This is a genomic window from Methanothermobacter sp. K4 (assembly GCF_022014235.1).
In the GTDB taxonomy this organism is placed as follows: Archaea; Methanobacteriota; Methanobacteria; order Methanobacteriales; family Methanothermobacteraceae; genus Methanothermobacter.
This window is the reverse complement of record NZ_JAKLTD010000003.1, coordinates 1-53889: the sequence shown is the minus strand read 5'-3', so window position 1 is coordinate 53889 and position 53889 is coordinate 1. Positions and strand designations below refer to the sequence as shown.

The window sequence follows — 53889 nt, the reverse complement described above, 5'->3', positions numbered from 1 at the left end:
GAACTATCAGGTTATGATCGTGATATGAATGATCTATTTTCTGATCCTGGTGCCCCTCACAGCCTCTCCACGGAGGGCCTTCAGGATATTTCCAGGCACACCTGCATTTATTATCTCTGATTCTATACCCCTCTCTGCGAGGACCAGGAGTTCCCTCACCTTACCAACCATTCCACCTGTAACATCGGTGTTCACTGTCCCATCAAGGGATTCGAGGTCATCAAGGGATCCTATAACATCAAGAAGCCTTGCATCAGGGTATTTCTTTGGATTTCTGGTGTAAACCCCGTCCACATCTGTTCCCAGTATGACCCTCTCTGGCCTTAACCTGATGGAAAAGTGGTTTATGAGTTGGTCCCCGGATATCACAGAGAACCTCACGCTGGTGTTTGAATCAAGGACCACGTCACCGTAACTTACAGGGACCATCCCCTCCTCCAGGTAGGATTTTATCATTGAAAGATCAGCATCCCTGATGCGGCCATTCTCAGCCCTTATGAATGCTGATGGGGGCATGGAGACCGCCGGTATTCCCTCACCAAGGAGAGCGTCACATATGTATGTGTTGAGTTTCCTGACCCAGTTCTGTGTGAGTGCGGATCCAAATCTCCGCTTTCTGAATTCCTCCTCATCCTTTATTTCAGATCCTATCCTGTATTTTCCTGCGAATGGGTGGCCGAATGATCCGGCCCCATGTATTATCATGAGTGATGATGGTGAAGCGTCTGAGATCTCTGAGGCTATCCTCTGAAGGTTTTCCGCATCTATCTCAGGTTCCTCAGAGTCCTTTCTGGTAATTACACTTCCACCTACTTTGAGAATGATCATCAAGATGCCCCTTTAAGTGATAAGAGTTTTTATCGAATCAGACCCTCTTCTGAAAAACTGGCCTTCATTGCATTCCAGTTCCTGTTGAGGGCCTCAGCAACCTCTTCTGCGCAGCCAGGACAGTATGCTATTATGCTCCCGCCTCCGCCGGCACCTGTGATCTTGGAGCCTGCTGCGCCTGCCCTCCTGGCCTCATAGACCATCATTGAAAGTTCCCCTGTGGACACGCCCATGGCGTCAAGGAGCCCCTGGTTTATGTTCATGAGGTCCCCTATGGGTTCCGGGCTGTTACTCAGGAGGGCCCTGTAGGCCCTGAGGGTTATCATTTCAACCGCATCCATGATTCCATCCATGACATCCGGGAACCTGCTGCGGAGCTCTGCGACACCTGCAACCATCTCTGCAGTGTCACCTGAATGGTCCAGGTGCGCTATTACAAGATCATGCAGCCCTGCATCAAATTTTTCCACATTCCTCTGACTGTCAAGGTACACCATGCCGCCATATGTGCTCACTGTGGTGTCAAGGGGACTTGCGGCTCCCTGGACTTCGAGTTCAACCCTGTGGGCCCTTGCCGCGGTATCCTCAGGTTCTGATTCCCTTCCATGGTATCCATCAAGGGCCCCTATGAGTGCAACTGTGAGTGCCGCTGATGAGCCGAGGCCCGACCCCACAGGTATCTCCATTTCGATCTGGATACTGAGTGGTGAGCCGTCATGGTAGAGTTTGAGGGTTCTCCCAACGTAGTCAAGAATACCCCCCCTGGGGCTGGATTCAGACCTGAAATCAACTCCCAGTGATGGTATGGTAACCCGGTTTTCAGATGAATCCCCCAGGGTTACAGTCACCCTTCTATCTATTGCAGCCGCAATAGCAGGTTTACCATATACAACGGCATGTTCACCAAAAAGAATGGCCTTGGCAGGTGCTGATGCCCGTGACTTCAAGGTTTCACCCTCAGCCTCTCAGGACAAGGGAGGCGTAGCCCACAACTGAACTCTGGTCCCCTGTTATATCACCACTCGTGGCATACTTTAACAGCCTGCACTCACTGGCGCCGAGCATCCTGGATGCTGTGATGCTGGCTGCCACTGGCCCGTAACCACACATGGTTGCATTGAGTTCTGTGATAACGCCGTACATGCCGGTATCGTCCATTTCGGTTATCCTCTCAATTATCCTGCTGTCGATGGAGCCGGCAACATCGGCGGGGCTGTAGTGGGTGAAGTCAGTGCTTGCAATGACCACCGCATCCCTTTCTGTCCTCTCAATCGCTGCCGCCACTGCATGTCCAACGTCTGTGGCTGTCTCCTGGTCCTGCATCCACATGGTAATGGGGACTATCCTGAATTTATCTGTGAAGTACTGGATGAATGGTACATGGACCTCACAGCTGTGCTCTCCAAGGTGGGCGGTCCCGTCAATATCAATGATGCCTGATTCCCTCACAATGGCCTCTGCAAGTTCACTGTCAATATCCACGACACCGAGGGGTGTTTCCCATGCTCCCCTCTGCATCAGTGAGACCCCTGACCCCATGCCCGTGTGGTTGGGGCAGATTATCACGAATGTTTCCGGTATACCATCTGATACCAGCTCATGGTAGGCGTGGGCTGCCACAGGTCCTGAGTACATGTAACCTGCGTGGGGGGCGATCACCCCCTTCATGTTCCTGGCGGAACCCCTGACTGGCAGGCCACCTGGCCCCAGTTCATGGTTGAAGCACCATTCGATTCGCCTTCTGAGCGCTGCAGGGTCCCGCTCATAGAAAGCTCCCGCCACTGCAGGTCTTCTTATCATAGAACCACTCTAAATTTTCAGTTCGAATTCAGTGGGAGGCACATCCAGGTCCTCATCCTCCTTGAGCACACCCTTCTCCCTGAGCAGCTGCCTTGCCAGGAGCCAGTATACAAGGGCTATGGCCTTACGGCCCTTGTTGTTGACGGGTATTGCAATGTCAACATTTCCAAGGAGGTTCTCTGTGTCGCAGAGTGCCACGACAGGCAGGCCTATCTGTTTGGCCTCGACTATTGCCTGTGAATCTGATCTTGGATCGGTGGCAACCAGCACCTGTGGTTCAATGAACTTGGAATAGTTGGGGTTTGTCAGTGTCCCCGGGATGAATCTGCCTGGTATTGTCCTTGCACCTGTCACCTCACCGAATTTCCTGACAGGTTCCTGTCCATACTGCCTGGTTGATACGGCCAGTATATCGTCTGGCTCATACTTTGCAAGGAACTTTGAGGCCGCTATTATCCTGTCATTTGTTTTCCTTATATCAAGGACGTAGAGTCCATCTGATCTTACACGGTAGATGTATTTCTCCATATCAGCTGTTTTCTGCTGTGTTCCAATGTGCAGTCCTGCTGCAAGGTATTTGTCTAGTGGTATCAGTAGTTCTGACAATATATCACCTCAGTAAGTTTGATGTTAAAATGGCAGTTCAGCCATGGTGGAATATGGAATCTCTTCCTGTATGCGTATGAGTTCATTCAGTTTGGCTATCCTCTCGCCGCCTATGGCACCTGTCTTGATGAGTGGTGCGCCGAATGCCACTGCAAGGTGGGCTATTGTATCATCTGTTGTCTCACCTGACCTGTGGGAGACCACAGGTGTGTAACGGTTCTCAAGGGCAAGTTTGACTGTCAGGTAGGTGTCTGTGAGTGTGCCTATCTGGTTTGGTTTGATTATTATACCATTGGCGGCACCCATCTCTATGCCCTCCCTGAGTATCTCCCTGTTGGTTACAAAGATGTCGTCACCGCAGATTATGCAGCGGTCCCCTACAAGTGATGTGAGTTCAGAGAATCCTTCGAAGTCACCCTCATGGAAGGGGTCCTCAACATAGTACATGTCGTAGGTCTCGATGATCTCCCTGACAAACTCTATCTGTTCACCGGTGTCCTTCTGGACCTTCTCCTGTTTGTAGACGTATTTTTCTGTCTCGGGGTCCCAGAATTCACTTGCTGCCAGGTCCAGTGATGGCCTTACCTCAACGCCGAGTTCATCTGTGACCTCCTCACAGGCTTTTACCTGTATCTCCAGGGCATCATGGTTTGATAGGCTCGGCACCCATCCTCCCTCATCACCCTTACCCCCCGTGAAGGAGGGGTCCTTTTTCTGTATGAGTTCCCTTATCCTCTTATGGACTGCTGCATTTGCAAATACCGCCTCGGTTATGTCCTCCGCACCCACAGGCACCACGAGGAACTCCTGTATGTCGGGTGCGTTCTCTCCGGCATGGGCTCCCCCGTTTATCATGTTACCCAGGGGGTATGGTATGGCAGTTGCAAGGTTACCGCCAAGGAACCTGTAGAGGGGCATGTTGTACGATGAAGCAGCCGCCCTGGCGGTTGCCATTGAGACAGCCACCACAGTGTTTCCCCCAAGTGATGAGAGGTTCTCGGTTCCATCAATCTCCTTTAAAACGAGGTCTATGTCCTGCAGGTCAACGGCATCCATCCCTATGAGTTCTGATGAGATTATATCCTCAACCTCTGTTATGATCTCATCAACTCCACCTGATGGGAATGCGGTGACCTCCCTGGAACCTGTACTTGCACCGCTGGGGGCCGCCGCCCTTCCAAAGCCGTTCCAGGTTATAACATCAACCTCAACTGTTGGGTTTCCCCTGCTGTCAAGAATTTTTCTTACTCGAACATCTTCAATTATACTTTCCACAAAAACACCTCACAATAAACTCTACATGGAAAAATAGTGGTTTATTAGAGTTTATTTGTCTCTTCTAACATCCAGTGGCATTACCTTCTTTTCAAGTTCCTTCCTGGCTATATCAACAGGGTCCAGTGACTCCTGAATCTCAACCTGGGGCCTTGCACCCATGGATATCTGGAGTGCCCTGGCACCTATCAACCTAGCCCTTTCAAAACGTGTGAGTTTTTTTGACGCCATTTCATTGCCTCCAAGAAAAACTTAAAATAGAGGTTCTTGGATTGTTTTGATGGGACCGCCGAGATTTGAACTCGGGTCTCCAGCGTTCCGGTGCTGACCATCCCCGTTCCAGTTGAAAAGCACTGAAACTTCTTCAATGGCTGGGAGGATGGACCAAGCTACCCTACGGTCCCCTACCATGTCTCAACATGTGAAATTAACATTCGTCTGCAGCAGTACCTCTTAAGACCCAGGTCATCAAGTACATCCTTGGGGTCCTCTCCATCAGCCACTCTTTTCTGATACTCATTGAAATAGGCTGATACCGGTTTTCCGCAGCTTAAACATCTTACTGGAATCATACTGAATCATTCTACTCTTTAATTTTATAAAATAAAAATATATAAAGTTATCGTTTGATCTACCTGTAACTCTTCTGTCTCCTTGCACGGGCGCCGCGTCCACCGTACTTCTTGGGCTCTGAACGCCTGGGGTCCCCTACAAGCATTGTCCTGTCATACCTCACAAACTTCTCCTTGAGGTCCATGTCCCCTGTCCATTCCACGAGGCCCCTGGCTATGACCATCCTTGCAGCCTCTGCCTGACCCACGATTCCGCCTCCGACGACCCTGATGTTTATGTCCACATCATTAACGATATCGCCGGCCAGCTGCAGTGGTTCCATGATCTTGAGCCTTGCAAGTTCAGGGGTGTAGAGTTCAACAGGCACCTTATTGATCCTCACTCTACCCTTACCTTCACTGATGGTTCCCCTTGCAATGGCGGTTTTCCTTTTGCCGCTTGTGTGAATAACCTTCCTCATGATTACACTCCCTAACTTAGAATTTAGCGCCCAGAAGTTCTGATATCTCTCCAAGCTCCATTCCCTTCTTTATGTTACCTGCCCTGGCCTCAGGTATTTCAACCATTTCTTCGTCCTTGAATTCCCTTGGAACGCCAACATATGCCTTCAGTCCCTTGAAGGCCTCTCTGCCCCTTGATTTCCTGTAGGGGAGCATTCCCCTCACGGTTCTTCTGAATATGTCGTCGGGTCTTCTCGGGTACTTTGGACCCATTCTGCGGGGGTTTGATATGCTGGCCCTGTCAATTCTCTGCTTGTACTTGCTGTATGCCCACTGCTTTGAGCCTGTGATTATGATTTTCTCAGCATTGAGGACAACCACTTCCTCCCCTTCCAGGAGTTTCTGGCTGACCACACTTGCCAGTCTTCCAAGGATATGTCCTTCTCCATTGATGATCATGAGCAACACCTTTATTCTATTATCCTGATGTTCTTTATGGCCGGATTCTCTTCAACGATCTTTCCGAGTGTCAGGCACTCTCCACCAGCACCCTCTATCTTATCCCTAGCTGTCTGTGAAAATGATAGGGCGACAACCTGAACCTTGTGGTCAAGGCTCCCGCTTCCAAGGACCTTTCCAGGCACGATGACTGTTTCATTTTCATCTGTGTACCTGTTTATCTTGGAAATGTTAACCGCGGCCCTGTTCCTTGTGGGTCTTTCGAGCCTCCTTGCAACGTCCTTCCAGATCGCCGCGCCCTCCTGGGATGATTTTTTTCTGAGGTTGCGTATGAGTTTTATGAGATTGGGATTTGTCTTGGTAATCTTCCTAGCCATGGCTTAGCCTCCTTCACAAAATGTTATTACCCTTTCTGCCTTGTCTCTGAGGATGTCACATGCCTTAAGAATGACATCCTGGGGGTCAACTGATCCGTCGGTCTCTATCCTGAATATGAACTTGCCTTCCTCATATCCCACATTTATGGCCCCTTTATCACATGCCCTCACACAGCTCTTGCACATTGAACAGTTTTCAACGTCAAGCACCTCAGGTTTCCCTGATTCGCCTCCAAGAACTTCCCTTGGACATGCATCCACACATTCAAGGCACTCATCGCATTCCTCTGTGAATGTTATCACTGGGTAGTACTTGTATGCGCATGCGGTTGTGGGCTCCCATTTGGCATGATCCCTTCCCACGCCGAGCTGTGCAATAGCCTCCAGTTCAACCTCATCCTCATCCCCCAGCTTCACAAGGGGTATATCGGGATATACAGGTTTGACTGCAGGTGTCTCTGACAGAAGATCCCTGGAGTAGACGACACCGGGACCCTTCTTTTTGAGTGTGAAGGATACGCTGCATTCGGAGCAGTACTCCTCACAGTCACACTCCTCAGGCATTTTCAGGCCCTCAATGAATTCAGGGTCAGCTTTGAGGGGTACCAGTCCAAGCCTGTGGGCGAGTACCTCATCAAACATCCTGGCGTCGTTCCTGTACATGTTAACGTACTCAATTGCCAGTTTGGGGACCTCCATCATGCAGATCCTCCTTATGGCGTTTATGAATGGAACGGTTACGCCAGTGACCACAAAGACCATTTCGGTATCAGTTTTTTCCTTAAGAGCAATATCCATTTTAGACCCTTCTTCCCCTCTTACCTCCAGGTCTTCCTGTGCCATCATGAGGTATGGGAGTTACATCCTCAATTTTGCCTATCTTCATTCCTGCCCTTGCAAGGGCCCTTATGGCTGCCTGTGCACCGGGTCCTGGCGTTCTTGGGCCGTTTCCACCAGGGGCCCTCACCTTGATGTGCAGGCCTACGATACCCTTCTCCTTTGCATCATCAGCCGCCCTTGTTGCAGCCTCCATTGCAGCGAAGGGTGAGGACTCCTGACGGTCAGCCCTCACAACCTTACCACCGGACCACTGTGTGATGGTCTCTGCACCGGTTATGTCTGTAATGGTGATTATTGTGTTGTTGAATGATGAGTAAATATTTGCGATTCCCCATTTTTCCTTTTCAGCCATTTTATCTCTCCCTGAATTTATTCAGCGTCCTGGGCTGCTTCGATCTGTTTTTTCATTGGGGATGATGGGTAGAATCCTATTTTGTCCTCTTCTCCCCTTTTAACTATGTATCCTGGGGCGTCGATTTTCCTGCCGTCGAGGGCTATGTGGCCGTGGACCACCATCTGTCTGGCCTCGTTCACTGTCCTTGCAAGTCCCCTCTTGTGAACCAGTGTCTGGAGTCTCCTCCTGAGCACGTCCTCCACTGTGAGGTCAAGGACGTCCTCAAGGTTTGCACCCTCGTTGAGTATTCCTGCCCTCACAAGGTGTCCCAGGAGCTGTTCCCTCTCCTTCTTTGTGTGTTCACCGGATATACCCAGGAGGTACCTTGCATCCCTCCTGTATCTCCTCACCATTGTCTCTGCTTTCCAGACTTCCTTCTTGTTCTTGAGGCCGTATTTTGCCACGAGCCTGTTTTCTTCCTTTATTCTTTCAGCGTTCCATGGGTGAGGTGGAGTATCATACTTTTTTCTTGCCTTACGTGGGTGTCCCATTTTAACCTCTCCTTATCTACCTTTTCTTCCTTCTCACACCAACTGAGGAGCCCTTCCTGAATGTGGACTTTGTCCTCTGTCCCCTGACAGGTAGTCCAAGTTCGTGTCTTCTTCCCTTGTAGCTTCTTGTTTTCCTCATGCGGTTCAGGTCCTCTCTGAGGCACATGTCAAGGTCTGATTCTATGAGGTGTTTGTCCTCGCCTGTCTCGTAATCGTTACGCCTGTTGATCATCCATGATGGGATGTTGTACTTTGCAGGGTTCTTTATGGCCTCTTCAAGCCTCTCTATTTCCTCATCTGAAAGGTAACCTATCCTCTGGTTAAGATCGTATCCTGCTGACATGATTATTGCCCTTGAAAGAGCCTTTCCAACGCCCTTTATACTTGTAAGGGCATTTTCCATGGTCTTATTACCATCAATGTCCTTTCTGGCAATACGAACCATATGTTTGAATTCTTCTTCCATTCATTAACCTCCAGTAAGAGTGAATTCGCGGGACGGGGGTTGCGAATTCCAGATAACAGTCGTAGGTGCAACATTGTTGCTTTAACCGACGCCGGGACTGGGATTTGAACCCAGGAGGAGCAAAGCTCCACAAGATTTCCAGTCTTGCGCCTTACCTGGCTAGGCTATCCCGGCATATGATGTATCATTTTAAGTGTATGGACTGAAGCCTATTTAAGTATTGCTGTGTATGGAATGGCATCACATCCAAGGTACTGCTATGGAGACTGGCGCCACATCCAAAGTATTGCTGTGTGTGGAATGGCATCACATCCAAGGTACTGCTATGGAGACTGGCGCCACATCCTGGGGTAGGTTCCGGGCCTCATGAAGACCTTATCTGTCTCAATCACAAGGCCACTGTCTGCGGCCACAATATCAAGGGACGGCATCAGTGCCTCACCAACAGCCACAAGCTCCCCCTTGAGGGTCATCACCGCAACTGTGTCGCCCTTTTTTATGTTATCATCCAGGCCCGCTATGCCCCCACGTGCAAGGTCAGCGCCATGGCATACTGCATCAACTGCAGAGTCCAGGATGACGGCACGGGGGAGATGGGATACTGCAAACTCCATTGGGAGGATGCATTCCCTCAGAAATCCTTCATCCCCATCCTCAACCCAGAACTGGTAGGCGTCCTTGAGGTCATGGAGGGTTACCAGACCCTCCTCTGTGAAGGGACCCACACGTGTCCTTCTGAGTTCAGCCATATGGGCCCCTGTACCAAGGGCCTCACCCACATCATGGCAGTACTTCCTCACGTAGGTCCCTGCCTCACAGGCTATCCTGAAGAGAACATCCTGGCCATCGATCTCAAGTATATTAACATCGTAGATGGTCCTTACACGGAGCTCCCTCTTAACAGCTGACTTGAGGGGGGGTATCTGGAAAATCTTTCCCTGGAATTCCCCGAGCACCTCCCTTATCCTCTCCTCATCCACCTCCCTGTGAACCCTCATGAGGCATACGTATTCCTTGGGGGCCTCAAGGAGGAGCTGCATGACCCTTGTCGCCCTGTTTATGCCCAGGGGCAGAACACCTGTAACCTTGGGGTCCAGTGTGCCCCCATGCCCCACCTTCTCTGCGTGGAGCATGTCCCGAACCCATGCATCCACCTGGTGGGAGGTGGGGCCAGATGGTTTATCAAGGTTAACAACACCGTGGGATATGTGGGTCTCAATGTCCCTCTCGTGGGGCGGACACCCATATGCAGGGTCCGTGCGTGACTCCTTTAACTCTATGAATTCTGCCATGAGGGATACCTGCAAAAATAAGAGGTGGGTTTATTCAAGGGCTTCAAGTTCCTTCTTTATTTCCTCGATATCATCGGATTTGATCTCTATCTTCTTCTCTGTTGGTTCGAGGTGTCCTATGTTGCACCTCCTGTTCTTAACATTTACACCAACAACTTCAACGAAGTTTTTGTCGATGATATCAAGTATCACGCATTTTTCACCGGCTTCTCTACCTGCGGTTTTCACACATACTCTTCCAACTTCTATTGCTGCCATTAAATCACCTCGGTAACTTTCAGTATGATTTCAGCCACGCCTTCAGCGTCAAAATGGCTGGTGTTTATCACGATGTCATATACCTCAAGGTCATCCACGTCTATACCGTGAATCTCCCTGTACCTCTGGGCTTCACTGGCCTCACGTATCCGGATCTCATCCTTGACCGTCTCCAGGTCCTTGGATTCCCGTATACTTATTCGCTGTGCCCTCACATCAAAGGGGGCCATCAGCAGGACCTTCAGATCCGCCCTTGCAAAGTGTGCAGAGAGCCTTCCCTCAAGTATGAGGTCCTCATGTTCATCTGCAAGTCTGGCCTGTCTCCTGTCGATCTCTATGTCGATCTCTGGATTCTCCTCTGCGAGTTTACTGAACTCCAGTATGTCAAGTTTCCTCTCAGCAGCCATCTGCCTGAACACATCACCTGCAGATACACAGGGTATCCCGGTCCTCTCAGACAGAATCCTGGCAACAGTTGTTGTGCCAGTACCGGCCAGACCACCGATGGTTATGATCATTATGACCTTGCCTCTTTCTTAAAGACTTTGCGTGCGCAGCTTGAACAGTAGTAACCACCGTATGGTCTGTTGGGTCTCTTCTTGGACTTTGAGAGTTTTCTTATCTCATATGGTCTTCCTCTTGGAACACCATGGAGTGGCTTTCCGCAGCCAGCACATACATGCTTTGATGGTTTCTTTCTGCGGTAATGTATAACTGTCCTTCCTCCAGGAGTTCTCTTGAAGATTCTCTTATATGATCTGGATCTGTATCTTAACTCTGGCATTTCAATCTCTCCATAACGTTACATTCCACCTTTAAGTCCCATGAACTTTCTGAATATCTGGGACATTGCAAAGGAGCATAAGATGTACCAGCCAAGCCATCCTATGGCATAGGATGGGGCGTTTGGTGGCATGCCATAGAACATGTGCCACAGGGGGACAAGGAGGACATAGTATGCAACCTGGGGCAATATCACCAGTGTCTTGACTATGTGTGGTTCCTGTCCCATCCAGTAGAAGACAAGGATTATGGGCACGAACGTGACTATCATCGGCTTGAATGACATTGTCATCATTTCGCGCTGTTTATCCATGAACTCCATCTGTTTTTTCTGGATCTCCTCAAGCGCCTGCATGTCATTCTTCTTTCTTGCCTCCATCATCTCCTGCTGGAATTCCTGCATTTCAGCTTTAAGTTCTTCGAGCCTATCCTGGTCCACGAGCAACCTGTTTGCCAGTGTTATAATAAAGGCCACTATTGCCGATATCAGGAAAACCGTGAGGATGGGGTTCTGTGGATTCGGGTCCATCGCAATGAATGGGCCGAATACAGCGTTCAGTGCCCCGTATACGACTTCAAGCACCATTTTTGTTTCCTCTTTATCTTACTCCAGAATGTTCTTCATCTCACTGACTGCAGACTCAAGCTGGTTGTTGTGGTTCTTAACAATCTTAACTGTTGCGCCTGTGAGTGTGGCGTAGGCCATTGCAGCCGCCCTGTTCATCTGCTGATGGAGGTCGATCTCCTGCAGGGACTCCATATCCCTGTTTCTGGAAGTGTCACCAATCCTTCTTGTGAAGATCTCCTCTGGATCAGCCTCCACAAGCACAAACATGTCAGGTTCCAGTTCCTCAAGAACCCATACTGGAAGACCTGGCAGAAAACCAGCAGGCGTCTTTATGGTGCAGTGTGTGTCGACGATTATATTATTTTCCAGTGACCTTTCTCTTATACTTTTCGCAGCAGCCCTCTGTATCTCCTTCTGAACTCCAGGTTCAAGGGTTCTCATCTGGTCCCTGTTTTCAACAAGTCCCCTTTCACGGGCTATTTCAAGCATGACGTCCCCGTAATTCACATTGAGATAGTCAAGCTCCCTGAGGGTGTTCTCAAGGACCGTCGTGCTTCCTGAACCGGGTATACCTGCAACTACAACAACCTTCATTGTACCACTCCCATGGATTAAAAGATTATCCTAATCTCCCAGGAAGCTTCTGAGTATGGGGTGCATATCCATCAGCTGCTCCTGGGCAATCTCCTCATAGAGCCTGTAAACTATACCCACCGTTAGAAGGACACCTGTACCTCCACCAAGAGAACCCGTCAGGTCAGCCACGAATGCAAGGAGCCCCACAAATGCCCCTCCCAGAATTGTTATTGTGGGTATGTAGCGTTTCAGTATCTTCTCGAACTGCCCCCTGCTGCTCCTGAAACCAGGAATCTGCATACCCATCTGGTAAAGCTGTTTTGCAACATGCCCTGGACCTATGTTACTTATCTCAACCCAGAGCCAGGCAAAGAGGACACAGAGCCCTATGAATACAACCGCATAGAACAGTACCTTGAATGGGTCCAGTATGAGGGCGTCAATTGAGCGTGGAGCTGTGAGAAGATATGCGAGCCCATCAACCGCCTGCCCATTGCTTACAGTACCAAGTATCGGGTATCCAAGTTTCTGGAACACGTTTGCCATTAACTGAACATTCAGGAGGAGTGCGCTTGTCAGTATAACCGGCATGTTACTGGCGTATATGAAACGCAGGGGGTACTTCCCAACGGCACCCCTTGAGAGCCTCTTACCCCCTCCCATGGATATGGGTATCTCCACCCTCATACTCTCGGCATAGACCACAACCAGGAAAACCGCGATGAGGGCCAGTACAGGCAGTACGTAGTACTGGAAGTCAGGACTCTGCCCTGTGAACAGGAGGTAGAGGAAACCAGTTATTCTCCCTGCGGGTACCCCTGGCTGCGTGGGTGCAGAGAGGGGGTTGAAGGCACCCACAATTATCTCCTGGGATACGCCTGCTGCAATGAAAAGTCCAACACCGCTGCCAAAGCCCCATTTGGATACAACCTCGTCGAGGAATATTATGAGTATTCCTCCGATGGTGAGCTGCAGTATGAGTATCCAGACAAACTGGGGGGCTGAGGGTGCCAGTGACCCTGTCAGTACAAAGATCAGTGCCTCAAAGAAGGTGAATACGATGGCAAGGAGCTTCTGCAGTCCCTGGAAAAAGGCCTTATCCTCATGCTTTGAGAGGTCCAGTTTCAGTATCTTACCTCCAACCAGAAGCTGGAGTATGATTGATGCTGACACAATGGGCCCTATACCCAGTGTGAGTATTGAACCGAAGTTTCCTGCAAGAACAGCCCTCAGCTGGGCGAACTGGTCCACAGCCCTTGGGCTTAAACCGTATAGTGGTATCTGGGCCAGGAAGAAATATAGGACAAGGATTATACCTGTCCATTTGAGTTTCTCCCTGAATGGTACCCTGTAGCCCGGTGATTTTACCTGTGGCAGGACTGAGAATATGGGCTCCAATTTTTCCTTCAACTGCTCCACTCCTTGTAAATTCTGGTTTACTCTATCACTTCAGCCTTTCCTCCGGCCTCGGTGATCTTCTCAACGGCGCTCTCAGAGAACTCGATGGCCTTAATGTGGACGGGTCGTGTGATCCTTCCGCTTCCAAGGACCTTTTCGAAGCCAAGGTCCCTTACATCCAGAACCACCATTCCGTCCTCTTCAGATGCGATTCCCTTCTCAAGGAGGTCAGGAATCCTTTCGTCGATGTAGGCAAGGTTAACTGTTTCCAGCCTCTTTATGAGTTTCTGGGGCCTTTTGAAACCGTACTTTCCAAAGTGTTTTGGGTCGTACTTGACGATCCATGTCCAGTGGTGTTTGTGTCCACCGGCCTGTCCTCTACCTCCACGGTGACCTGCTCCCCTTCTCTTCTTGGAGCATCCCCCACCTACGGTGCGTGAGCCCCTCATCCTTGTGATCTTTCGTCTTTTCCGGATCATGAGTAATTCCTCCGCTTAGATCATCCTCTTCAAGAGGTCATTTATCTTCTCGCCACGGTATCCAAGGCTTCCGCCCTCATTGAAGGCCTTTTTTATGGCCTCATATCCCTTTCTTGGGGGGTGTAACCTGAACACAGGTTTTATTCCTGCATCCTCAAGTTTAACCTCACCCCTGAAGACAGCCCCTGCAAATTCCTCCACTGAATCATACTCTGTGTTTTCCTTTATGTATTCATCGGTTAACCTTTCCCCTCCGATGATTCTTGCCCTCTTGGCTATCATGGCTGTCAGGGTTTCCTGGTCAATTTCACCCCAGGTTATGTAGTCCTTGGCCTTCTGGAGCATGCCAAGGTAGCTGGGTGTGTCCTCAACCAGTACTGCGTGGTTTATCCTGTTGAGTCTTAACATCTCCATGGTGTCAGCTATGTCCCTTCGGACACCCGCTGATCCCCTTACCCTTACTACTGCGAACATCTGGAATCACCTTCAGGTACTGCAAACACCCAGGTTTTTAAGGTCCTTTTCGCTTGCCTTTACCTTGCTAAGCTGTTTGAGGGCATCGAAGGTTGCCCTGGCAAAGTTGACTGTGGTCTGTGTCTGTCCACGTGTATGTGACCAGACATCATCTATACCTGCAAGCCTCATTATGGTCTTGCCAACATCACCTATTGCAAGTCCAACACCACCCGGTGCTGGTATGAGGGTTACGCGGACACTTCCACTCTTACCTGAGACCTTGAAGGGTACGGTGTGTTCCCTTCCACAGACACATCCCCAGTCACCGCAGCCTCTTCTGACCTTTATAAGGTTGAATTTCGCATCGTCAACTGCCTTCCTGATTGCAGGTCCAACCTCTCTGGCCTTGCCCTGTCCGAGTCCAACGTATCCGTCCTTGTTTCCCACTGCAACTATGACCCTGAAGTTGACCTTCCTTCCTGATTTGTGCATCCTCTGGACAAGGTTAACGTCAATGACCTCCTCCTCGAGGTCAGGAAGCAGTGCATCGATTATCTCAAGTTCCATTATTGGGTGTCCCTCTTCAAAGATCTCATCGATACTTGTTATGACACCCTCCTTCACAAGGCGTCCAAGGTTGGTCCTTGGCTCCCATTCCTCCATGTTGAAGTTCATAATCATACCTCTTCATCTATCCTGTTTTTTATTTCTTCAAAGTGTTCAGGCAGGTCCTCAGGGGAAAGACCCCTCTCAAGGTACCTTGAAAACCTCTTCTTGCGTTCTTCCTCGTCAAGGGATTCTGCATATTCCTTTATGTGTTCGCCCCTTATCCTTGATTCGTCTGGAAGTACTGATTCACCGTGTGGTACTTTGAGCCCTGCGTCAACAGCCCCTTTAAGTGCTGCGAATACCTTTGAACCCCTTATGGCAGGTCTGAGTCCTATGTCAAGGACAGCTTCCTCTATACCTGCCTTCAGAGCCCTTTTACCACAGAGGTATCCTGTCAGGTATGCTGCTGCTGTATTGCTTGTGCCTCCAAGCCATCCCATTTTCTGGAGCTGCTTTGAGTGGGCTGAGACCAGTGTTTCGTCCCCATCCATTCCCACGTTGATTATCTGTGCAATAACATGATATGTGGTTATTCTGACAACAAGCCTGGATTTGCCTGTTTCCACCATCTTATAGCGGGCCCGGTAATCAGTTTTACCTTCCCTTCGTCTTCTAAATGCCATCTTGTATCTTGGTCCATGTGCCAATCAGATCCCTCCTACCTGAGCATGTCGTGGTCCCGGGCATAGGTTTTCATGTAAGATTTGCTCTTGAAGGCTCCGCCCTTTGCCATCTTGTAGAGTTTACGATAGGTGCTCTTGTTTATTTCCCGGTTGTCCCTCATCTCCCTGAGGTCCTTCCTCAGAGCCCTTATCGTGGTCATCCATTCCTCTTTCCTTGGTTTTCTGGCGCCCTTAGCACCTTTTATGCTTCCAGGTCCTCTTCTTCTTCCCTTCTTTTTCTGCTGGGCTATCTTTTTTGACCTGTAACTGCTTATGCCCTTTTTTGGTTTAGCCTTTATTGCGCCGTCCTTTATTAGCTGCTTTACACCGTCCCTGGTTATTGCCCTTGAAACCTCGTCAATCCTCTCAGGGTCAATCCATATCCTGTTAACCCCTACTTTCAGTATGTCTGCAGCTAATCTTTTCTGAGTAGTAAGATTCATTCAAGAAACCTCCTTGTGTTCAGCAATTTGCTGATAGACCCGAAAATTCGGGCATCCCCTTAAAGTGTTTTCCCTGGACTGGAAAATAAGACCCCTTCCAGCCCCATATTATGGATTCAGAACTTTTATGCCAAGTTCCCTTGCCTTTTCAAGCATGAGTGTCTTCTTCCTGGCCCCCACAGTTGATGCTATCCTTGCAGCCTGTTTTTCAGGGTCCAGATCCTCAAGTTCCCTCATGCTGGAAACAAGGATGTCCTCATATCCTGATGGGTGGAGACCCCTCTGGTCCCTTGGCTTCCTGTAGCCAATTGCAGGCATTGCAGGTTTGCCCTTTTCATATCTTCTCATTTTACTTGTTTTACCCCTGGGCCTCCTCCATTTTTCCCCCAGTTTTTTGTATCGGGCGTATTCCTGTCGTTTAAATTTTTTCCTCATCGAATCACCATCCCTACTCCTTGCTCACAAGGTATATGCCGTCCTGGAAAACCCTTGGGTCCCTTCCCTTAATCCTGGTGGCCTGTTCAAGGTTTGCCATTGTCTGTCCCACGTGTTCCTTGTTGATACCTGTTACTTCAACCTCGTCGCCCTTGACCTGGACCTTTGTATCTCCCACTATCTTTGCGGTCCTTGGGTGGCGTTCCCCGAGGAAGTTCTCTATTAGAACCTTATCCCCTGCCACCTTCACACTCATTGGAAAGTGGGCGTATACTATCTTCATGCGGTAGGTGAAGCCCTCGGTGACGCCCCTTATCATGTTGTTTATATGGGCTTTAACTGTCCCTATCATTGCCTTGTCCTTTTTCTTTGGGAATTTAACCTCAAGGACCACCTTATCGTCTTCAACGGCCATTGATATCTCTGAGTGGTTAAATTTTCGGGAGAGTTCACCCTTTGGACCCTTAACCTTAACTTCACCATCGATGGTGACGTTAACATCGTCAGGGATGGGTATTTCTTCCCGGATCATAGCTGCTAGAACCATGTTATCACCTAGTAGACGTAAGCCAGCAGTCTACCGCCGATACCCCTGTCCTTGGCCTCTTTATGGGTCATTATTCCCTCAGGGGTTGATACGATTATTATCCCGAAGTTCTTAGCTGGCAGATATCTTTTCTCAAATTTTTCGAATTCGTCCTTCTTAACAGCGTGTCTGGGTTTTATAACCCCACACTGGTTTATGTTTCCCTCAAGTTCAACGATGAATTTTCCGGCCCTGCCGTCGTCAACGTATTCGAATTCCCCGATGTAGCCTTCCTTCTGCATTGTTCTCAGCACGCGCCCTATGAGCTTTGATGCAGGGGTTATCCTGCACTTGACATTACCCCTTATCTCATTGTTTCTTATGTTGGTCAGGGCGTTTGCGAGAGGATCCATAAGAGTCACAGTAAACACCTCTTTCAGTTGTACTTTTTAAACCCGATTTTAGGTGCGAGTTCCCTGAAGCACTGCCTGCAGAGCATTAATCCATATCTTCTGACCAGGGCAGAGTGATCCCCGCATCTTGAGCATTTCCTTGATGCCTTTCCATATTTCCTTGGCAAAACAATCACCTTCAGACTATTTTAACCTGGAATTCTTCCTTCATGAAGTCAATTGCCTCTTCACGGCTGACCCTGTGCTTTTCAGGAACCTTTTTACGCTGTATCCTTCGTCTGCTTATCCTGTGACCTGGCTTCTCAAAGGTTACAGAAAGGTTCATACCGAATATCCCTATCTCAGGGTCGTACTTCATTCCAGGTATGTCGATGTGTTCCTCGATACCCATTGAAACATTACCGTACTCATCAAACTGGCTGGCCTTCAACCTGTTCCCTATTCCCTCAAGGAACATTCTGAGTACCTTCTCGGCCCTTTCACCGCGAAGGGTGACCTTGCATGCGATGGGCTGCTTCTTCCTTATACCGAACTCAGGGTTTGTGACCTTTGAGTGGGTCCTCACAGGCTTCTGGCCTGTCATCTCCTCAAGAAGCCTTTCAGCCCTTGCAAGCCTTTCACCCCCTTCGCCGACACCTATGTTAAGGGTGACCTTGAATATCCTTACCTCCTCCATGGGGTTCATCTATTTACCTCCTGGAAGTGAGATCACTGACTCGTCCTTTCCAATGACAAACACGTAATCCTTGAGTGTGAGGAATGTCTTCCCTGCTTCGGTCTCAATGACCGCTGTGTTTGGCATTGATGACCTTGTTATGTTTATCTTCTTGATTCTTCCAATTTCACCTGTGTGGCGGCCCCCTGTTACAAGACCAAGGCTGTCCTTCTCAAAGGGTATCCTCTCAAGGATTTCCTGTTCAGGCACCGCCAGCTTCACAACATCCCCCACGCGGAACTCATCCTCTGAGAGGTAGTTGCGACCGTCGTGGAGGTTGAGCTGGGTTTTCCCGCCCCTGATGGTTGTCTTGTTAACTATCTTGCAGAGCTTGAAGCCCGCGTTCTCCTCACCAATGGGGTGTAGGACCAGCCTTCCCCTTTCATCAGGAAGAACCCTGTAGACCTCACCTGTGCGGGGTATGCTCACAACATCCATGAACCCAACAGGGAATTTGTAGTTCTTCCTTGGCCTTCCGTCCACCAGGACCTCACCGCTGTTTATGATCTTCCTGGCTTCCCTTGCATTGTCTGCAACCCCAAGGATGTCCCTCACAATGATCATCAGCGGCAATGATGCCTCAATTGCATGGGGACCTGGGGATGGCTTCACGGTCCATTTGTATTCCTTGGGATGAATGGGCCAGTGACTTGGTGATCTGAAACGTTTAAGGTGCTTTCTTGATGCCATTATCGCCATTTTTATCCCTTCCGTTCTAATATTTTCATTCTCTTCTCATCGTCAAGGTTGAGGTCAATTATTCTGAGGTTTGATGGGTGTATCGGGAAGTAAACTGAGGTCCCGTCCACCTTCTGTATTGTGGCGCCCTCAACGTAGACCCTGTACCTCTTGAGGTCCACCTTCTCAACCTTACCCTCGTGTCCCTTGAAGTCACCACGGAGAACCTCAACCTTATCTCCCTTCCTCACTGGCAGGGACCTTCTACCGTACTCCTCCCTGAGTTCCCTGCTTAGAGATGCGCTCATCATTTTGCGACGAGCGTGTAATGGTGCTTCATAAATGTATTTCCTCTGCTTTCTGGGTTGTTTTGACATTCTATCACCCTATACTATTATGCTGGCTGCACTTCCCACACTGGGCCATCTGTCAGCTGCTTCCTTTGCAACAGGACCCCTTATCTCTGAACCCTTGAGGACTCCCTCTGGGCTCACTATAACTGCAGCGTTATCCTCGAATTTCACCCTCAATCCGTCAGGTCTTCTGTATTCCTTTTTCTGTCTCACAACAACAGCGTTGAGGACTTCCCTCCTCATGTCCACTGTTCCCTTCTTCACAGAGACCACCACCATGTCGCCAACACCGGCTGCTGCGAGTCTCCTGCGGACACCCTTGTATCCCCTGACAGAGATTATCTCAACTTCCCTTGCGCCTGTGTTGTCAACACACTGGAGTCTGGCCCCTACCGGTAAAGCCCTTGTAACCTTGGATGCTATTGCCTTCATCTTACTCTTCCCCCTTCACCTCGACCACTACAAAGTTCTTAGTCTTGCTGAGGGGTCTGCATTCAGCAATTTTCACTGTGTCCCCTACCCTGACATCTATGCAGTCAGGTTTGTGAGCCTTTATCTTGGATTTTCTCTTTTCGTATCTCTCATATTTGCGTATAAATTTGTAGAAACTCCTTTCAACGGTTACTGTCCTTTCTGCCTTATCACTGACGACAGTTCCTTCCAGTATCTGACCCCTCAATGGGAGGTCCCCGTGGAAAGGACAGTTAGGATCACTACATTTAGATTTAGGTTCTGGAACATCAATGCCGACCATTCTATCACCACTATGGTTTTCTAAATTTCTTCTTTATTCTCTCCTCAGGACGAGCTACCAGAGCTCCACCATCAATCTCAACCACTTCACCCTCTGGTGTTCTGAAATGGAAGACGGCTATTCCCTTTGGAACCGTTATCTCCCTGCCATCCTCCAGTTCAATTTTAAGGGTGTTCCTGGTTTCATCCATGACTCTTCCCGATATTCCCTGAATGTCCCTGTGAACACTCCTGGCTATTCTCACAGAAAGGCCAATAAGCTCATGTCTGAAAATGTTACGGGGGGTTATCAATACAAACCCCTACCTTATCTCTATCGTGTCTGATGAAAAGCCCATATCCGCTAGAACTTCCTTGACCCTCTTCTTATGGTCCCCCTGAAGTTCTATCTGGCCTTTCTTGGCAGTACCTCCACAGGCACATCTTGCCTTCAGTATCTTTGTGAGCTCCTTTATGTCTATATCGTGTTCATCGATGCCCTCTATGATGGTCATCACTTTACCGAATCTTCGCCTCACTGTGTATACCTTTAATGTCTGAACTTCGCGTGCTATTTCCTCACAGACGCAAAGTTCCTCCGGAAGACCGCAAACATCGCAGATTTTCATTTATTTCTCCTTCTATTTTTCATTCATGATGGTGAGAACACGGGCTATTGTTCTTCGGATTTCCCTCATCTTGCCAGGGTTTTCATGGATCCCGGCAGCAGCGCTCTTGGAAATGTATCTGGCGTATTCTGCCTTGAGTTCATCCAGCTTTTTCTGGAGTTCCTCCCTATCCATTTCCCTTATCTCTTCGCTCCTAAGTATCGCCATTTCAATCCCTTTCTATTATTCACTGATATGAATCTGTCCATATATATTACTTTTCAGATTCTTCACCATCTGTGTCCTCTTTCCCTGTTTCTTCCACTAATTCAAGGTCTTCCTCGAGATCCTCGACCTCTTCAAGATCCTCAATCTCCTCGAGATCCTCTATCTCTTCGAGATCCTCGATCTCCTCTATCTCCTCGAGATCCTCGATCTCCTCAACGGCTTCAACCTGTTCTGCAGGTTCTTCTGAGGGAGTTTCAGTTATTTTAGGAGCCTCTATTTCAACCTTGTCTGGAAGTACAACCTCAGGAGGCATTATGCGGACGTATACCCCTAGAACACCTGGTTTCAGCTGCACTGTTGCGAATCCTTCCTTAACGTGTTTGGTTGAGGGTTCGCCGCACTTCTTTATGTAGCCGTCTGTGAATTTGGCTGTGGCTGAACGGGCACCCCTTATCTTACCTGAAATGGTAACCTCAACACCCTGGGCACCTGCAGCCATGATCCTCCTCATTGTGGTGTATGCAACCCTCCTGAAGTGCATGCCCCTCTGCAGCATGGCAGCTATCTTGTGGGCCATTATGCGGGGGTTGAGTTCAGGCACATCAACCTCCTTGACCTCAACCCGGGGGTTTTCAAGGTTGAACTTGCTTTTGAGTTTCTGGGTAATGGCCCTCACCGTCTTACCGCCACGTCCAATTACCATACCCGGCCTTTCAGCGTAGACGACAACCATGGTACCCATAGGGGTGACCTGAACATCCATGCCACCGTAGCCTGCCCTTTCAAGTTCCTTTTCAAGGTATTCGTCTATCCTTGTCCTTCTGAGCCCTTCAACGACAAAATCTTTCTCTATCAAAATCTATGCCTCCCCCAGAACTATCTGAACGTGTGTTGTTGGTGTGTTGAATGGTGTAGCCCTTCCAAAGGCCCTTGGAATCCAGCCCCTTATAACTGGCCCGCGGTGGCTGGATATGTGGACTATCCTGAGTTTCTCGGTGTCGAGTCCCTTGTACTCTGCATTGGCCTCGGCATTTTCAAGGACCTTCAGTATCTGACCTGCTGCCTTAACAGGGTACCGGCCGCTGGCCCATCCGCTGAGGCCCCTCCTGTGGCCGACCTTCCGGTTGTATCTCTTGAATGCCACCGGCCTCTCCATCCTGATAACCTCTTCAAGGTATCTCTTGGCCTTCTCGAGTTCCATTCCCTGGATCTCCCTGCATATCTCCATAGCGTGCTTTGGTGAAATCTTGAGGTGAGTCGCTGAAGCCCTGGCTGTTCTTGACCTGTCTTCCTCTTTATAAGCGTATTTAACCTTAGCCATTGTCTAGTCTCCTTATTTAAGAGGCACGAACATTGAGGATCTTGTAGCTCCCATACCGGGATCTCCGTGCTCAACCTTCTTCCTTGTAGGTGCAAATTCACCGAAGTAGCAGCCGATCATTTCTGGCTGGATTGTGACCTCCACAAATTCGTTTCCATTGTGGATGCCGAAGGTCATCCCAACCATCTCAGGCAACACTATCATGTCCCTGCAGTGTGTCCTGATGACCGGTGGTCTTCCCTCAGTCTTTCCCTCTTTTTTTATCTTCCTTATCTTCTCAAGTACCTTCTTCTGCCTTGGTAGGAATCCCCTCTTGAGGGATCTTCTCTGCCTTGATGGGAACAACTTGATTACATCGTCAAGTGGCATCTCCTGCAGTTCTTCCAAGGTGTAGCCGCGATACCTAAATTCTTTACGTGCCAATAGGTCACCTCCTTCTTTTATCTCCTTTTCCCTGTTCTTCTGGCAGCTATTGAACCAACCTTCCTTCCTGGAGGAGCATGCCTTGAGACAGTTGTTGGCCTACCTGGGTGCTGTCTGTTTCCACCACCATGTGGGTGGTCGACTGCGTTCATGGCAACACCCCTGACTGTAACTGACTTCTTACCCTTGGCCCTGAGGGCATGGTACTTCTTACCTGCCTTGAGGAATGGTTTCTCCCTTCTTCCTCCTCCAGCAACGACACCGACGGTTGCCCGGCACTGTGGGTTGAGTGCCTTGAGTTCACCTGATGGGAGTTCAATAACCGCCTTGTCAGCATCATGGGTGATTAGAGAAGCGTAGGTACCGGAGGACCTCACCAGTTTGCCTCCGTCTCCAGGTCTGTTTTCAATGTTGTATATGGGTGTCCCCTCTGGAATTTCACTGAGTGGAAGTGAGTTTCCAGGTTTGACCTTTGCCTTTGCCCCGCACTCAATCTCTTCATCAAGCATTAAAGCCTCAGGTGCGAGGATGAGGTTCTTCTCACCGTTTTCAAATTTCACAAGGGCCACGGGGGCTGTCCTTCCAGGGTCATGCATTATGTCAACGACCTTTCCCCTGAGACATCCATCGCTTTCAAGGGAGTCGTATGCACGGTATTTTATTTTGCCCTTGAAGCGGTGGGATGCGCTTCTGTAAGTGGGAGTTCCCCTTCCTCTCCTCTGTGATATTAACCTTTTTCCCATCTGAATATCCTCCTCATTATTTTAGAATACTCCCAGTTTAACAGCTATATCCTCTGCACTGTGTTCCTTTGCCAGTTTTATGTAGGCAATCTTCTGGCCCCTTGGGGTTACCTGTGTGTTAACCCTCTCCACCTTAACTGCGAAGAGTTCCTCGAATGCCCTTCTAACATCCTTTTTTGTGCTTTTTCTCATAACCACAAATGCCAGCTCGTTGTTCTGATCTATAAGGTTCATGCTCTTTTCTGTGACATGTGGTTTCATGATAACAGCATATGGATCCATAATTACACCGTCACCTAATTTTTACTGAAAGAGTCCCTCAAGTTTTTCTATTGCTGATCTTGTAAAGACAGTCAGTCTTCCAGGGTGGGTTCCAGGTGCCAGGAGCTCCGCGTTGAGGTTTTCGACTGTAACAACGTCCACACCAGGGTGGTTTCTTGCGCCCAGTGTGATGCCCTTATCCTCACCCACGACTATGAGTGGGCCTCTGGGAGTCCTGTACTTCCTTCCCCTCATCTTTCCCTTCCCAGCTCTTATCTTTTTACCTTCCTTTGCCCTCACGATGTCGTCCATGATTCCGAGTTTCCTGAAGACTTCCCTTGTATCCGCTGTCCTTTTGATTCTGGAGAGTTCATCGTCAACCACCAGGGGCACCTGGGGCACATTCTCTATCCTGTGACCCCTTGACTCCACAAGGTCCCTTCTGGCTGTTGCTGCAACAGCTGACCTTATTGCGAGTCTCCTTTCCTTTCTGTTTATCCTCTCATGGTAGTTCTTCTGTGGCCTCGGTGGGTGGGCCCTTCTACCGCCAACTGCCTGGGGGACAAATGCTGCCCTTGAACCATTCTTTATGCGTGGAACCATTGCAACACCGCGCCCGGCACCATAGGACTTGGCAGATGTCCTTTTACCCGCCATCGGGTCGGGACCCCATGGCTGTACCCTCGCGGTCTGTGCTGATAGAACAGCCCTCTTTATCACATCGGGCCTGAACTCCTCATTGAAAATTTCAGGAAGTTCCATTTCATCTATGGCTTCACCTTCTAGGGAATAAACCTTGATCTTCATTTTGAACCACTCTTATACTCCTTGTTTTGATGCTGTGCTGATGTAGTTTATCTGGGGTGCCTCTTCCTGCTTACCTGCAGCCCTTATGGCCTTCCTGAGCACCACAAGCCTCTTTGTTGGGCCGGGAACTGAGCCCTTAACCATTACATAATCGTTCCTTACAAGACCATACCTTACAAAGCCGCCGCTGGGGTTTACCTGGTCTGCCTCGCTGGCGTCACCGATCTTAAGTATCTGCTTGTTGTACTCGGTCCTCCTGTGGTAACCCATCTGCCCTGCCTGTGGGACTGTCCACATGGTCCTTGATGGTGTCCATGGACCCAGTGACCCTATGTGTCTCCCCTTACTGCTCCTTGCAGCCTTACCATACTGTATCCTTATGCCCCATCTCTTAACGGGACCCTGGAATCCCTTACCCTTAGTCACGGCTATGGCATCAACGAAGGCGCCCTCGGAGAATATCTCTGATGCCCTCACATCCTTGCCGAGGATCCCCAGTGCGTATTCGAATTTCTCCTCAGGGGTCTTGCCTCCGAGACCGCACTCAAAGACCTCTGGCTTCTTTTTGGGTACGCTTGCAAGTCTCGGGTTTGTGTGTACAATCACCCTGACATCTGCAACGTATTCCACATTTGACCTTATCCTTTCGATTGCAGCCTCCTGGTCATAGTCCTCTGCAGGTGGGGTGAGCTTCCTTCTGAGGTCCTCCTTTGTCTCGGTGGCCAGGACCTCTCCGAGGGTCTTAAGGCCCCTGCTTGTCTTTTCATAGGCCCTAACGGCCATCACTGTTAGGGGTGGGACCTCAAGTATTGTGACCGGAGTTGAAACCTCCATCCCCTCTGTAGGGGAATTTTTCTGGTTATCAACCATCATTACGTGGGTCATCCCTGCCTTGTAGCCTGCCAGGGCAAGCAGTCCAGGTTCATCCACCTGGGGCCATGACTTGACCCTGGGGGTTTCCCTTGCCGCCCTTTTTCTTGGACTGAATGCAACTGATCCTTTTCTTGGTTGATGATGTCTAGCCATTTAAGTTTACCTCCTTACATCATTCATATTCATTTTTCATCAATCTGAGTTAGCATGTTGAATACTGAGAGAGTAGCTAAAACAGCCTCTTCAGTCCTTACAGTTTCTGTACACTGTCCTGGAATGGTGTTAATCCACACATCCGCATCGATCTCTGGTAATCCCTTGTAAGGACCGCCAAACAGGATGGCCACCCTGGGGGCGCCCTCCACCTTTGACTTTACTTCATCCAGAATAGAAGTAATGGGCGAAGCATACCTTGATGTTGCCACCACAACATCGGCATCCACTGTTTTCAGGCTCTTTGAGAGGCCCTGTTCGGTGCTCAGAACCTCATATCCCCAGTATCTATCCTCTGGTTCATCTGGCTCTATCAGTATTTCCTTACCCAGCCGGATAACCCTGAAACTCATTACCCTATTTACAGTGAGTTTTTCCCTGCACAGTGCAAGTTTATCTGCGCCAATATCCACAAGAGTTCCTTTTTTTACCCTTTTGACTGTTAATCCCTGTCTGTATTCTCCAGCCACGGGTTTTCCAGTTGGGTGATGAGGAGTTCTCAGAGGTGGGAGTATACCCACATGTTTCAACTCCTTCATTATCGGGAAAACCTTCCTGCGAAGGTACTGGGGGGTATCCATGTAGTTCAGGATATCCCTGATAAATCCTGCCTCTCCGTCTGCATCATCGTGATAGATCACTATGCGGTTAACCCCGAATATCGCTGCAGCTCTTCCAATAAGACCCACCTTGTAGGTCTTTATTTTGAGATCCCCTGTCTCTGCCGTCAGCGAATCCGGGATAAATATGGACAAATCTACTCTATTCATTTATTAATCTTTGTCCTAATCTTTTATAAATATTTCCACAATGCAGACTGGGCAAGTAAAACCACAGACCACATCGTATATCCCGTTATACAATGTGAGCGGATCCACCGCAGATTGCAATAGGTACTAAAAATTGTACAGTAACCATATTTAAAGTTTCCGCTGGAGGTCCCACACGTGGCGCTGAAATAATCCCATGCTTAAACTTCAGAGGCAGATCCTCAACCAGCAGCCACATGGAAACAATCCCGCGCTTAAACCCCAGAGACAGAACATCAACCAGCAAACATATGAACTGACAGATCACCCAAAAACAACCCTCAGTATCACAACATCCACATTGGAGACCTCCATTCTGTGGAAACTGTAGGTGCGGCGTATCGGGAATTCAACAGGGAGTCTGTGGGTCACCCTCCCCCCCAGTCCCTCATAGTAGCGCCTCACAAAGTCCTCAGAACCCGCCATGTGGAATGAGTACACAACCCTCCCCATGGCTGATGCCGCCTCCATGAAAACCCTGTCGGCACCCCTCTCAGCCCTTTCCTGTGAACCAAAGGGGGGATTCTGGATTACAGTATCAACCCTCCCTGTGATCCCAAGCACATCCTCATGATCGCGGATATCGGCCTCAATGAACTGGATGTTTCCCAGACCCAGATCCCCTGCCACACCCTCTGCAACCTCAAGTGCCTCTCTATCCACATCCACACAGTAAACCATCTCTGCGCCAAGGATTGCCGCCCCAATACCCAGAGTGCCCGTACCGCATCCAAGGTCCGCGACGGTTCTTCCCTCAATATCCCCCATGGCCCTGGCTGCCCAGAGGACCTCCGCGGCAACAGGGGCCGGGGTGAGGTACTGTTCAAGACCCGGGTCAGGGTGGGGGTGGGGAGGGATGCGCTCAAGAAGCATCTCAAGGTGTCTCTTTCTCCTCATGTTACCATAACTGAAGGTGGTAGACTTAAAAAGAGTTATCTCAATATAATATATATGTGTTATAAATTTCAGGGTGCAGTCAGATGTTCAGCAAAATCCTCGTTGCAAACCGTGGTGAAATAGCAATAAGAGTTATGCGCGCATGCAGGGAGCTCGGGATAAAAAGCGTGGCTGTTTACTCCGAAGCAGATAAGAATGCGCTCTTTACAAGGTACGCCGATGAGGCATACGAAATAGGTAAACCATCCCCATCCCAGAGCTACCTGAGAATAGACAGGATAATTGATGTGGCCGAGGAAAGCGGTGCAGAGGCCATCCATCCAGGTTACGGTTTCCTGGCAGAGAACCCTGGCCTTGGGGAGGAGTGTGAGAAACACGGGATCAAACTGATAGGTCCCAAAAGTTCCGTCATAGAGGCCATGGGTGATAAGATAACATCAAAGAAGCTCATGAAGAAGGCGGGGGTCCCTGTCATCCCTGGAACCGATAAGGGCGTGAGTGACCCGGACGAAGCCGCTGAGATAGCTGATTCAATAGGCTACCCGGTCATCATAAAGGCATCGGCTGGTGGCGGTGGAATAGGCATGAGAACCGTCTACGAGGAGGACGAACTCATCAGGGCCATGGAATCCACCCAGTCTGTTGCGGCATCAGCATTCGGCGATCCAACCGTGTATATAGAGAAGTACCTTGAAAAACCCCGCCACATTGAATTTCAGGTCATGGCCGATGAACATGGAAACGTCATCCACCTTGCAGACAGGGAGTGTTCAATACAGAGGCGGCATCAGAAACTGGTGGAGGAGGCGCCATCACCCATCATGACCCCTGAACTGAGGGAAAGAATGGGTTCAGCCGCAGTTAAGGCCGCCGAATATATAGGTTATGAGAATGCAGGTACAGTTGAGTTCCTGTATTCAAACGGGGACTTCTACTTCCTTGAGATGAACACCAGGATACAGGTTGAGCACCCAATAACCGAGGTGATCACCGGCGTGGACCTTGTCAAGGAACAGATAAGGGTCGCCTCAGGGGAGGAACTCTCATGCAGACAGGAGGACATAACAATAAGGGGCCATGCAATTGAGTGCAGGATCAACGCAGAGGACCCCCTATCAGATTTCGCCCCGAACCCCGGTAAGATCACAGGTTACAGGTCCCCCGGTGGAATAGGGGTCAGGGTTGACAGTGGGGTTTACATGAACTATGAGATACCACCATTCTACGACTCCATGATATCCAAACTCATAGTATGGGGAATGGACCGTCAGGAGGCAATAAACAGGATGCGGCGTGCCCTCAGTGAGTACATCATACTGGGCGTCAGAACCACCATCCCATTCCACAAGGCAATAATGAAAAATGAGGCATTCCAGAGGGGGGAACTTCACACGCACTTCGTGGATGAATACAGGAGGGGTATAGACGCCGAGATGCAGAAGATTGTCAAAGAGGACCAGGAGATGGTTGAACGCCTCCACTCAACATTTCTCCCATCAAAGAAGGTTGCAGCAATATCTGCAGCCATAGGGGCATACATGCACTCAAGAAGGGGGTGATGGTATGGAAGATTACTATGATCCATGTGATGTTGAGGTAAAAACCAGGTACATTGGGCATGAAGTAAAATGCTTCGATGAGGTGGACTCCACCAACAACGTGGCCAAGCGGATGGCAGAGGATGGAGCCCCAGAGGGTACAGTTGTAATTGCAAGGACCCAGTCCCGTGGAAGGGGTAGGCGGGGTAAACCCTGGATATCACCCCAGGGCGGGATATGGATGTCCATCATACTCAGACCAGAGGTTCACCCATCAACGGCCCCCCTCCTAACACTGGTAACCGGTGTTGCAGTTGCCAGGACACTGAAGGAGGAATGTGGTCTGGACGTGGGAATAAAGTGGCCCAATGATATACTCATTGGAGATAAGAAGGTATGTGGAATACTCACAGAGGCCCATGCAAGGTTCAACACCCTTGAATACGTGGTTGTCGGTGTGGGAATCGATACCAACGTGGACATCAGCCACTTCCCGGAGGACCTCAGGGAAGGGGCAACCTCCATTAAGAATGAACTCCAGAGGGACATAAAATCCAGTGAACTGATATCAAGGTTCCTTAAAAACTTTGAGGAGGTCTATGATTCCTTCAAGGAGGGCAGAATGGATGAAATTCTAAGAGAATGGAGGAAGATGTCAAAGACAATCGGCAGACGTGTTGAAATAAGGAAACAGCTTGGTGAAATCGTCCATGGTGAGGCCATCGGCATCAACAGCGAGGGTGCCCTCATACTGGAACTGGACGATGGAACGCTCCGCAAAATAATATCCGGTGAGTGCATACACCTCTGACAGTGGTGGCCCTCCAGGTGCCACCTTTAAACTGATTTTTTGAATACCCATCAGAGGGCCTCGATTATGGCTGGCCCCCCGCGTTCACCATCAACCCTGAATTTCCTTCCGGTTATCTTTTCTGCAAGCATCATATTGGTCTCCGCGTGCAGTGTGAGTTCACAGGTGGCCACCTTTGAATTTCCTGCGATTGCCATGTAGGGGATGATCTGATCGCCCATGTACCTGTCAAGGGGTCTACCAGACTCTATGAAACCCAGAAGTTCCTCTGCAGCCTCTGCCCCAACCAGTTCTGCCCTCTTTCCTGGTTTTCCCAGTGCAGTGGCACCGAGCCTCGTGTTACCCTCAGCCCAGAGTGTTATGCCCGAGCCCCTCCCCACTGAACCAGAGGCGTCCTCAACACGTATATCAACATCAAGACCTGTTCTATCAAGTATCCGCCTGGCTGATTCCGCCTGCCTCTCAGCAACATGTATCGGAAGGTTCCTGGAGTGGGAAACACCCCTTATACGGTGAATTTCAGCACTTTCAAGTACAAGGGGCTTGAGGGTGGATGGTTCCATGGTTGCATGAACCACACCCCCACCTTCGGGATAGTAGCCCCTCTCAATTAACTCAAGTTTTGCAGTGTAACCCATCATTTCGAGTACCGGGAGCGTCACCTCCCTGAGGTAGTCGGCTGTGGGGGCCCAGAGGACATCGGTGCCGCCCCTGACGGTTACATCCAGTTCACCCCTGGAGGCTATGGAGGCTATCATTATGGCCTGGAGGACAAGCCCTGTGCTCCCAGCGGTTTTTATGTCAAATTCAAATTTCCCGCCACCAACACGTCCTGGTGAAAATTCAAGCTCCATTGACCCGAGTTCATCACCACTGAGTCTACCATTGCTTATCTCTGCAATTGCCCTCACAGCAGTGAGGTGCTGATGTGACAGTCCCTTCCTGGGCCTGCGAGCCCTGATATTGTATATCCTTATCCTGCGCGATTCCAGGGCTGCAAGGGCCATGGAAACCCTTACAACGGCACCCCCACCCTCACCCTCTGATCCATCAATAACTATCAGCCTGACACCTCCATGATAAACTCAGAATCGTTCAGATATGCCCGTTTCAGTTTTTTTTCTTGTGCGAAAATGTAAGAATGTCATTTTTAATAAAAAATTATTCCAGGAATTCAGAAATCATTCAGCGCATGAAGTCAAAAAAAACCTCATGACCCGAAGATAAGTTTCTCCATCAGCGCCCTGTCCCTGATGATGCCTGAAAGTTTATCCACTGCGTCCTCAATTGCCTCCCCCAGAAGTTCAGGCTCAAGCCTCTCCGCGTCCCTTGATGCCAGGTCAAACCTCAGTGTCTTTGATGCCCCGGGCATCCCCACGGCGGGTATGGTTATTATTCCATGGTCAGATAGGAGCAGCATTGAAAGGGCCACACCGATCTCATCACCTGTGTATGTGGAATCATAGAGTTTCTCCAGCGAATCCGGTTTTATCATTATCCCCGTGGGTGTCTCCTCCACCTTAAGGTCCCTCAGAGCCTCAAGAAGGTACCCCTTCCGCTCAAGGGTGTTGAGAATTTCAGATGGGTCAAAGCTCTCCAGTGCCCTCACCATTGCAGCGATAAGTGGGGGCTGGGCCTCAAGTCCGAACCGGTAGGCCCTTGATTTAATCCGCTCAATAAGGTCGGATCTTCCTGCTAGAAGTCCCCCTCTTGGCCCGTGCATCAGTTTATCTGTGCTTGTAACTGCAAGGTCCGCTCCCATGTCACATGCCCTCTTCTGGTTAAATAGAACCGTCCTCAGCCTTGCACCTGATGCGTCATCCACAAGTACCGGGACCCCAGCCGAGTGGGCCCTTTCAATTACATGCTGGAGCTCCGATTCATCCACCACCCGGTGGTCCATTGTCGAACCTGTCACAACCACCAGGGAGGTGTCTTCGGGTATATCCTCGGTGAAGTCATCTGTCTCATGGTACCTGGCTGCTGCCAGTTGGGTGCTTGCCGGGATGGAGGGATGGGATGGGAGCTCCGGGAGGTAGTGCACAACCAGTGAACCCTGCTCTGCAAGTTCCAGGATGGATGCAAGTATTGCGCTGCTTGTCCTGTTAAAGGCGGCAATCATCTCACCACCCATGTGCTCTCTGCCAGCTATCTGAAGTCTCTCCTCAAAGACAGCCGGCCCCACGTACGTCTCAAGGAGGCCAATATCCTCCCTTCCAAGGGGGAAACCCCCTGAAAGACCCGTGAGGTCATATATTCCCTCACGACCCTCAGTGGCAATACGCTCCCCGATTATCTGAAGGGCGTGTTCCCTGCGCTTAACCTCATTCAGGTGATCATGAAACATCACATCACCCATTCAATCAGTTTCCTCAGCGATCCTTCCCTTCCTTGGCCTGCCATTCTCTGGTTTCAGGATTATGGCATGGTCCGCAGAATTCTGGAGTGCAGCACTGAAACCTGGCTCGGCACCTATCACAATTGTATCCTTACCATTTTCCTTTGCCTTGTTTATTATGGGTAGAAAATCAGCGTCGCGTGTCATAAGGGCTATTATATCAATATTAGGGTTGTATATCAGTTCCATGGCCTCAACAGCCATGTAGACATCTGTATCTCCAGCCACGACAATTGGTGTAAAGCCCTGGTTCACAATAGCCTCTATCAGTTTATCAGAGGCGTACTGATTCAGAAGAACCTTCCCAACACGCATATTCCCGTATTCAGACATTATCTTCCTTACAAGGTCCAGGTTCAGGCTGAATTCCTTTCTGAGCATGTTCGGCCCATCCACAAGAAGGCCAATGTTCTTTTCACCGCCCTCCTTTTTCTTGATGGGAATGTATTCCTTAAGGGAAGTCAGTTTTTCAAAACTTCGCATGGTATTGAATCCTCCACTAAAAAAATTTAATCATAATAATTATTGAAGTTATTATAAATAAAGTTAAAGTTTCTTAAGGCCGGGGAAGTCCCCAAAAAAATCCCCGCATCATTCGATCTCAAGTGATAGTTCATCCTCAAAGAGTTCCCTTACAACCTCAAGGGATTTATCGTCGAGCTGCGTGATGGCACCCTCACCGCCCTCATTGTAGTAGTACTCCGCATTCACTATTCTCCCCTCATCATTGAGGTAAAGGAAAAGCCCGTCATAGTATCTTTCAGGGTTGCCTGACGGAAGAAATATCTCAATCCTCACCAGGATTTCGGAACCACATATATTGTTATAGAAGTTTTCACGTTCATCATCATTCTTCAAAAGCTTTTTAAATTGATTTATTCTCTTTTTAAGCTCATTCTCAATCTTTTTATCGGACATCATATCACTCGCACAGTTATAAAGGTTGATTTCACCCTTAATCCAATTTCTCATATATAATTTTTGATAGCAGAAGATAACGTTAATATCAATCTGATTTTCTTAGAAACGTCAGGATATCAGTTCAAGGGGGTTATCCCGGCACATCCTCATTATATCCGAGTGGGAGAATCCATGCTCCCCCATGAGGTATATGAACTGCTTCATCCCGGCAATGGGGGATGGATTGTGGCCCTGTCCGAAGTCAGTCGCCATTATGCACCTTTCTACACCAACATACCTCACAGATTCGGCTATGCGTTCAAAGTCAAGCCCATCATGGAGTGGCATGCAGGCCACAAGGCAGTGCTCAAGGTAAGCCCGCCTTGACATCTCCCTCTGCTCCTCGAGACTGGCACCCACAACACCCGTCAGTGGATGGTTGATGATAATTTTACCGACACCATAATCTGCGGCAAGGTCAAGGACATGGAATATCTCAGGGGGTTTCAGGTGCCCTGTTCCCAGGACCATGTCATGTTCAGCAACAGCAGAAAGAACGCCATCAAGGTCGCCCTCAGCCCTTCCAGCCGATACCGTGGGTAACCAGACGAACCTTCCGCCCATCATGGCGGCGGCATGGACCGCATCCGGGTTGAGGCCCCCCACCGACGTGTTCAGTGTAACACCCCCAATGACCCTCATACCCGTAACCTCAGAGACCAGCACCGCCCTACCTGAGGTGGGTTCAGTGTGACTCTTTATCACAACAGCCTCCATCCCCTCCCTGAGTGCGGCGGAAGCGAGTTCAATGTCATTCATGGATCTCTCCCTCACATCGGGGGCTGTGTGGATATGGGTGTCCACAAGTCCATGGAGTTTGATGTGCTCCGGGAGGCTGAAATCAAACATCCCACTCACACACAGCTCAATCGAGTATCCTCTGAACCTCAAGGTCGTATTCATCATCCGGTGTTTCATAGAGGCTTCTGCCATCTGAGTCCATGGCAACTATGAGGGGCCCGAAGTTCTCAACCTCCAGCTCCCATACCGCCTCAGGCACACCCAGGTCCAGCCAGTGCACTGCGGCTATACCCTTAACTGCCGAGCCATAGAGTGCCGCGCAGCCCCCCACGGCTGCAAGGTAAACAGCTCCTTTTTTTCTGAGGGCATTCCTCGTTCTATCATCCATTCCACCCTTACCTATAACCGCCCTCACACCCATATCTATAACCTCTGGCTGGAAGGGGTTCATTCTCCCGCTTGTGGTGGGCCCCACAACCACGAGTCGTGCGGGGGGTTCAATTATCGACTCACTGCTGACATCAGGTTCCCCCTCAAACCTTATTATGGGCCCTGCATGGAATATCACAGAGCCCTCAATATCAAAGGGGGCTCCCCGCTCAATTATCCTTTTATGGGCCCTGTCACGGGCCGTGAATATTTTTCCGGTGATGTAAACGATGTCACCAGCTTTAAGTTCGGTTACCTCATCTGAAAGTGGTGTTTTAAGTTTTATCTCCATAAAAACATCTCTCATACCTGAATAGAGCAATCAGTGCTATGCAATGCGGAAAGACGTGGACCATTCATCATGTTAGAGTTAAACTTCAGAGCATGCCAAGAGTGATGCCTATCGAATAAATTTAATATGGATCAAATTTTTAAATATCTTTCTCCAGTAGATCCCAGAACTAGTTGAGGTAGAATATGTCAAGCACTAAGAATGTGACTGATCTCTCAAAGTACATCATGACCCTCCCGAAAACCGAAATATCACTCCTCTCAATGATATTTATAAGCTTCTTTGTGGGTGCTGTGGGTTTTATAATCGATATGGTTCCTGGGATAAGCTTACTCCATGACACACTCTATGGGGGAACCAATGGGGTGCTTGTCCTTGGATTTTCATCAATAATGGCCGGTGCCATCACCCAGCCATGGGTCAACTCGCTGGGTGGCAGAAGGATGAAGATGAAACAGTCCATGTTCCTGGCATTCTTCTCCATGATGATTTTCTCCCTCATCTACCTTGGGGGGTGCCTGGCATCATCCATAATGCAGAGCGACCTAATACTCAACTCCATAATCCTCGCCTCTGCTGTTATATTCGCCTTCCGCCTCCTGGTGATCTGGGGAACCTCAAACATAAACTTCACAAATTCGACCCTGATATCCTCTGTGCAACCAGTTCTCATAGTGAGCATGAACATCGTTGTGGCATTCCTGAGCCTTGCAACAAACATTGGCTACTTCAGTGTGATAGGATTTTTACTGAAGATCCTCGTTGCCTCAGCGATGCTCATACTCGCCATCTACTCATTTGTCATGGTTGTTGAGTCACCCATGAGAAAGAACCTTGGAGTCGGCTCACTGGAGTTCCTGAGCCTCTTTCTCTCACATATAACCGAGGATTCACCTGAACTTGAAAGCATCTTCAGTGAGATCGGTGAACCCGTGGACACCCTTGTGGGTGTGGTGGCATTCCAGAGGGGCTCCGATATAAAGGCCCTCTTCATAAGCCCCTCTGTACACCCGGGTCCAATAGGTACCATAGGCGGTGCCAACATGCCCACCATACTCTCTCAGAGATTTGACACATTCACCATGGTGGCCCATGGTCCTTCGACCCATGACTTCAACCCGGTATCCGTTAGGGAACTGGAAAAGGTTGAGAATGCCGTCAGGGAGGCGCTTGATGGTATGGAGTACCATGAGGGCGCCAGTAAATTCAGAAGATACACCAGGAACAGCGCCACCATTGGCGTCCAGTTCCTTGGCGATGGCATGCTTATCCTTGCAACAATGGCCCCCAATGGATTTGATGACATAGAATTTGGTGTGGGCCTTTCAATGATGAACCTTGCAGGGGGCCGCTGCGGATCAAAAAATGTGGTTGTTGTGGACTGCCACAACTCATTCCAGGGTGAAACAGGCCGAATACTTGCAGGTAACCCTGAAATGTTCGACCTCCTTGATGCGGTGGACTCCATTGAGTGCCCTCCCCTCCGCCACAAACTGAGGGTTGGCTGTGCCCAGAGGAAAATGGATGGCCTCTCAAAGGAGGATGGTATTGGACAGAGCGGAGTTATGGCCATGGTGGTTGAGGCAGAAGAACAGAGGACAGCCTACGTGCTCCTTGACGCCAATAACATGGTCATGGGCTTCAGGGACGAGATACTGGAGGAACTTCTGAAGCTGGACATAGATGAAGCCGAGGTGATGACAACCGACACCCACTTTGTGAACACCCTTTCAGGAGGCCACAACCCCCTCGGAAAACACAGAAGGGATGAGATTATAGATGAAATCAAAAAGGCAGTTTCAGAGGCGGTTGAGGACCTTGAGGAGGTGAAGGCAGGGTGCAGGGTCGTCAGAATAAGGGGTCTGCACACCCTCGGCCCCACAAATTCAACGGAGCTTGTATCAACCATAAGTTCAATCGTTGCTGTGAGCCGTGTGATAGCTCCGATCATATTCGTACTTGCACTTATATTCGTCTTTGCCTGGATATTCTACTGGGCCTGAAAAAGAGGAATCTATGGGGTTATTGTGGTTGAAGTTATGAGGATTGCCCATACAACGAACCAGATGAAGAGAAATGGCACTATACCACTCCAGAGCCACCCCCTGAATCCCCCAACCTCTTCCTTACCGAATAACCTTTCTGCAATATTTCCAACAATCAACAGTATCACAAGACCCGCGAAGGTGCCGAGTGCCTGATTTTTTCCAAGAACTGCTATTGAACCATTTGAAAGGTAAAATGACACCACTGCCGCCACTATACCTGCAGGAACATGAAGAGCAGTCATTTTAGCATCAGTATCCATATTAAAACCTCCAGAGAGTTTTTCGTATCTTGATGGTCTTAAAACTTTTCCATCAAACCATGGAAAGATATTATTATACCATCATTAAATACTTAAAGCCGTCGGACTTCTGTTTCTTGCGAGGTGTTGAATATGAAGACAATGTCAAACGTTGATGTTTTTGCAGTTACCAGGGAACTCAATGAGATTCTAATGGGTGCCAGGGTGGATAAGGCCTATCAGCCCCTCAGGGACACTGTAATAATCAGATTCCATGTACCCGGAGAGGGGAGGGTTGATGTGGTTATGCAGGCAGGTGTAAGGATACACAGAACAGAGTATCCCCCTGAAAATCCAAAGATCCCCCCATCATTCCCCATGCTCCTCCGAAAGCACCTCAGGGGTGGAATCGTAAGGGAGGTCCGGCAGCACAGCTTTGACAGGATAGTGGAGATAGAAATCGAGAAGGAACAGAAATACACCCTCGTGGTGGAACTATTCTCAAAGGGGAACATAATACTCCTGAACCAGGAGGGTGAAATAATACTGCCACTTAAAAGGAAAACCTGGAGTGACAGGAGAATAGCGTCCCGTGAAAGGTACGAGTACCCCCCATCAAGGGGTCTACACCCCCTCAGATATGAGAGTAGTGAACTTGAGGAGATGCTGAAAAACTCAGACACCGACCTCATAAGGACCCTTGCAAGAAACGGGTTTGGGGGACTCTATGCAGAGGAGATCATCCTGAGGTCCGGTCTAGATAAGAATAGAGCAGCCAGCACCCTGAACAGAGATGAGATAGAAAAAATTGAGTCTGCAATAAATGAACTCTTCAAGCCGCTTAGAAACCTCAAATTCAACCCCCACATCATAAAGAACGGTGAAGGCGACGTGCTCCCCATTGAACTCATGGTGTACCGTGACAGGGGGAGGGAGTACTTTGAAAGCTTCAACGAGGCGGCAGACGAGTTCTTCAGTTCAATATTCAGGGAGGAGCTCAGGAAGGTCCATGAGGCCGAGTGGGAGAAAGAGGTTGAGAAATTCAGGAAAAGACTCCGGATACAGAGGGAGACCCTCCAGAAATTCCAGGATACAATAGATACCTCAACAAGAAAGGGTGACCTCCTCTATGCACACTACTCGGCTGTTGAGGATGTGCTCAGAACAATAAGGGACGCCCGTGAAAAATACTCCTGGAAGGAAATACGGAAGATAATAGCTGATGCCCGCAGTAGGGGAATGGCAGAGGCCCAGATGATCCAGGAAATTGATGGAATGGGAAACATGACCCTCCTTATTGACGGTGAAAGGATACGGATTGACCCGAAGCTTGGGGTTCCAGAGAACGCAGAGGTCTACTATGAAAAGGCCAAGAAAGCCAAAAGAAAAATAAAGGGTGTCCTCCAGGCCATAGAGAAAACAGAGAAAGAAATTGAGAGGGTTGAGAAGAGAAGGGATGATGCCCTCAGAAACATCATGGTCCCGCAGAAGAGGGTTAAGAGGAAACTCCGCTGGTTTGAAAAATTCCGCTGGTTCATCTCATCAGACGATTTCCTTGTAATCGGTGGAAGGGACGCCGGAACCAACGAGATTGTCGTGAAGAGGCACATGGAGCCCAGGGACATATACCTCCACTCAGACATCCATGGGGCCCCCTCGGTGGTTATAAAAAGTGAGGGCCGTGAGGTACCAGAAGAAACCATTCAGGAAGCCGCGGTTTTTGCAGCTTCATTTTCAAGTGCCTGGACCAGGGGGTTTACGTCACTGGATGTCTACTGGGTCCGCCCGGAGCAGGTTTCAAAGACTCCCAGGTCCGGGGAATTCGTTGCCAGGGGGGCCTTCATCATAAGGGGTTCCAGGAATTACATAAGGGGTGTTCCCCTAAAGGTGGCTGTTGGTGTGGTGGACCATGATGGGGAGAGGGTGATGTGCGGTCCCCCATCGGCGGTGAAAAAAAGAACGGATAATTTTGTTGTGGTAAAACCAGGTTACACCAAAAAAGAGGCCCTTGCAAAGGCCATAAAGGCAAAGGTTGATCCTGAGAATCTATTCCAGCTTGAAGACATTGTAAGGGTCCTTCCACCTGGAAAGGGTGATATTGTTACAGTAGATTAGGTTATTTAACCCTCCTCTTAAGGTTCTTCTTGAGCAGGAAGTTCAGGTCAATGAAGTATTTGCCCTCCTCATCAGAGACTATTATGGAGTCATCCTCAAGGAGAGATGTGAGGTTAACCTCATAGATACCGTTCTTCCTGACCATTATGGTCTCAATGGGATCCCCCACCGGTTCAGGGTCCCTCCTATCAGCCACATATCTGAAGTACCTGCTTCCACATTTTGGACATCCATCTGTTAGTTCCTCTGAAGACCTGAACTTCTCCCCGCACTTAATGCACTGATGCACCTGAATCACCGATCTCTGCAATCATTGAGAGGAAGTTTGACTTCCTCTTAACCGTTCGCATGACGTTGGCAGGGCCTATTATGGTGAGTCCGACTGTCCTTCTCTTTGAGAGTCCCAGGAATGCCTTCTCGTCCTTCTCAAGGGTGTATATATCTATTCCCACAAAGTTTTCAATGTCAATCTCCCTCATGGTGGTCTCTATGAGTTCAGCCTCCTCTGAGGGTGAAAGACTTCCCTCCAGGACCAGTATGTCCCCATCCTTCACACGGTCTATGATCATTGAGATCTTTTCCATGCTGCTTTTATCCTCAAGAGCCTCTGATGAAAGAAAATCCATTTTCAAGCCATCCATTTTAACCCCTCACCTGAATTTTTTAACCATCTGCATGTAAAGGTCCTCTGTGTTTTCACCGTGCAGTGCCGAGATAGGGACAACCGTATGCTGGGGGAAAACCGATATGATCCTCTCTGGAGATGACTCAGGAAGGTCTATCTTGTTTGCAACTATGAGGAAGGGTATCTTCCTCGCCTCAAGGTTCCCTATTATTGTTATATTCGCCTGTGTCAGAGGGTCCTGTGATGAATCCATGACAAGGAGTACGCCGGTAACATCATCGAGCCATTTTATTGCCTCGATTATCCCCTTGGTGGCCTCCTTAGCCCGTTCCTTGGCTTCCTGCTCTGACAATCCAAATTCAAGGAAGTTCTTGTAGTCAACCTTTGTTGCTATTCCCGGCGTGTCAATGATGTCAAAGTCAAGTTCCGCCCCATCCCTCTCTATGGTGATTCTCTCCTGTTTATACACCGTTCTTGTCTCGTGGGGTATCTCCGAGGTCAGCCCAAGGGGTTTTCCAAGCCAGTCCTCACACATCCTGTTTGCAAGAGTTGTTTTACCGGAATTTGGGTGACCGTAGAGTCCTATCTTCAGTTTCTTGTTCCTTCCGAGCAGTTTATCAAGGAAATTGGTGAAAAAATTTGCCATCCTTATCACTTCTTTATGATTAATCTTCATAGACTCCCCCAACCTCAAGGACAACGACCTCTGTGTCAGGGGAGGTTCTACCTACCATCTCAGCAAAGATCTCTGGGTCCTGTTCAATTACCGGGAAGGTGTTGTAGTGCATGGGAAACACCCTTTCAGGTTTTATCCATTCCACGGCGATGGATGCATCCTCCGGCCCCATTGTGTAGCGGTCCCCTATCGGTAGAAGTGCAATTTCAGGCCGGTAAATGGCACCTATAACATCCCTCATATCCATAAATAGTCCTGTATCACCTGCATGGTACACCTTCCCCTCAGGGGTTTCGATGATGTAACCGCAGGCGCTTCCCCCGGATGTGACCTCCTCTGTGAAGTCTATATCTGAGGAGTGCTTTGCATCCACCATCCTTATGGTGATTCCATCAACAGAAACAGTTCCGCCGATGTTCATACCGTTACTTTCAAGACCCTGCCTTCCGAAGAAAACCGAGAGTTCATGGTTTGCTACTAAAACGGCCCCTGACCTGTCGGCTATTTCCATGGCATCACCTAGGTGATCCGCATGACCATGGGTGACGCAGATGATATCCGGGTCAAATTCCTCAACCGCGGTAGTGCAGACAGGGTTGTTGCTTATGAACGGGTCTATGAGTATTCTTGTGTCATCTGAGGTTATCTCAAATGCCGAGTGTCCAAACCACTGAATTTTCACTATACTCCCTCCAGGTTGATTTCATCTGAAAGATTCCATGCCTCCTCAAAGAGTTTTTTAATTTCAGATATGGATTTCTTGTCCTTGTAGATAACACCAACCTCAAAACTCTCATATATCGGGTCTGTTGATATTATAAGGCCATTCTTATCATCTGCAACCGCTGCAACAGTATGTATATGGGGCATGGTCCTTATCTCAACGTTATTATCCATTAAGACCTTTATGAGTTCCACTGAGGCCTCATCATCAAGACTGGCCTCCTGTATTATGAGGCGGCTCTCTGTATCCATGAATTTTTTGAGCACCGAGACATCTATGTTCCTTATCCATGGATACATGAGGACAACGCTTTCTTCAGCAGCAGTTATGGTTTCCCTCATTGCATCCTGCACATCTGATGCATCAAATGACCATATTATGCTCGGTTCCCTTGTCTCGGCCCTTATTCTGTTTATGGCTCCCTTGAATGAATCCAGGCGGTCCTCCAGGAGGTCCTCAACATCATCCACGTTTTCTATGTACTCCTGCTTGAGCTTCTTTAGCCTCTCTGTCACGTAGCTGTTATCTGTCTTTGAGGGTGTTCTTCTGACCGGGGCGGGTTTTACTGGTTTCTGTGTTTTCTTTTTAGGTGGTAGACCCTTGCCCTTTTCAGATACATCTTCCTTACCCTTTCTCAGTTTTGGAAGGCTGAACAGCCTTTTACGGGATGATTCAGTGGTTCTGGATTTAGAAATCCCTTCTGCAGGAGACTTCTTTTTGGGAGCGGGTCTTATGGTCTTTTCGGGAGTGATTTTCCTGACGGGGGCTATCCTTGACGGCTCTGAAGCGATGGACTCTGATGCTGATGACCCCCCAGTAGAGGGTTTTATATCCCTTGATTCCTTCGTAGGTGTTTTGGGCATGACCGGTTTGGCTCCAGCTGATGTCTCAGGAATACTCTTTTCCGAACCTTCAGATTCCTTTTCTGGTTTTTCTTTAAGTACAGAAGGAACTCTCCTCTTTGGAGCCCCCTCAACAGCCTCAGGAGCCTTCAAAGTTGAACGCCCAACACCAACAACCTTCTTCTCAGAAACCCCCTCAACAGCCTCAGGAGCTTTAAATGTGGGCTGTCTTTTAACAGGAGCCCTTTTAGCAGGTTTAACCTTCTTTTTAGGGGTTTTTTTCTCTGATGAAGCTTTAATAGATCCTAGGTCTATTCTTCCTGCAAATAGAAGGGTTATTATAAGACCAGGTACAAATAGAACGAGCCCCAGAAAGAACATGAAAATATTCGGCGGTGTTGCAAAGCCAAGGGACATGAAGTAAAGGCCAGCAAATATCATTAAGATTCCAGCAAATGTAACCAGCAAATATATCATTGAATGCCTCCCGCTCCCGGAATTACTAGGTTTAAATTAATATTTTATTATCCGCATTCATTTATAATGTTTTTTAGGGTGAAGTTTATATAATGTGATTTTTATAAAAGGGTGTATAAATTAATTGGGGTGGATTTCAGTGATAATAGTTTTTGATGAATGCGGTCAGGGAGCCGCTGAGTACATACTTCTCTTTGGTGGTGTGATTGTTATTGCGATAGCAACCCTTCTCATCTATACAGAGTACATAAAAACAACGAATCCTCTTAATGTTGCCACGGACCTCAACAATGTCAGGGAAGGCGTAAACAGCGGATAATCACATATTCCCTGCCCTGATCTCAAAGTATGTTATAAGGTGCCTGAGCTGCTCAGGGGCGTCATCCTCGTCACTCAGGGCATAGGCAAGTTTCTGTGTCATTATACGTTTCTGGTCAGGGTCCAGGGACAGTATTTCATTTACTATCATCCCAAATATGGCCTCTGCGTCAACTCCAATCTCGGCTGTTTTAGCTCTGAAGATTTTTTTGAGTTTGTTAAGTGCTGATTCTGATTCATGCAGGTTTTCAGATTCAAGTTTCCTTATTAAAAGGTTCATCTCAAGGGGATCCCTCTGCACAAGACCAAATATTATGCCATCAGGTTTAAGGGACTGCACCCTATCAACACCATTGTATATGCCGAGGTCATAGCCTGTGACGGTTATCCTGCTGGCCTTTAGAAGCTTGAAGATGGCCTCATTTATCGTCTTATCGGTGACACTGAACTCGATCCTGGACCTTATCCTATCTACAATCTCTGCCCTGCTCAGATCCCCGTCCTGGAGGATTTCAAGTATCACCCTGTCAATGTTGTACTTCCGCGGCATCACATCACCTTTGTGATATTATGAACAAAACCATTTAAATATATTTATATCGATGTGAAATGAATGGTTTAACTGGAAAGGTTATCCGCTAAATTTATAAGTGGTTAACAACATAAGATGGAACAAGCCAGAACTGGTGAATAAATGGAGGTGTGAAAATATGAAGTTCCTGAAAGATGAAGCCGGACAGGGCGCAGCTGAATACATACTGCTCTTCGGTGGTGTAATCGTAATAGCAATCGTCGCACTACTAATCTACAGAGCATACTTCAGCAGATCAAACCTGAACGCCGCACAGGACATAAACAACGTAAGAGGAAACGTCCAGACAGGCGCAGGAATCTAAGAGTCGATTGAATTGTTGATCGAGGAAGAGGCCCAGATAAGCGCTGAAATGATACTGATCGTAGGAGCACTGCTGGTAATAGTCATAGCCGTAGGCTCCTACATTTTCAACATCTCCGGATCAATAGCAGGAAACATCAGCGAAGTAATCAACACAGCCCGTGACACCACGATCAACAAACTCTAATTACCTTTTTTTAAATGCCTTTATTTTTGTCAGATTTTTTGTGTTGAGGGTTTTTGTGTTAAGATCTGCTCCATCCAACGTTTTTCATATTTAACAAAGAATAATCCGCCGAAACCATATTTTCTACTCGCAGATACATTCAGGACCCCATACCGATATACAGATCTTCATGTGCTCCATGAGCCACACGGTAGCCAGACCTTATCACTAATATCTTGACAGCAGCCCCCCACCTGCTTATTTTATGGCAAGCATTTATCATTATGGAGTTACAATATAACAAGTATGTTAAACTAAATAGAGGGAGGTGTGAAAATATGAAGTTCCTGAAAGATGAAGCCGGACAGGGCGCAGCTGAATACATACTGCTCTTCGGTGGTGTAATCGTAATAGCAATCGTCGCACTACTAATCTACAGAGCATACTTCAGCAGGACAAACCTGAACGCCGCACAGGACATAAACAACGTCAGGGAAAACGTCCAGACAGGCGCAGGAATCTAAGAGTCGATTGAATTGTTGATCGAGGAAGAGGCCCAGATAAACGCTGAATGGTATTCAATAAATACCGCCCGTGACACCACGATCAACAACTCTGATTGAGCCTTTTCAAGAATTCTGGAGTACATAAACCTTTATTTCTGGATTTTCATAAACCAGCATGAACCTGTCATCATGAACTCCCAGCAAAAGCCTTAAGAGCAGTGAGTTCCTGTATTTTCTATTCATGAGGTACATTCCACCATCCATCTCCACTAGTGATCTTTTTCCTGAAGGATTGATGATCTCCTCCTCAATGTGGTTTCCTCTAACCCATATCCTGGAGAATATATCCTCTGAAAGTGTGCAATTTCTATCCACTCTGACAGCCACCTCGCTGATCATCTGATCCGGAATCACCATGACTATTTCGCGTGAATTGAGAGGATGGGTCCTGCTGACTACCCTGAGTGCCTCCTCCTCATGAAAACTGTATTTCTTCACCAGTAACTCTCTGGCCTGAGATCTGTTGAGGGAAAGAATCTCCCTCATTATTTTGAGGGACCTTACGCTGTCGCCTGTATAGTTCTCAATGAGAAGGTATGCCTCATCACCGGAGTTGGAAAGCATCCTCAGTATATTCACAGATAGCGTCGTGTTGCCAGATGAGAGGGCCCTGCTGATCCAGTAGTCCCTTGCAGTTAAGGGTATCCTCGGGTCAATGGATGGTCCATACCACAAATTCCTGGCTGGTAATGTCTCAATGTAGGCCAGTCTGCCGTCATATAGAACAGGCCTATCTGCTTCAGATGTATAGAAGTGACCATAACTCCATTCGGTTACTATAACTGAATCCCTGGAAGTATTCTCAGCTATCCAATTTGCTGATTCCTCGAAGTAGTCATCATAACCTGGTTTTAAATCTCCAAGCATACCCCACGATATGAAAACCTGGACCAGAACCAGCGCCATGATGATAGAAGATGCAACCATTTTAATCTTTTTAAAGGTAGTGGAGGAATATTCTGTCACCATACCTGTTAATATCCCCGCAGATATCGAAAGTGGTGGTATAAGGAACATGATGAACCTTACGCCCTTCATGAGCATCAGCACACCTGTGAGGACCCAGAGAGAAATTATGATAATCAGAATTTCCGGTGCACTGTCACATCCACGAATAAGGTAGAGTGGAATCCCCGAGCCTCCCATAATAATAAGCACAGGGGATATATACCTCAGGATTTTATCAGGAGATGCAGGCTGAAGCTCCGCCACTGTGGTATAGGAATCAGGCCAGGGGTACCATAACGAGTGATTCATGAGGTCAGGTAATCTCAGAGGTGCCATGACAAGCTTAATGAGTTCAAGCCGGTTCAGGAGTATCAGAAGAACAAAAAGAACAGTGAATGCTGGAATGAAGACCTCCACAATATCCTTCATGTTTTCACTGTTTCTAAACACCACCATACAAACCAAAAATGCTGCAAAAAGTATGTAAAACATTATCTGCCATCCACTCCATGTGATTGAGAAGAGAAAAAGGAATAATCCCGCGCATGATGATAGGGGAATCCTGTTCTTTTCACTGCACTCTGCCTCAACAAGAAAGAGTAGTGTTGTTAGGGGAACTGTGATAACAAGCATGTCGGTATCATAGAACCCATAAACAGTTTTAATGAGATAGAATGGGGCCGAGACAATGAGAATACCTGCCACAAATCCAGGGAAGTTCCCATAAAACTTTCTCACAATGAGAAAACATATTATTCCTGCAAGTGGAGCTGTAAAAGCAGGCATGAGAAGGCAGATCTCACGGAGGCTCACCGGTGCAACTGCACTGATCAGTGCATATAAAGTTGAGGCCATGATGGGGAGTAGTGGGGGGTAATCCAGGGGAACACCGGGAGGATAATATGAGTGAAGATCCCATGGCATCCCATCAATCACCGCATCACCCATGTGCCCCCCTGTTACGATGTTCTCTGTGAGGCGGTAATTGTAATAGGAATCGCTCTCCTGAAAATACTGCAGCCCATTTTCATCAGTATACAGAGGATCATCAAAGAAGGCATTTTCCATCCTCAGAAAGAATCCCAGAAAGAATATAACTGCAATGAGGATAAGGGAAATCCTCAAATCCCTCCCCAACATCACCTCAACCCCCAGATTGTTACATGACGATTTCTGTATATTCTCCTGAAGTGTTCGCCTTCCTCTTCAAGGAGCACCAGTTTTACAAATAGGGAATCATCAAATCTCCTATCAATAATTATGGCCTCACCTTCATCTGGGAGAAATATAACAGAAAAATTGCTGGATTCATCCACATTAACCCTTTTCACAGAATTTCCGTCTTTTATTATGAAACGGTAGGGTCTCTTACCCCTCCATGAGCCCTCCTCAACCGATTCCAGCATTTCAGACCTTCCGGTATCTGCAACCTCATAGAGAGGCTTCTGGGTCTTTGAGGTGAAGTTCCATGAGCCATAGTAAAGGTACCAGTAACCTATGTACTTCATACCCTCAGTTGTTAGAATAACATAGTCCCTTCTCTCTGGATGGGTATATCCAAGGAGTTTATCTGCAAACCCCATGTCAAGGCCGTACTTTCTGATTAGTATTTCCTCCGCAGATCTTCTGTCGACACCAAGGATATCGTTGAGTATCTGAACCGTTAGTGACGTGTTTCCTGTCCTGTTTTCAAGGAATGAAACTGCTGAGTCCCCTGACGATGTGAGCATCGTTAATATCCCAACAGATAAACTCTCATTGTCTGTCTCGAATGCCCTGAAAATCCAGTATGCCCTCGGGGTATTCTGTGATCCCCCATCAAAAAGAACCGGTCTTTCTGCAGCGGCTGTGATGTAGTGGCCATAGCTCCATTCAGTCACAACAACGGTGCCCTCTCCTGTCCCATCCTTCAGAAAATCCGCCGCATCCGCGAAGTCATCATTTATAAATGGAACCCTGCCAATCTCAGCAGCCTCGATGGTGGCCACTGAGATTATGAGGACCATTAGAAGAATCACAGGAATATCCACCCTGAAGTTCCATCTGCAGCTGATGGCCCTCATATATGAGAAGACAACACCAATGAATATGCCTGATATGAATGTGAGGGGGGTTATTGCGAGAATACCGAAGCGAACACTTATATAATATGCGGTAAGCCCTGCCAGCATCCATACCAGTGAAAGGGTAAGGATGAATGGGTTGAATGATGGGAGATGTTTCCTCCTCATATCTCCCCTTATAAAGATGCTGATAATCACAAGAGCCCCGAAAACACCGAACCCCAGGTTGAGGGGTCCCCCAGCGGAGATGAACACCTCAACTGAGGGATGGCCAAGTTCTGAGACCGACTCATAGATATCTGGCCATGGCCCGGTCGATGATGTTGAGTCAAGGATGGCAAGGGGGTTGATCCCTGAAAGCTGCTGGGGGCCATTGAATAATCCTATTAGAAGAATTGCCAAAAAAACTGGAAGGAAGAGCCTCTCAATGCATGATAAATCAAGCGTTCCCATCCTCCATGATATGATTGAATAAATAAAGGCCGATGCAAGGGTAACATAAAACATGAAAGGCCAACCTGTCCATGAAAGGGAGAAAAGCAGCATGGAAACCGCAAAGAGTAACCCGGAAGTGATGTATCCATATTTATCCCTGGATTCCACCACACCCGTGTAGAAAAGCACAATTAAAGCTGGCATCAGACAGTTGAACATGTCTGTATCAAAAAAGCCTGGGATGGTCCTTGCAAAGTAGAGGGGTGCTGTGACCATCAGGATACCCCCAGCGAACCCTGCAGCGTCACCAGCATACTTTCTGATGAGGAAGAACATCACAGTACCTGCAAAGGGTGCCACAACAGCCGGCAACCAGAAGCAGAGCTCATAGAGGCTCATATCTGTGAAGGGGTCAAGAAGCCTGTAGAGCATTATAGAAACCCATGATATCACTGGTGGATAGACAGCGGGTCTTCCCGGGGGGTAATAGGAATAGGAGTCCCATGGAATCCCGGCTCTCAGTGTATCCCCAGGATGACCGTTTTTCAGGTAGTTCTCTGTGATGCGGTAGTTGTAGTAGGAGTCCAGTTCATACATGTATGGGAGGCCCTGATCATCTGTGAGATATGCCCTCTCAGTCCCATTGACGTCTCCAAGATGAACCGTGTCAGCTCTCAGGATGAAGCCCGTGAAGAATATGAGCAACATCAGAAGAAAGATCTTCACGTTTTCATTGACTTCCAGGAAAAACACCACCTATTCAAGACTTTTATGGAATAGTAATACTAATTCTGAAAAAGACTTCCAGGAAAAACACCACCTATTCAAGACCATAGAGTGAGGGGTTCATGCGGGGTATCATGGCCATGAGGACGCACTGCTCTGTATTCCCAACACGGTCAAGCAGCCCATGGGAGAGGAAACTCACAGCACCCCTCTTCCTACCCAGTTCATCCACACCTGTAAGTTCATCCATAACATCCCCAACCTCCCTGCCTGAGAGGACCTCCTCAACCACCCTGGGAGGGTATTCAAAGCCTGCGCTCACCCCCACTGTTACATGATCACCATCATATATGGCGCACCACTGGAGGTCCACAAATCCCGTGATTGTCCCCGGTACCCTGTGAAGCCCGGACTCTATACCAACACTCAGCTCACAGTTGATGAAAGCCCCTCTTGCACGGTTGATGGCCCCCTCAACAGTCTCCTCAAGACCCACTGGCTGATCAGATACTCCTGAGTCAACCTCAACACCCCTGACCTCAATTTCATCGAATATCTTTCCAAGGACATTCTCTGTGGCCTTAACCTTAACAGGATTTGTTGATCCCACATTAACCCTCATGTAAACACCCCGGGATTCACCGATTTCTCTTCCTCTTTATGGCATGGCGTATCCTCTCAATCAGATGCCCCATCCTGTCTATCTCCCCCCTCCTTATCCTGGTGGATGAGATGGGGATACCATCATCTGCGGGCACCATGTCAATGGTTATGATATCAAGTTCCCTGAAACCCTTTCTTTTTCTTATTTCATTTATCTCATGGGCAACCGGCTCGGTCTCCCTGCTTACCACTATGGCATCGAAGCGTTCATCTGTAACCGTGGTGCCATAGGGGTCCTCCAGCCTCATTATATGGTACTCGGTATCCTTATCCGAAAGATAATCCTCAAGATTCTTCATCCTGACACTGCAGGGTTCTATATCATCTCCCTTTGCCGAGGCAAATTCATCTGATGTTACACCAATCATCACGGTATGCCCTACACGGAATGCCTCATCAAGGAGCCTTCTGTGGCCCTTATGAAATCTGTCAAAGGTTCCTCCAACAGCAACAAGTGAGTACTTCTTTACCTTCATCCTATCATCTTCAGAAGCCAATACCCTAATTATGTTAGAGTTAAATTTATATTATGCGGACACCCGGCTCATTATGGCCACTTTAAGTGCAATGAGTTTATAAATTATAGATCATGCAGCTTCGGGAATACAATGTCATCATCAAGAACCCCCGGATGGTTGATGTCAGGGTCGCATCCTGTTACCCGGGGCCCTACAGGACCGCCATGTCCTCACTCGGTTACCATATAATATACCATCTTATAAATTCAAGGGATGATGCATGGTGTGAGCGGGCGATACACCCCTACAAACGAAGCCTTGAATCTGGAAGTCCGCTGAGGGACTTTGATATAATCAGCTTCACTGTGCACTACGAGGAGGACTATTTCAGGGTCCTCCAGATGCTGAGGGATGGTGGTGTTTCGCCAAGGAGGGATGAACGTGATGGTCCCCTTGTAATCGCAGGGGGGCCCTGCATAACATCCAACCCCCTTCCACTCTCAGATTTCATTGATCTATTCATAATAGGTGAGGCTGAGCCGGTGCTCAACAGGTTAATCGATCGTTATCTTGAGCTGGATGATCCTCGCCGTGAGATTGACGAATTCATGGATATAAGGGGTGTTTACATTCCTGACAACCCTGCAGAGAGGGTCATTGTTGAGGATATGGACAGGGCATGTCACCCTGTAAGACAGATAGTTCCCGTTACAGAGGATAAAAAGATGGTCCCCTCACTTGGGCGGTCATTCCTCCTGGGTGTTTCACGGGGGTGTTCAAGGGGCTGCCGTTTCTGCATGTCCGGCTACCTCTACCGCCCCAAGCGTGAGACATCACTCACCAGACTCCTTGATATCGCAGAGAGGGGCCGTAATGCCACTGGCTACAGTAAAGTCTCACTTATAGGTGCTGCTGCCTCTGACTATTCACGTATAGATGAACTCTCCTCCAGACTTGTGGATATGGATTTCATGGTTTCCATGCCATCACTCAGAATAGAATCACTATCACCCCACCTCATGGACACGCTGCTTGAAGGGGGACTTAAAACAGTTACCGTGGCGCCAGAATCAACCCTTAAATTGCGAAGAAAACTTAACAAGCCCATAAGCGATAGTATGGTATTTAAAAAAACAGAGGATGCTATAAAAAGGGGTTTTCGTGTTAAAATGTACTTCCTTACAGGGGTCCCAGGGGAGTCAGAGGCGGACCTTGAGGATCTGGCGCGCCTCATACGTGGGCTCCATGAAATAAGAAGGGGGATGGTAAGTTTCAGCATCAACCCCCTCATCCCCAAACCACACACCCCCCTCCAGTGGATGGAATATGACATGAGGAAAATGAAGAGGAAGATCAAACTTCTGAGGAAACTCACAGGGGGGATTCCTGTTAAATTTGGAAGTCCCCGCAGTGGGCTCATACAGTATGTGCTCTCAACAGGCGGCCCTGAAACCGGAAAACTCATTGAAAGTGCTTCCCTTTCAAAGGTACCCCTGAGGGAATGGGAGCTCTACTGCAGAAGGAGAAACCCCGGCGATGCTCTCCCATGGGATAATATCAACCTCGGACTGAGGAAGGACTTCCTTATGAAAGAATACATTAGGATGAAGGAGGAGAGATTAACACCATGGTGTGAGGAGTCAGGATGCCATGGATGCATGGATCGCTGTTCATGGCAGCAGGAAGGGCGATTAAGATGACAGAATTTGCTTCAAGAATAAGGGACATAAGGCTCTCAGAGATAAGGAAAATGTTTGAAGTTGCAGGTGAGGACACAATAAACCTCGGGATAGGTGAACCTGATTTCAATGTACCTGAACATGTGCGTGAAGCCCTCAAGGAAGCTGTGGACGAGGGACTGACACACTACACATCAAACATGGGTATGGATGAATTAAGAGAGGCCATCTCAGAGAAACTCAGAACAGAAAATCGGGTCCATGTGGAACCTGAGTCGATAATAGTAACCGTTGGCGCCAGTGAAGCGATATTCATGTGCACACAGGCCCTTCTTGATAGGGGGGAGCGCGCACTGATACCTGACCCTGGTTTCCTATCATACGATGCCTGTGTGAAGCTGGCAGAGGCCATAAGTGTCCCTGTACCCCTCAGTATGGAGGAAGGATTCTCCATGACCCCTGAAAGGGTTGAATCACTTATCACAGACGATACAAGGGTCATAATAATGAACTCACCATCCAATCCAACAGGTAGCGTTATGGGTAAAGAAGAGGTTAAGGGCGTCGCTGAAATAGCAGAGGACAGGGATCTACTCATAATCTCCGATGAAATCTATGAAAAGATCATCTATGATGGAAAACATTACAGCCCCGCCCGTTTCACAGATAACGCCCTGGTCATCAATGGTTTCTCAAAGACATATGCCATGACCGGACTCAGGATAGGTTACGTTGCCGGCCGTGAAGATATAATTGAGGAGCTTCTTAAGGTTCACCAGTACAATACCGCCTGCGCACCATCCGTGTCACAGTTTGCTGCCCTTGCAGCCCTCAGGGGCCCCCAGGACTGTGTGAAGGAGATGGTGGATGAGTTCAAAAGAAGGCGTGACCTCATGTTCAGGTCCCTCACTGAAATGGGCCTTGAATGCACTCTTCCAGGCGGTGCATTCTACATGTTCCCCCACGTGGGTGACTCCAGGGGTTTTACAGAAGGGGCGCTTGATGCCGGTGTTGCAGTTGTCCCTGGATCTGCATTCGGAAGTGCAGGTTCAGATTATGTTAGAATGTCCTATGCAACATCCTATGAGCTTATAGAGGAGGCCATGGAACGCTTGAAAACCATGTGTGGTGTTTGATGTGGATGATGTTGAGAGGATGCGCCTTGGAAGGCGCGCAGCTCTTGCGGGTATAGGTGGCAACATAATTCTAACAACCCTGAATTTCATTGTGGGGGTGTCCTCTGGTAGTGTTGCCCTTGTTGCTGAGGCCGCCCACACCCTATCCGACGTCATGACATCAATAATCACATACATAGGATTCAGAATAGGGCAGCGACCACCTGACAGGGAGCATCCCTACGGGCATGGGAGGGCTGAGGCTCTTGTTGGGCTTGTGGTTGTTTTATTCCTTGGTATCATATCCTATGAGATAGTTTCTGAGGCATACCGTAAACTTTTCATTGAAGTGGCACCTCCAGATTACACCGCCGCCCTTATGGCGGCTGCGGGTATAGTTGCAAACATTTCCATGACCCTATATATAAGGAGAATTGGCGAGAGGATAAACAGCCCCGCAATAGTGGCGGATGCCCAGCACCAGAAGGTTGACATCTTTTCGTGTATAGCCATAATGGTGGGTGTTGCAGGGTCCAACCTGGGTTTTAGGTTCCTAGACCCCCTGGTTGCCGTGATAATAGCAGTGCTTGTTCTGAAAACCGCCTTTGATGTTGGCCGTGAAAATGTCAACAATATACTTGGAGCGGTTCCATCTCCCGCGCTTATGAGGGACATTGAGACAGCAGCCCTATCTGTGGACGGGGTCATGGGCATACATGATGTCCGTATAAATTACTTTGGACCCTATGCTGCAGCTGATATCCACATCGAGGTTGATGGGAACCTAGTACTCCGTGAAGCCCACAGAATAGCACATGATGTTGAGGGAAAAATCATAGCTGATGTTGATATGATAAAAATTGTCAATGTCCATGTATGCCCTGTGGGGGAAAAAACACGGTGCGCCGACTGGTAAAATATTAATTCTTTAAACAGCCCTTTTCCGCTAAATCAAATCAGTACAATAATTTTATTAATTCTCTAAAGCAGTTCTCTTCTGGTAAATCAGGAGCAGAATCAGTATCAGAGGTACACCGATATCACTGTGAAGTGGTGCACCTGTATGCCCGGAGAGTAGCTTCCCATCATAAGCGCATCCATGATATGTCCATAAGCGGCTCCAGGGTAGAATACGCTAAACCCCACTATGGTTGCCGTCCAGAATAACATCGAAATTTCCAGTATGAAAGACCCGGGACACCAAATGAGAGGTTTGCAAAGGTAAACTCCTGAAATGGGTTTTAGTCGGCCATCCTATGTAGCGGGCGATCGTATCCTGCAGGAATGTGTGTCCAGCGAATGCCCAGATAGAACCCAGTCCCACCTGTACGGTGAGGATTGAAAGGAGAAGTATTTCAACAAATTTTTCAGGATCAAGTGATGACCTGTTACTGTAAGACAGAAAAAGAATCGTAAGGATGGTTAATTATAATACAGCTCCATTTTCGCATCTGCATTTGAGTTAATAAATCTATGTAAATCCATGCAGTTGAATGGATAAAATTTCCTGTTAAAAAAAGTGAGTATGAGGTGTGGTCTGGCAGTGAAGTGGGCTTCCCACAGCAAAACACCGCAGTACACACCCACAACGCAACAGGACTTAACTACTGAGATCGAAACGAGATCAGGTATAAAACCCCCACGCCATGACCGCCAAAACCACAACACAACAAATCCACACATAAAAAAGAGAAACCCCACAAGGAAAACCCAAAAAACCACTAACACCCAACCAGAAAAACAGCCACCAAACACAACCAAACCCCACAAAAAAGGGACAAAAAACCTTGGAAACGGCAGGCTAAACAACTCGGCCCAAAAACAGGCCTCGAAG

At 48.5% G+C, this 53889-nt stretch carries 77 protein-coding genes, 2 tRNA genes and 1 rRNA gene; 11 read left to right on the top strand and 69 right to left on the bottom strand.

Going from position 1 to position 53889, the window contains the following annotated elements; translation table 11 throughout:
- Window positions 1–33: 33 nt before the first annotated feature.
- The 49 genes from L5462_RS07095 to L5462_RS06855 form a co-directional block, all read right to left on the bottom strand.
- The gene (locus tag L5462_RS07095) at window positions 34–828 is read right to left on the bottom strand and encodes an isopentenyl phosphate kinase (protein ID WP_237780085.1); all 795 of its coding nucleotides are present in this window, start codon (window positions 826–828) and stop codon (window positions 34–36) included.
- A 29-nt stretch (window positions 829–857) separates the two neighbouring features.
- The gene (gene mvk, locus L5462_RS07090; protein ID WP_237780084.1) at window positions 858–1775 is read right to left on the bottom strand and encodes a mevalonate kinase; all 918 of its coding nucleotides are present in this window, start codon (window positions 1773–1775) and stop codon (window positions 858–860) included.
- A 10-nt stretch (window positions 1776–1785) separates the two neighbouring features.
- A complete protein-coding gene (gene amrB, locus L5462_RS07085) occupies window positions 1786–2628 on the bottom strand; it encodes an AmmeMemoRadiSam system protein B (protein ID WP_237780083.1) in 843 nt (280 codons plus the stop codon).
- 9 nt (window positions 2629–2637) lie between these two features.
- A complete protein-coding gene (gene rpsB / locus L5462_RS07080; RefSeq protein ID WP_237780082.1) occupies window positions 2638–3234 on the bottom strand; it encodes a 30S ribosomal protein S2 in 597 nt (198 codons plus the stop codon).
- A 24-nt stretch (window positions 3235–3258) separates the two neighbouring features.
- Complete coding sequence (gene eno, locus L5462_RS07075; protein ID WP_237780081.1) at window positions 3259–4509, bottom strand: phosphopyruvate hydratase; 1251 nt, start codon at window positions 4507–4509, stop codon at window positions 3259–3261.
- 51 nt (window positions 4510–4560) lie between these two features.
- Window positions 4561–4740, bottom strand: coding sequence for a DNA-directed RNA polymerase subunit K (locus L5462_RS07070; protein WP_048174849.1), 180 nt, complete (start codon window positions 4738–4740; stop codon window positions 4561–4563).
- 50 nt (window positions 4741–4790) lie between these two features.
- Window positions 4791–4913 (bottom strand) — tRNA-Pro (locus L5462_RS07065).
- A complete protein-coding gene (locus tag L5462_RS07060; RefSeq protein ID WP_013295349.1) occupies window positions 4914–5081 on the bottom strand; it encodes a DNA-directed RNA polymerase subunit N in 168 nt (55 codons plus the stop codon).
- 59 nt (window positions 5082–5140) lie between these two features.
- The gene (locus L5462_RS07055) at window positions 5141–5542 is read right to left on the bottom strand and encodes a 30S ribosomal protein S9 (RefSeq protein ID WP_237780080.1); all 402 of its coding nucleotides are present in this window, start codon (window positions 5540–5542) and stop codon (window positions 5141–5143) included.
- A 16-nt stretch (window positions 5543–5558) separates the two neighbouring features.
- Window positions 5559–5981 carry a 50S ribosomal protein L13 gene (locus L5462_RS07050; protein WP_013295347.1) on the bottom strand — a complete coding sequence of 141 codons (423 nt, stop codon included), beginning with the start codon at window positions 5979–5981 and terminating at the stop codon, window positions 5559–5561.
- An 11-nt stretch (window positions 5982–5992) separates the two neighbouring features.
- Entirely contained in the window at window positions 5993–6358 is a 366-nt protein-coding gene (locus L5462_RS07045; RefSeq protein WP_237780079.1) for a 50S ribosomal protein L18e, read from the bottom strand.
- A 3-nt stretch (window positions 6359–6361) separates the two neighbouring features.
- Window positions 6362–7156 (bottom strand): DNA-directed RNA polymerase subunit D, encoded by a 795-nt coding sequence (locus tag L5462_RS07040; protein WP_237780078.1) that lies wholly within the window; start codon window positions 7154–7156, stop codon window positions 6362–6364.
- A gap of 1 nt (window position 7157) precedes the next feature.
- Window positions 7158–7550: a 30S ribosomal protein S11 gene (locus L5462_RS07035; protein WP_013295344.1), complete on the bottom strand. Its 393-nt coding sequence runs from the start codon at window positions 7548–7550 to the stop codon at window positions 7158–7160.
- A gap of 17 nt (window positions 7551–7567) precedes the next feature.
- Entirely contained in the window at window positions 7568–8083 is a 516-nt protein-coding gene (gene rpsD, locus L5462_RS07030) for a 30S ribosomal protein S4 (protein WP_013295343.1), read from the bottom strand.
- 16 nt (window positions 8084–8099) lie between these two features.
- Window positions 8100–8549: a 30S ribosomal protein S13 gene (locus L5462_RS07025; RefSeq protein ID WP_013295342.1), complete on the bottom strand. Its 450-nt coding sequence runs from the start codon at window positions 8547–8549 to the stop codon at window positions 8100–8102.
- An 89-nt stretch (window positions 8550–8638) separates the two neighbouring features.
- A tRNA-Ser gene (locus L5462_RS07020) sits at window positions 8639–8723 on the bottom strand.
- A gap of 149 nt (window positions 8724–8872) precedes the next feature.
- Window positions 8873–9841: an RNA-guided pseudouridylation complex pseudouridine synthase subunit Cbf5 gene (locus L5462_RS07015; protein ID WP_237780077.1), complete on the bottom strand. Its 969-nt coding sequence runs from the start codon at window positions 9839–9841 to the stop codon at window positions 8873–8875.
- A gap of 30 nt (window positions 9842–9871) precedes the next feature.
- Window positions 9872–10099, bottom strand: a complete 228-nt coding sequence (locus L5462_RS07010; protein ID WP_048174831.1) for a 50S ribosomal protein L14e — start codon at window positions 10097–10099, stop codon at window positions 9872–9874.
- Complete coding sequence (gene cmk, locus L5462_RS07005; protein WP_237780076.1) at window positions 10099–10617, bottom strand: (d)CMP kinase; 519 nt, start codon at window positions 10615–10617, stop codon at window positions 10099–10101. Before cmk ends, L5462_RS07010 begins: the two co-directional genes overlap by 1 nt.
- On the bottom strand, window positions 10617–10883 hold the full coding sequence (locus L5462_RS07000; RefSeq protein ID WP_013295338.1) for a 50S ribosomal protein L34e: 267 nt from the start codon (window positions 10881–10883) through the stop codon (window positions 10617–10619). The genes cmk and L5462_RS07000 overlap by 1 nt, the downstream gene beginning before the upstream one ends.
- A gap of 18 nt (window positions 10884–10901) precedes the next feature.
- Complete coding sequence (locus tag L5462_RS06995; RefSeq protein WP_237780075.1) at window positions 10902–11468, bottom strand: EMC3/TMCO1 family protein; 567 nt, start codon at window positions 11466–11468, stop codon at window positions 10902–10904.
- Between the two features lie 18 nt (window positions 11469–11486).
- Window positions 11487–12044 carry an adenylate kinase gene (locus L5462_RS06990; RefSeq protein WP_237780074.1) on the bottom strand — a complete coding sequence of 186 codons (558 nt, stop codon included), beginning with the start codon at window positions 12042–12044 and terminating at the stop codon, window positions 11487–11489.
- Window positions 12045–12074: 30 nt separating this feature from the next.
- Window positions 12075–13445 (bottom strand): preprotein translocase subunit SecY, encoded by a 1371-nt coding sequence (gene secY, locus L5462_RS06985; protein WP_237780073.1) that lies wholly within the window; start codon window positions 13443–13445, stop codon window positions 12075–12077.
- A 17-nt stretch (window positions 13446–13462) separates the two neighbouring features.
- Window positions 13463–13903 (bottom strand): uL15m family ribosomal protein, encoded by a 441-nt coding sequence (locus L5462_RS06980; RefSeq protein ID WP_237780072.1) that lies wholly within the window; start codon window positions 13901–13903, stop codon window positions 13463–13465.
- Between the two features lie 15 nt (window positions 13904–13918).
- Window positions 13919–14377 carry a 50S ribosomal protein L30 gene (gene rpmD, locus L5462_RS06975; RefSeq protein ID WP_237780071.1) on the bottom strand — a complete coding sequence of 153 codons (459 nt, stop codon included), beginning with the start codon at window positions 14375–14377 and terminating at the stop codon, window positions 13919–13921.
- A gap of 12 nt (window positions 14378–14389) precedes the next feature.
- The gene (gene rpsE / locus L5462_RS06970) at window positions 14390–15034 is read right to left on the bottom strand and encodes a 30S ribosomal protein S5 (protein ID WP_013295332.1); all 645 of its coding nucleotides are present in this window, start codon (window positions 15032–15034) and stop codon (window positions 14390–14392) included.
- Window positions 15035–15036: 2 nt separating this feature from the next.
- Window positions 15037–15615 carry a 50S ribosomal protein L18 gene (locus tag L5462_RS06965; protein WP_013295331.1) on the bottom strand — a complete coding sequence of 193 codons (579 nt, stop codon included), beginning with the start codon at window positions 15613–15615 and terminating at the stop codon, window positions 15037–15039.
- A gap of 11 nt (window positions 15616–15626) precedes the next feature.
- Entirely contained in the window at window positions 15627–16073 is a 447-nt protein-coding gene (locus tag L5462_RS06960; protein WP_013295330.1) for a 50S ribosomal protein L19e, read from the bottom strand.
- Between the two features lie 108 nt (window positions 16074–16181).
- Complete coding sequence (locus tag L5462_RS06955) at window positions 16182–16508, bottom strand: 50S ribosomal protein L32e (RefSeq protein ID WP_237780070.1); 327 nt, start codon at window positions 16506–16508, stop codon at window positions 16182–16184.
- A 13-nt stretch (window positions 16509–16521) separates the two neighbouring features.
- Window positions 16522–17055, bottom strand: a complete 534-nt coding sequence (locus tag L5462_RS06950; RefSeq protein WP_237780069.1) for a 50S ribosomal protein L6 — start codon at window positions 17053–17055, stop codon at window positions 16522–16524.
- Between the two features lie 8 nt (window positions 17056–17063).
- On the bottom strand, window positions 17064–17456 hold the full coding sequence (locus tag L5462_RS06945) for a 30S ribosomal protein S8 (RefSeq protein ID WP_013295327.1): 393 nt from the start codon (window positions 17454–17456) through the stop codon (window positions 17064–17066).
- A gap of 14 nt (window positions 17457–17470) precedes the next feature.
- Window positions 17471–17623: a 30S ribosomal protein S14 gene (locus L5462_RS06940; RefSeq protein ID WP_010875659.1), complete on the bottom strand. Its 153-nt coding sequence runs from the start codon at window positions 17621–17623 to the stop codon at window positions 17471–17473.
- 2 nt (window positions 17624–17625) lie between these two features.
- Complete coding sequence (locus tag L5462_RS06935; RefSeq protein WP_048174805.1) at window positions 17626–18132, bottom strand: 50S ribosomal protein L5; 507 nt, start codon at window positions 18130–18132, stop codon at window positions 17626–17628.
- A complete protein-coding gene (locus L5462_RS06930) occupies window positions 18133–18861 on the bottom strand; it encodes a 30S ribosomal protein S4e (protein ID WP_237780068.1) in 729 nt (242 codons plus the stop codon).
- Between the two features lie 2 nt (window positions 18862–18863).
- Window positions 18864–19217, bottom strand: coding sequence for a 50S ribosomal protein L24 (rplX, locus tag L5462_RS06925; protein ID WP_237780067.1), 354 nt, complete (start codon window positions 19215–19217; stop codon window positions 18864–18866).
- 9 nt (window positions 19218–19226) lie between these two features.
- Window positions 19227–19625 (bottom strand): 50S ribosomal protein L14, encoded by a 399-nt coding sequence (locus tag L5462_RS06920; protein ID WP_013295322.1) that lies wholly within the window; start codon window positions 19623–19625, stop codon window positions 19227–19229.
- A 1-nt stretch (window position 19626) separates the two neighbouring features.
- The gene (locus tag L5462_RS06915; protein ID WP_010875654.1) at window positions 19627–19947 is read right to left on the bottom strand and encodes a 30S ribosomal protein S17; all 321 of its coding nucleotides are present in this window, start codon (window positions 19945–19947) and stop codon (window positions 19627–19629) included.
- Window positions 19948–19957: 10 nt separating this feature from the next.
- On the bottom strand, window positions 19958–20239 hold the full coding sequence (rnp1, locus tag L5462_RS06910) for a ribonuclease P protein component 1 (protein WP_237780066.1): 282 nt from the start codon (window positions 20237–20239) through the stop codon (window positions 19958–19960).
- A 9-nt stretch (window positions 20240–20248) separates the two neighbouring features.
- Window positions 20249–20554, bottom strand: a complete 306-nt coding sequence (gene yciH / locus L5462_RS06905; protein ID WP_160323330.1) for a stress response translation initiation inhibitor YciH — start codon at window positions 20552–20554, stop codon at window positions 20249–20251.
- 12 nt (window positions 20555–20566) lie between these two features.
- A complete protein-coding gene (gene rpmC, locus L5462_RS06900) occupies window positions 20567–20761 on the bottom strand; it encodes a 50S ribosomal protein L29 (protein WP_013295320.1) in 195 nt (64 codons plus the stop codon).
- 46 nt (window positions 20762–20807) lie between these two features.
- Window positions 20808–21617, bottom strand: a complete 810-nt coding sequence (locus tag L5462_RS06895) for a 30S ribosomal protein S3 (protein ID WP_237780065.1) — start codon at window positions 21615–21617, stop codon at window positions 20808–20810.
- 3 nt (window positions 21618–21620) lie between these two features.
- Window positions 21621–22082, bottom strand: a complete 462-nt coding sequence (rplV, locus tag L5462_RS06890; RefSeq protein ID WP_237780064.1) for a 50S ribosomal protein L22 — start codon at window positions 22080–22082, stop codon at window positions 21621–21623.
- A 12-nt stretch (window positions 22083–22094) separates the two neighbouring features.
- The gene (rpsS, locus tag L5462_RS06885) at window positions 22095–22505 is read right to left on the bottom strand and encodes a 30S ribosomal protein S19 (protein ID WP_074358568.1); all 411 of its coding nucleotides are present in this window, start codon (window positions 22503–22505) and stop codon (window positions 22095–22097) included.
- A 17-nt stretch (window positions 22506–22522) separates the two neighbouring features.
- Window positions 22523–23248: a 50S ribosomal protein L2 gene (locus tag L5462_RS06880; protein WP_013295316.1), complete on the bottom strand. Its 726-nt coding sequence runs from the start codon at window positions 23246–23248 to the stop codon at window positions 22523–22525.
- A 21-nt stretch (window positions 23249–23269) separates the two neighbouring features.
- On the bottom strand, window positions 23270–23530 hold the full coding sequence (locus L5462_RS06875; protein WP_048060727.1) for a 50S ribosomal protein L23: 261 nt from the start codon (window positions 23528–23530) through the stop codon (window positions 23270–23272).
- 21 nt (window positions 23531–23551) lie between these two features.
- Entirely contained in the window at window positions 23552–24316 is a 765-nt protein-coding gene (gene rpl4p / locus L5462_RS06870; protein WP_237780063.1) for a 50S ribosomal protein L4, read from the bottom strand.
- Between the two features lie 12 nt (window positions 24317–24328).
- Window positions 24329–25342: a 50S ribosomal protein L3 gene (rpl3p, locus tag L5462_RS06865; RefSeq protein ID WP_237780062.1), complete on the bottom strand. Its 1014-nt coding sequence runs from the start codon at window positions 25340–25342 to the stop codon at window positions 24329–24331.
- A 29-nt stretch (window positions 25343–25371) separates the two neighbouring features.
- Entirely contained in the window at window positions 25372–26172 is an 801-nt protein-coding gene (locus L5462_RS06860) for a putative RNA uridine N3 methyltransferase (RefSeq protein ID WP_237780061.1), read from the bottom strand.
- 303 nt (window positions 26173–26475) lie between these two features.
- Window positions 26476–27108: an METTL5 family protein gene (locus L5462_RS06855; protein ID WP_237780060.1), complete on the bottom strand. Its 633-nt coding sequence runs from the start codon at window positions 27106–27108 to the stop codon at window positions 26476–26478.
- A gap of 83 nt (window positions 27109–27191) precedes the next feature.
- Here L5462_RS06855 and L5462_RS06850 point away from each other — a divergent pair, with 83 nt between their 5' ends.
- Together L5462_RS06850 and L5462_RS06845 are read left to right on the top strand one after the other, a co-directional pair.
- Complete coding sequence (locus tag L5462_RS06850; RefSeq protein WP_237780059.1) at window positions 27192–28667, top strand: acetyl-CoA carboxylase biotin carboxylase subunit; 1476 nt, start codon at window positions 27192–27194, stop codon at window positions 28665–28667.
- A 4-nt stretch (window positions 28668–28671) separates the two neighbouring features.
- Complete coding sequence (locus tag L5462_RS06845; RefSeq protein WP_237780058.1) at window positions 28672–29457, top strand: biotin--[acetyl-CoA-carboxylase] ligase; 786 nt, start codon at window positions 28672–28674, stop codon at window positions 29455–29457.
- A gap of 50 nt (window positions 29458–29507) precedes the next feature.
- On the opposite strand, the gene rtcA is transcribed toward L5462_RS06845, so the two are convergent.
- The 6 genes from rtcA to L5462_RS06815 all read right to left on the bottom strand — a co-directional run bounded on the left by rtcA (window position 29508) and on the right by L5462_RS06815 (window position 34277).
- The gene (rtcA, locus tag L5462_RS06840; RefSeq protein ID WP_370637047.1) at window positions 29508–30512 is read right to left on the bottom strand and encodes an RNA 3'-terminal phosphate cyclase; all 1005 of its coding nucleotides are present in this window, start codon (window positions 30510–30512) and stop codon (window positions 29508–29510) included.
- 155 nt (window positions 30513–30667) lie between these two features.
- A complete protein-coding gene (locus tag L5462_RS06835; protein WP_237780320.1) occupies window positions 30668–31807 on the bottom strand; it encodes a TIGR03576 family pyridoxal phosphate-dependent enzyme in 1140 nt (379 codons plus the stop codon).
- Between the two features lie 9 nt (window positions 31808–31816).
- On the bottom strand, window positions 31817–32338 hold the full coding sequence (locus tag L5462_RS06830) for a TIGR00288 family NYN domain-containing protein (RefSeq protein WP_237780057.1): 522 nt from the start codon (window positions 32336–32338) through the stop codon (window positions 31817–31819).
- 108 nt (window positions 32339–32446) lie between these two features.
- Window positions 32447–32773, bottom strand: a complete 327-nt coding sequence (locus tag L5462_RS06825; protein WP_237780056.1) for a hypothetical protein — start codon at window positions 32771–32773, stop codon at window positions 32447–32449.
- 111 nt (window positions 32774–32884) lie between these two features.
- Window positions 32885–33664: a DUF6282 family protein gene (locus tag L5462_RS06820; RefSeq protein ID WP_237780055.1), complete on the bottom strand. Its 780-nt coding sequence runs from the start codon at window positions 33662–33664 to the stop codon at window positions 32885–32887.
- 16 nt (window positions 33665–33680) lie between these two features.
- Window positions 33681–34277, bottom strand: a complete 597-nt coding sequence (locus L5462_RS06815; protein ID WP_237780054.1) for a FumA C-terminus/TtdB family hydratase beta subunit — start codon at window positions 34275–34277, stop codon at window positions 33681–33683.
- Between the two features lie 185 nt (window positions 34278–34462).
- Between L5462_RS06815 and L5462_RS06810 the strand changes: the two genes are divergently transcribed.
- Window positions 34463–36280 (top strand): DUF2070 family protein, encoded by a 1818-nt coding sequence (locus L5462_RS06810; RefSeq protein ID WP_237780053.1) that lies wholly within the window; start codon window positions 34463–34465, stop codon window positions 36278–36280.
- A gap of 11 nt (window positions 36281–36291) precedes the next feature.
- Here the strand turns inward: L5462_RS06810 and L5462_RS06805 are convergent, their stop codons facing one another.
- Complete coding sequence (locus L5462_RS06805) at window positions 36292–36585, bottom strand: DUF5379 domain-containing protein (RefSeq protein ID WP_237780052.1); 294 nt, start codon at window positions 36583–36585, stop codon at window positions 36292–36294.
- Between the two features lie 132 nt (window positions 36586–36717).
- Between L5462_RS06805 and rqcH the strand changes: the two genes are divergently transcribed.
- On the top strand, window positions 36718–38679 hold the full coding sequence (gene rqcH, locus L5462_RS06800) for a ribosome rescue protein RqcH (protein WP_237780051.1): 1962 nt from the start codon (window positions 36718–36720) through the stop codon (window positions 38677–38679).
- A gap of 1 nt (window position 38680) precedes the next feature.
- Here rqcH and L5462_RS06795 read toward each other — a convergent pair whose 3' ends face one another.
- From L5462_RS06795 to L5462_RS06775, 5 genes are read right to left on the bottom strand one after another with little or no spacing between them, the layout of a single operon-like run.
- Entirely contained in the window at window positions 38681–38968 is a 288-nt protein-coding gene (locus L5462_RS06795; RefSeq protein ID WP_237780050.1) for a Zn-ribbon domain-containing protein, read from the bottom strand.
- A complete protein-coding gene (locus L5462_RS06790; protein WP_013295298.1) occupies window positions 38952–39320 on the bottom strand; it encodes a DUF2073 domain-containing protein in 369 nt (122 codons plus the stop codon). The genes L5462_RS06795 and L5462_RS06790 overlap by 17 nt, the downstream gene beginning before the upstream one ends.
- Before the next feature lie 9 nt (window positions 39321–39329).
- Entirely contained in the window at window positions 39330–39950 is a 621-nt protein-coding gene (locus L5462_RS06785) for an Era-like GTP-binding protein (RefSeq protein ID WP_048176708.1), read from the bottom strand.
- A 19-nt stretch (window positions 39951–39969) separates the two neighbouring features.
- Window positions 39970–40662, bottom strand: coding sequence for a metal-dependent hydrolase (locus L5462_RS06780; protein ID WP_237780049.1), 693 nt, complete (start codon window positions 40660–40662; stop codon window positions 39970–39972).
- On the bottom strand, window positions 40662–41987 hold the full coding sequence (locus tag L5462_RS06775; protein ID WP_237780048.1) for a hypothetical protein: 1326 nt from the start codon (window positions 41985–41987) through the stop codon (window positions 40662–40664). The genes L5462_RS06780 and L5462_RS06775 overlap by 1 nt, the downstream gene beginning before the upstream one ends.
- 175 nt (window positions 41988–42162) lie before the next feature.
- On the opposite strand from L5462_RS06775, the gene L5462_RS06770 reads away from it, so the two are divergent.
- A complete protein-coding gene (locus L5462_RS06770; protein WP_237780047.1) occupies window positions 42163–42342 on the top strand; it encodes a class III signal peptide-containing protein in 180 nt (59 codons plus the stop codon).
- Here the strand turns inward: L5462_RS06770 and L5462_RS06765 are convergent, their stop codons facing one another.
- Window positions 42343–42891 carry a hypothetical protein gene (locus L5462_RS06765; protein ID WP_237780046.1) on the bottom strand — a complete coding sequence of 183 codons (549 nt, stop codon included), beginning with the start codon at window positions 42889–42891 and terminating at the stop codon, window positions 42343–42345. It lies immediately after the preceding gene.
- Window positions 42892–43051: 160 nt separating this feature from the next.
- On the opposite strand from L5462_RS06765, the gene L5462_RS06760 reads away from it, so the two are divergent.
- The 3 genes from L5462_RS06760 to L5462_RS06750 all read left to right on the top strand — a co-directional run bounded on the left by L5462_RS06760 (window position 43052) and on the right by L5462_RS06750 (window position 43926).
- Window positions 43052–43237 carry a Flp family type IVb pilin gene (locus L5462_RS06760; RefSeq protein WP_237780045.1) on the top strand — a complete coding sequence of 62 codons (186 nt, stop codon included), beginning with the start codon at window positions 43052–43054 and terminating at the stop codon, window positions 43235–43237.
- Between the two features lie 15 nt (window positions 43238–43252).
- Entirely contained in the window at window positions 43253–43423 is a 171-nt protein-coding gene (locus L5462_RS06755) for a class III signal peptide-containing protein (RefSeq protein WP_237780044.1), read from the top strand.
- Between the two features lie 317 nt (window positions 43424–43740).
- Entirely contained in the window at window positions 43741–43926 is a 186-nt protein-coding gene (locus tag L5462_RS06750; RefSeq protein ID WP_237780043.1) for a Flp family type IVb pilin, read from the top strand.
- A 105-nt stretch (window positions 43927–44031) separates the two neighbouring features.
- Here the strand turns inward: L5462_RS06750 and L5462_RS06745 are convergent, their stop codons facing one another.
- From L5462_RS06745 to L5462_RS06730, 4 genes are all read right to left on the bottom strand, one after another.
- Complete coding sequence (locus tag L5462_RS06745) at window positions 44032–46056, bottom strand: dolichyl-diphosphooligosaccharide--protein glycosyltransferase subunit STT3 (RefSeq protein ID WP_237780042.1); 2025 nt, start codon at window positions 46054–46056, stop codon at window positions 44032–44034.
- Window positions 46056–48167, bottom strand: coding sequence for a dolichyl-diphosphooligosaccharide--protein glycosyltransferase subunit STT3 (locus L5462_RS06740; protein ID WP_237780041.1), 2112 nt, complete (start codon window positions 48165–48167; stop codon window positions 46056–46058). The genes L5462_RS06745 and L5462_RS06740 overlap by 1 nt, the downstream gene beginning before the upstream one ends.
- Before the next feature lie 67 nt (window positions 48168–48234).
- The gene (yjjX, locus tag L5462_RS06735) at window positions 48235–48762 is read right to left on the bottom strand and encodes an inosine/xanthosine triphosphatase (RefSeq protein WP_237780040.1); all 528 of its coding nucleotides are present in this window, start codon (window positions 48760–48762) and stop codon (window positions 48235–48237) included.
- 16 nt (window positions 48763–48778) lie between these two features.
- Window positions 48779–49279: a phosphopantetheine adenylyltransferase gene (locus tag L5462_RS06730; RefSeq protein WP_237780039.1), complete on the bottom strand. Its 501-nt coding sequence runs from the start codon at window positions 49277–49279 to the stop codon at window positions 48779–48781.
- Window positions 49280–49392: 113 nt separating this feature from the next.
- Between L5462_RS06730 and L5462_RS06725 the strand changes: the two genes are divergently transcribed.
- Genes L5462_RS06725 through L5462_RS06715 form a run of 3 tightly spaced genes read left to right on the top strand, consistent with a single transcriptional unit; the run spans window position 49393 to window position 52971 of the window.
- Window positions 49393–50961 carry a radical SAM protein gene (locus tag L5462_RS06725; RefSeq protein ID WP_237780038.1) on the top strand — a complete coding sequence of 523 codons (1569 nt, stop codon included), beginning with the start codon at window positions 49393–49395 and terminating at the stop codon, window positions 50959–50961.
- Window positions 50916–52076, top strand: a complete 1161-nt coding sequence (locus tag L5462_RS06720; protein ID WP_370637045.1) for a pyridoxal phosphate-dependent aminotransferase — start codon at window positions 50916–50918, stop codon at window positions 52074–52076. The genes L5462_RS06725 and L5462_RS06720 overlap by 46 nt, the downstream gene beginning before the upstream one ends.
- Before the next feature lies 1 nt (window position 52077).
- Complete coding sequence (locus L5462_RS06715) at window positions 52078–52971, top strand: cation diffusion facilitator family transporter (protein WP_237780037.1); 894 nt, start codon at window positions 52078–52080, stop codon at window positions 52969–52971.
- Between the two features lie 107 nt (window positions 52972–53078).
- Here L5462_RS06715 and L5462_RS06710 read toward each other — a convergent pair whose 3' ends face one another.
- The 3 genes from L5462_RS06710 to rrf all read right to left on the bottom strand — a co-directional run bounded on the left by L5462_RS06710 (window position 53079) and on the right by rrf (window position 53713).
- Entirely contained in the window at window positions 53079–53225 is a 147-nt protein-coding gene (locus tag L5462_RS06710) for a DUF6790 family protein (RefSeq protein WP_237780036.1), read from the bottom strand.
- Window positions 53191–53466: a DUF6790 family protein gene (locus L5462_RS09310; protein WP_370637044.1), complete on the bottom strand. Its 276-nt coding sequence runs from the start codon at window positions 53464–53466 to the stop codon at window positions 53191–53193. Before L5462_RS09310 ends, L5462_RS06710 begins: the two co-directional genes overlap by 35 nt.
- Window positions 53467–53590: 124 nt before the next feature.
- A 5S ribosomal RNA gene (rrf, locus tag L5462_RS06705) occupies window positions 53591–53713 on the bottom strand.
- Window positions 53714–53889: the final 176 nt, after the last annotated feature.

Coding starts and splice junctions, on each gene's coding strand:
- L5462_RS06950 (WP_237780069.1), bottom strand. CDS start 17,055: ATGGTTCTAGCAGCTATGATCCGGGAAGAAATACCCATCCCTGACGAT.
- L5462_RS06995 (WP_237780075.1), bottom strand. CDS start 11,468: ATGGTGCTTGAAGTCGTATACGGGGCACTGAACGCTGTATTCGGCCCA.
- L5462_RS06725 (WP_237780038.1), top strand. CDS start 49,393: ATGCAGCTTCGGGAATACAATGTCATCATCAAGAACCCCCGGATGGTT.
- L5462_RS06955 (WP_237780070.1), bottom strand. CDS start 16,508: ATGAGGAAAAAATTTAAACGACAGGAATACGCCCGATACAAAAAACTG.
- L5462_RS06810 (WP_237780053.1), top strand. CDS start 34,463: ATGTCAAGCACTAAGAATGTGACTGATCTCTCAAAGTACATCATGACC.
- L5462_RS06990 (WP_237780074.1), bottom strand. CDS start 12,044: ATGAAGGTTGTTGTAGTTGCAGGTATACCCGGTTCAGGAAGCACGACG.
- rpsD (WP_013295343.1), bottom strand. CDS start 8,083: ATGGGACACCCACGTAAGGCAAGAAAAAAGTATGATACTCCACCTCAC.
- L5462_RS07025 (WP_013295342.1), bottom strand. CDS start 8,549: ATGGAAGAAGAATTCAAACATATGGTTCGTATTGCCAGAAAGGACATT.
- rpmD (WP_237780071.1), bottom strand. CDS start 14,377: ATGTTCGCAGTAGTAAGGGTAAGGGGATCAGCGGGTGTCCGAAGGGAC.
- L5462_RS07055 (WP_237780080.1), bottom strand. CDS start 5,542: ATGAGGAAGGTTATTCACACAAGCGGCAAAAGGAAAACCGCCATTGCA.
- L5462_RS06805 (WP_237780052.1), bottom strand. CDS start 36,585: ATGGATACTGATGCTAAAATGACTGCTCTTCATGTTCCTGCAGGTATA.
- L5462_RS06775 (WP_237780048.1), bottom strand. CDS start 41,987: ATGATATTTGCTGGCCTTTACTTCATGTCCCTTGGCTTTGCAACACCG.
- rpmC (WP_013295320.1), bottom strand. CDS start 20,761: ATGGCGATACTTAGGAGCGAAGAGATAAGGGAAATGGATAGGGAGGAA.
- L5462_RS06875 (WP_048060727.1), bottom strand. CDS start 23,530: ATGGATCCATATGCTGTTATCATGAAACCACATGTCACAGAAAAGAGC.
- L5462_RS07015 (WP_237780077.1), bottom strand. CDS start 9,841: ATGGCAGAATTCATAGAGTTAAAGGAGTCACGCACGGACCCTGCATAT.
- L5462_RS07045 (WP_237780079.1), bottom strand. CDS start 6,358: ATGGCTAGGAAGATTACCAAGACAAATCCCAATCTCATAAAACTCATA.
- yciH (WP_160323330.1), bottom strand. CDS start 20,554: ATGAAAATCTGCGATGTTTGCGGTCTTCCGGAGGAACTTTGCGTCTGT.
- L5462_RS06760 (WP_237780045.1), top strand. CDS start 43,052: ATGAAGTTCCTGAAAGATGAAGCCGGACAGGGCGCAGCTGAATACATA.
- L5462_RS06815 (WP_237780054.1), bottom strand. CDS start 34,277: ATGGAGATAAAACTTAAAACACCACTTTCAGATGAGGTAACCGAACTT.
- L5462_RS06850 (WP_237780059.1), top strand. CDS start 27,192: ATGTTCAGCAAAATCCTCGTTGCAAACCGTGGTGAAATAGCAATAAGA.
- L5462_RS07000 (WP_013295338.1), bottom strand. CDS start 10,883: ATGCCAGAGTTAAGATACAGATCCAGATCATATAAGAGAATCTTCAAG.
- L5462_RS06790 (WP_013295298.1), bottom strand. CDS start 39,320: ATGGATGGCTTGAAAATGGATTTTCTTTCATCAGAGGCTCTTGAGGAT.
- yjjX (WP_237780040.1), bottom strand. CDS start 48,762: ATGAGGGTTAATGTGGGATCAACAAATCCTGTTAAGGTTAAGGCCACA.
- L5462_RS06830 (WP_237780057.1), bottom strand. CDS start 32,338: ATGCGAAGTTTTGAAAAACTGACTTCCCTTAAGGAATACATTCCCATC.
- L5462_RS06720 (WP_370637045.1), top strand. CDS start 50,916: ATGCATGGATCGCTGTTCATGGCAGCAGGAAGGGCGATTAAGATGACA.
- L5462_RS06745 (WP_237780042.1), bottom strand. CDS start 46,056: ATGTTGGGGAGGGATTTGAGGATTTCCCTTATCCTCATTGCAGTTATA.
- L5462_RS07010 (WP_048174831.1), bottom strand. CDS start 10,099: ATGGCAGCAATAGAAGTTGGAAGAGTATGTGTGAAAACCGCAGGTAGA.
- rpl4p (WP_237780063.1), bottom strand. CDS start 24,316: ATGAAGATCAAGGTTTATTCCCTAGAAGGTGAAGCCATAGATGAAATG.
- L5462_RS06765 (WP_237780046.1), bottom strand. CDS start 42,891: ATGCCGCGGAAGTACAACATTGACAGGGTGATACTTGAAATCCTCCAG.
- L5462_RS06855 (WP_237780060.1), bottom strand. CDS start 27,108: ATGAGGAGAAAGAGACACCTTGAGATGCTTCTTGAGCGCATCCCTCCC.
- rplX (WP_237780067.1), bottom strand. CDS start 19,217: ATGTCAAAACAACCCAGAAAGCAGAGGAAATACATTTATGAAGCACCA.
- L5462_RS06825 (WP_237780056.1), bottom strand. CDS start 32,773: ATGTCCGATAAAAAGATTGAGAATGAGCTTAAAAAGAGAATAAATCAA.
- L5462_RS07095 (WP_237780085.1), bottom strand. CDS start 828: ATGATCATTCTCAAAGTAGGTGGAAGTGTAATTACCAGAAAGGACTCT.
- L5462_RS06860 (WP_237780061.1), bottom strand. CDS start 26,172: ATGAATAGAGTAGATTTGTCCATATTTATCCCGGATTCGCTGACGGCA.
- cmk (WP_237780076.1), bottom strand. CDS start 10,617: ATGATCATAACCATCGGTGGTCTGGCCGGTACTGGCACAACAACTGTT.
- L5462_RS06750 (WP_237780043.1), top strand. CDS start 43,741: ATGAAGTTCCTGAAAGATGAAGCCGGACAGGGCGCAGCTGAATACATA.
- L5462_RS06930 (WP_237780068.1), bottom strand. CDS start 18,861: ATGGCGATAATGGCATCAAGAAAGCACCTTAAACGTTTCAGATCACCA.
- rplV (WP_237780064.1), bottom strand. CDS start 22,082: ATGGCTAAGGTTAAATACGCTTATAAAGAGGAAGACAGGTCAAGAACA.
- L5462_RS06880 (WP_013295316.1), bottom strand. CDS start 23,248: ATGGGAAAAAGGTTAATATCACAGAGGAGAGGAAGGGGAACTCCCACT.
- rqcH (WP_237780051.1), top strand. CDS start 36,718: ATGAAGACAATGTCAAACGTTGATGTTTTTGCAGTTACCAGGGAACTC.
- L5462_RS07040 (WP_237780078.1), bottom strand. CDS start 7,156: ATGGATATTGCTCTTAAGGAAAAAACTGATACCGAAATGGTCTTTGTG.
- L5462_RS06845 (WP_237780058.1), top strand. CDS start 28,672: ATGGAAGATTACTATGATCCATGTGATGTTGAGGTAAAAACCAGGTAC.
- L5462_RS07060 (WP_013295349.1), bottom strand. CDS start 5,081: ATGATTCCAGTAAGATGTTTAAGCTGCGGAAAACCGGTATCAGCCTAT.
- L5462_RS07035 (WP_013295344.1), bottom strand. CDS start 7,550: ATGGCTGAAAAGGAAAAATGGGGAATCGCAAATATTTACTCATCATTC.
- rpl3p (WP_237780062.1), bottom strand. CDS start 25,342: ATGGCTAGACATCATCAACCAAGAAAAGGATCAGTTGCATTCAGTCCA.
- L5462_RS06980 (WP_237780072.1), bottom strand. CDS start 13,903: ATGATCCGGAAAAGACGAAAGATCACAAGGATGAGGGGCTCACGCACC.
- L5462_RS06785 (WP_048176708.1), bottom strand. CDS start 39,950: ATGGCAAATTTTTTCACCAATTTCCTTGATAAACTGCTCGGAAGGAAC.
- rpsE (WP_013295332.1), bottom strand. CDS start 15,034: ATGAACTTCAACATGGAGGAATGGGAGCCAAGGACCAACCTTGGACGC.
- amrB (WP_237780083.1), bottom strand. CDS start 2,628: ATGATAAGAAGACCTGCAGTGGCGGGAGCTTTCTATGAGCGGGACCCT.
- L5462_RS06915 (WP_010875654.1), bottom strand. CDS start 19,947: ATGGTCGGCATTGATGTTCCAGAACCTAAATCTAAATGTAGTGATCCT.
- L5462_RS07070 (WP_048174849.1), bottom strand. CDS start 4,740: ATGGCGTCAAAAAAACTCACACGTTTTGAAAGGGCTAGGTTGATAGGT.
- L5462_RS07050 (WP_013295347.1), bottom strand. CDS start 5,981: ATGATCATCAATGGAGAAGGACATATCCTTGGAAGACTGGCAAGTGTG.
- L5462_RS06935 (WP_048174805.1), bottom strand. CDS start 18,132: ATGAACCCCATGGAGGAGGTAAGGATATTCAAGGTCACCCTTAACATA.
- L5462_RS06820 (WP_237780055.1), bottom strand. CDS start 33,664: ATGTTTGATTTCAGCCTCCCGGAGCACATCAAACTCCATGGACTTGTG.
- L5462_RS06710 (WP_237780036.1), bottom strand. CDS start 53,225: ATGTTATTCTGGACGGCAACCATAGTGGGGTTTAGCGTATTCTACCCT.
- L5462_RS06960 (WP_013295330.1), bottom strand. CDS start 16,073: ATGAATCTTACTACTCAGAAAAGATTAGCTGCAGACATACTGAAAGTA.
- L5462_RS06920 (WP_013295322.1), bottom strand. CDS start 19,625: ATGAAGGCAATAGCATCCAAGGTTACAAGGGCTTTACCGGTAGGGGCC.
- L5462_RS06730 (WP_237780039.1), bottom strand. CDS start 49,279: ATGAAGGTAAAGAAGTACTCACTTGTTGCTGTTGGAGGAACCTTTGAC.